We start from the raw sequence: 52,139 nt of genomic DNA, 5'->3' as shown, positions 1-52,139 counted from the left end.
GCTTCGATCGCACCGGTACCGCCGCAGCTATCAGTTAACCTCTTCAGAAACGGCATCACAGCCCGGCCTCGGCCGGGCTTAGTCATTTCTGGGGGGCAGAAATACAAAACTCCCAGGCGGTGAAGGCCCCATGTGGCGAGCGGGCTTGCCCGCGCTCGGCTGCGAAGCAGTCGCAAAACCAACCACCTCGTTCTACCTGATGCACAGGATTCGCCGGTTTTAGGGCCGCTTCGCGGCCCAGCGCGGGCAAGCCCGCTCGCCACAAATGCGCAGACATCCGACTATCGCATTTCATAATCAGGCACAGCACACTGTGCACCTGCCCCATCCTGCTCACGGAACCTCGAACCATGTCCGATGCCATCCACTACTACGAACCCGCCAACGGCCACGGCCTGCCCCACGACCCGTTCAATGCCATCGTCGGCCCACGGCCCATCGGCTGGATTTCCTCGCAGGATTCCCAAGGCCGGCTGAACCTGGCGCCCTACAGCTTTTTCAACGCGTTCAACTACATTCCGCCAATCGTCGGTTTCGCCAGCGTCGGTCGCAAAGACAGCCTGAACAACATCGAACAAACCGGTGAGTTCGCCTGGAACCTCGCCACCCGGCCCCTGGCCGAAGCCATGAACCAGAGTTCCGCGGCCGCGCCCGCCGAGGTCGATGAATTCGAACTGTCCGGCCTCACCCCCTCCGCCTCGCGGATCATCAAGGTGCCACGGGTACAGGAAAGCCCGGTGTCGTTCGAATGCAAGGTCACCCAGATCATTCAACTGCAACGGGCCGATCAGGCGTTGGTGCCCACCTGGCTGGTGCTCGGCGAAGTGGTCGCCGTGCATATCGCCAAGTGGCTGCTCAAGGATGGGGTCTACGACACCGCCGCCGCCGAACCGATTCTGCGCGGCGGTGGCCCGGCGGACTACTTCCAGTTGGGCCCGGAAGCCTTGTTCAAGATGTACCGTCCACGATAGACCCGGTCGTTAAACCACCGACCAGGCCAACTCACCCTCTTCGTCGACATCAGCCAGTCGCGCAAGCTCTTGCGCGGCAGCCTCGTCGGCCTCGAAGGCGGTCTTGAACTTCTGTTCATCGAGTATTTTGTGAAACCGTGGTGCACCGGAACCGTCCAGGGCTTTCACGGCAATCGCCGCGCTATAACCGCCCTCACCGGGAACCACCGCCGAAACGGCTTCGAAGTGTGTGAATGCTTTACGTGCCATGCCTGTTATCCCGGCCAATTGATTGGCCGGCATTCTAAACCTTCAGCTGGCCAACTGCTGCAAGGCACCTGCGCTGGACAGATGAAAATCGCACTGGGCCCGGGCCGCGCTGACATCGCTGAAGGTATGGAAGTCGAAGCTGTCGACCACCAGGTCCTGGACCAGCTCGGCAAAGACCTGCATGGCCGGGGTATTGAAGTAGGCTGTCATGGCCGGTTGGTTGATCCAGAATCCGGATACCAACCACAGGTCGGCATCGGCCAGGGAGTGCTGCAGGGAAAATTGCAGGCAACCGGAGGCCTGGCGGGAGGGTTCGATCAGGCTGCTCAGCCGTGCGCCCAGCTCGGCGGAACGCCCAGGGCGTGCACGAACAAAGGCCATATGACTGACGGGGATAGGCTTGGACATGCGCGACGCTCCCGAAGAGAAGTTGTACTCGCTCAATCAGCCCGGGGACTGACTGCGACAGGAACAGAGATTAGAGCGTTTGACGAGGGGTCGTTAGTCGATTCCTGCCGGCTTATTGCACAATCCTGCCGCGACACCGATTCCCGCCAGCGCCGAGGCCCCCGGACTGCCCTCTCCCTCCCCACCGCGTTTTGAGCAAATTCCCGGCGCCTGGCCGCCTGTAATATGACCGTCATATGAAAAGACTGCAGAATCAGGCAAGAATTGCGCAGTATTGTCCTGGCGTTGCGGATTGCCCAAACTTAAGCTTGCCCCATTCGCAATCACCTCCAGGGCCCGCCATGTCCTTGCTCGATCAACCCCAAGTCCCCCTGCCGGTAGAAATGGAAAAGTTGCGCGCGGAGCTGGCCGAGATCATCTACCGCAACACCGGTGAAGACGGCAGCTACGCCACCGCGGTGGGCTCGCTGCACCTGTCGCGCCATGGCCAGCCCCACGAATTCTCCCCGGTCCTGGCCCAGCCGGCCCTGTGTGTCATGGCCCAGGGTCGCAAGGAAGTACGCCTGGGGGATGAGAACTTTGTCTACGACCCGCTGAACTACATGGTGGTCTCGGTTTCCATGCCGATTTGCGGGCGGATCACCAGTGTCTCGCCGGAACACCCGATCCTCGCCTTGCGCGTGGATATCGATCCGGCCGAAATCAGTGCCTTGATTGCCGAGGCCGGCCCCATGGGCGTGCCCAGCCGGCCCACCGGGCGCGGCTTGTATGTCGAGCGCCTGGACACACAGATGTTCGATGCCCTGCTGCGCCTGACCCGCCTGCTCGACAGCCCGAAAGACATCAACATGCTCGCGCCGCTGATCCGTCGGGAAATTCTCTATCGACTGCTGCGCAGCCCCCAGGGCTACCGGCTGTATGAAATCGCCATCGCCAATAGCCAGAGCCACCGGGTCAGCCAGGCGATCAAGTGGTTGAACGGCAATTTCGAACAACCGCTGCGCATCGACAGCCTGGCCCGCGAGGCCAACCTGAGCGTGTCGACCCTGCATCACCGGTTCAAGGCGATGACATCCATGAGCCCGTTGCAGTACCAGAAGCAGCTGCGCCTGCAGGAAGCGCGGCGGCTGATGCTGATCGAAGGCCTGGACGCCTCGGCGGCGGGCTACCGCGTGGGCTATGAAAGCCCCTCGCAGTTCAGCCGCGAATACAGCCGGCTGTTCGGCGCGCCACCGCTGCGCGACCTGGCGCGGTTGCGCCTGAGTGTCTAGGCGCTAGGCTGCCAGAACCCGGCACGCCTCGGCCGGAATGGTCACCGAGACCCTATGCCCCACCCCCAGGCCGATGCCCTGGCACGGCGTGCTCAGCGCCGTGAACGACACACCGGAACACTCGACGATGGTTTCAATGGTCGAGCCGATATCGCGGACGAAGATCACCGTGCCGAGCAGGCGATTGTGCCCCGCCGTCGACTCGGGCGCGGAGAGTTGCAGGTCTTCCGGGCGCACCAGCATCCGCACCTGCTTACCGGTCTCGACACCTGCACTGCTCGGTACCTCGATGCTCTCGCCTCCTGGCAAGCCGATCCTTCCGCCGCCCAGCACAGTGGCCGGAAAGATATTGCCCGAACCGATAAAGTCGGCGACGAACTCATTGGCCGGGTGCCGATAGATCTCGATCGGCGTGCCCACCTGCTGCACCCGATGCTCGCCCAGCACCACCACGATATCGGCCATGGTCATCGCCTCGCGCTGGTCGTGGGTGACCATGATGGTGGTGATGTTCAGGCGCTGTTGCAGCTGGCGGATTTCCACCTGCATCGATTCGCGCAACTTGGCATCCAGCGCCGACAGCGGCTCATCCAGCAGCAGGAGCTTGGGCCGCGCGGCAATCGCCCGGGCAATCGCCACCCGCTGGCGCTGGCCACCTGAGAGCTTGGACACCGGCCGGCCGGTCATCTCGCTCAGTTGAATCAGTTGCAGCAGTTCGACCACCCGCGCCTGCTGCTCGGCCTTGCCGACCCCGCGCAGCTTCAGCGGATAGGCGATGTTCTCGCCCACGGTCATATGGGGAAACAGCGCCAGGGACTGGAACACCATGCCGAAGTTGCGCAGGTGCGCCGGGGTCTGGCCGATGTCCTCGCCGTCCAGGCGGATCTCGCCACCGCTGAGGGTTTCCAGGCCGGCGATCATCCGCAGCAAGGTGGTCTTGCCGCACCCCGAAGGGCCGAGGAAGCACACCAGCTTGCCTTCGGGCAGGTGCAGATTGACGTCCTTCACCGCACAGGCCAGGCCGTAGTGCTTTTCGACGTTTTCCAGAATCAGTCCAGTCATGTTGCTTACCTCAAGAAATCAGAAGGAAACGCCGCCCTCGCCCACCAGCTTCTCCAACGCCCAGATCAGGACGAAGTCGATCAGCACGATCAGCACGGCAAAGGAGAAAACAGTAGGGTCCAGGGACGAGACGGTGCGGCTGTACATCCAGATCGGCACGGTCATCACGTCGATGGTGTAGAGGAAATAGGTCACGGTGAACTCGTTGAACGAGACGATGAACGCCAGCAGCATCCCGGCGAGAATCCCCGACTTCATCAACGGCACCACCACATCGAGGATCGCCCGCTGCGGCGAAGCACCAAGCATCTGCGCCGCCTCCTCGACCTCGCTGCCGATGGAGAGCATGGCCGCCGTGCAGTTCTTCACCACGAAGGGCAAGGCCAGGATCACGTGGGCAATCACCAACCGCGAGAAGCTCATCTGGAACGGCAGGCTGTCGAACACCAACAGCAACGCCAGGCCCAGCACCACCATCGGAAACACCAGGGGCAGGGACATCAGTTGCAACGCCACGGCCTTGCCACGAAATTCGCAACGCACCAGCGCATAAGCAGCGGGCACCGCCACCAGGGTCGCAAACACCATGGTCAGGCAGGCCACCAGCAGGCTGGTGGTCATCGCCTTGCCCAGGCTCAGCACATCGCTGCTATCGGGTGAGACGAAGGTCTGCCAGGCCGCGCGATACCATTGCAGGCTGTAGCTGCTGGGCGGGAAGTCGAGGTTCGAGGCACCGCTGAAGGACATGACGATCATGGTCAGGATCGGCAGCACCGCCAGCAGCAGGATGATCCCCGAAAGAATCCCGGCGAAGCGCCCGGTCTCCCCCGGCAGGATCGACAGGCGTTTGGACGACGACAGGCTCATTGGCAGGACTCCAGCATCCGGCGCCGACGGCCGGTGACGTATTCGGACAAGGTCATGATCGCCAGGGTGGTGATGATCAGGACCACGCCGGCCGCCGAAGCCGCCGGCCAGTTCATCAGCGGGGCAATCTGGTCATGGACCATCACCGCCAGCATCGGTACACGCCGACCGCCCAGCAGCAGGGGCACGACAAAGCTGCTGGCGTTGTAGGCGAACACCAGGGTCGCGCCGGTGATGATGCCCGGCAGGCTCATCGGCAGGACTACTTGGCGAAACACCTGGAAGCGGCTGGCGCCGAGGGTCGCGGCGGCCTCTTCGTAGGTGCGGGCGACACCACGCATGGCGCTGGCGATAGGCAGGACCGCGAGGGGAAAAGCGGTCTGCACCAGGCCCATCAACACGCCGTTCTGGTTGTACAGCAGCATGATCGGGCGCTTGATCAGGCCCAGGCCCATCAGCGCCTGGTTGAGCATGCCGCCGGGACCGAGAATCACCAGCCAGCCGTAGCTTTGCAGCAAAAGGTTGACCAGCAGCGGCAGGAGCACCGCGGCGAGGAAGATTCGCCGCAGAAACGGCGAGGTCAGGCGCGACATGGTGTAGGCCACGGGGATCGCCAGCAGCACCGCGATCACGGCGCTGAACAGCGCCAGGCGCAGGGTCAGCAGCAACGACTTGAGGTAGTAGGGTTCAAGCAACTGCGCGTAGCTGGCGAGGCTGAAGCCGGTCCATTCGGCGCCCTTGGTGCCGACGCTCATCCTGAGCACCAGCAGGCTGGCGAGAATCAGCACGGCGAGAAACAGCATCGACGGCGAAAGGAAAAGCCAGGCCCGGGCGGTGGGCGAAATACCCGCGCAGGGTCGCGGCAAAGCCACGCCGACCGGCCGGGTCAGAGGTTGGTGTTCCATAAAAAGAGTCTCGACTGAGAGAAATCATCAACAAGCCAGGCACCTGGCGGACGCGCTTGATCATCAGGACTGAACGCGGTCCTTGTAGGAGCCTGGCTTGCCAGCGAAGGCGTCCTCAAGAACGCCAAAAGCTTCGCGGGCAAGCCGGGACGCCGGACCGCCTGCTCCTACAGGTTGCGCGGTGTCTTCGAATCCTGGCGCGACCTGAACCTCAGGACGAAAAGATTTCCGTATAGCGGCGAATCCACTGGTCATGCACCGTCGCCAGGAAAGCGTTGTCGTGCATGATGGCCTTATCGGCAATCTGTTCCGGGGTCAGGATGTACGGGCTTTTGCGCGCTTCGGCGGAGATGATCGCCTTGGCATTGACCGGACCGTTGAAGATGTCTTCGGCCATCTTGCCCTGCACCAGCGGGTCGAGCGAATGGTCGATAAAGGCGTAGGCCAGGTCGGTATCGCCAGGGCGATTCTTCGGCATCACCGAGAGCATCAGGTCGGTGTAGAAGCCTTCCTTCATACCGAATGTGGCACCCAGGCCGTAGGCCGGATCACGAATCTGTTTCGGAAAGAACGCCGGGGCATACAGGCCGCCCAGGTCCAGGGAGCCGGTACGGAACAGCTCGGCGATCTGGTTGGGGTTCTCCCCGAGGGTGACCACGCGGTCCTTGAGCTCGGCGAGTTTCTTGAAGCCCGGCTCGATATTGTGCTCATCACCACCGGCCAGCTTGGCGGCGATGATGATCAGGTCCATGGCCTCGGTCCAGTTCGGCGGCGGCAGGAACAGGTTGCTGGCGAAGTCCTTGTCCCACAGCGCCGCATAGCTGTCCGGCGCTTCTTTCACGGTGCGGGTGCTGTAGACCAGGCTGTTGCACCAGAGCAGGTAGCCGATGCCATGGCCGTTGGCGCCGGTACGGTATTTTTCCGGCACGTCGACCAGGTTGGGAATGCGGTTCAGATCGGGTTTTTCCAGGAGCCCGGCAGCGGCCAGACCTTCGGCGCCGACACCGGCCAGGGTGATGATGTCGTACTGCGGACGATCACCGCCGGCCTTGAGCTTGGCGACCATTTCCGAGGTGCTGCCGGTGCGGTCGGCGATCACCTTGGCGCCGGTCTTGGCCTCGAAGGTCGCGGCGATATTGCGCAGGGCGGCAAGGCCGGTGTCATCGGACCAGGTCAGCAGCTTCAGGGTCTTGCCCTGGAAGCGAGTATCGCTGGCATTGGCCCGGATAAACGGCATGCTCATGGCGGCGGCGGCCACCGAAGCGACGCCCACGGTCTTGATGAACTGCCTTCTGTTCAGGTCGTACTGGCCCATTTCGGACTCCCTTTATTCTTTTAGGTATGAGGTCGGTCGCAACGTCTGCGGCCGGTCTTCGATCTCGCTGGAGCCCCCGTGGACCGTGGGTCGTAGCTGAGTCGGCGGGTTCATCCTGAGGTCGCCTGGGACCGGCAACAATCGAAAGTTTGTCATTGAAGCCATGCACTCGGCGCATGCCTCATTTCGAGGCATGCACTGCCCTGTTTTACAGGGCGCGAATCACATGTTTGATTTCCTGGAAGGCCTGCAAGCCCCAAGGCCCCAGCTCACGGCCCAGGCTGCTCTGCTTGTAGCCGCCCCAGGCGGTTTGCGGAAAGATCACCTGCGGCGCGTTGATCCATACCAGCCCAGCCTGCAAGGCATTGGCGATACGCTGCGCGGTCTGGGCATTGCGGCTGACCACACTGGCCACCAGACCGAACTCGCTGTCGTTGGCCAGCGCCAATGCCTCGGCCTCGCTGGTAAAACTGCGCACACAGAGCACCGGGCCGAAAATCTCTTCACGCCATAACGCACTGTCCAGGGGCACTTCGGTGAAGATGGTCGGTCGCAAAAAATAACCGCGCGCGAGCTCCGGCGGACGTCCGCCGCCACAGACCAGTCGGGCACCGACACTCAGGCCACGGTCGATATGAGCGAGCACACGCTGGTATTGCGCCTGGTTGACCAGCGCGCCCATTTCCACCTCGGGGTCGAACGGGTCCGCCACGCGAATGGCTTCGGCCCGCGCAGTGAGGCGCAACAGGAATTCATCGGCGATCTCCTCCGCCACCAGCACCCGGCTGGTGGCCGAGCACATCTGCCCGGCATTGAAGAAACCGCCGCCACTGGCGAGCTCAACCGCCAGATCGAGGTCGGCATCGGCCATCACCAGCAGCGCCGATTTGCCCCCCAGTTCCAGGCTGACGCCCTTCACGGTTTCCGCTGCCCGCTGCATCACCTGGACTCCCACCGCATTGCTGCCGGTGAAGGAAATCTTCGCCACCCGAGGGTCGGCCGCCAATGGTGCGCCGACGGCCAGGCCGGTGCCGCAGACCAGGTTGAAGACCCCGGCCGGCAAGCCGCTCTCAGCAATGATCGACGCCAGTTCCAGCTCCGGCAGCGGCGTGACTTCCGAGGGTTTGAGCACCACGCAGCAACCGGCGGCCAGGGCCGGAGCCAGCTTCCAGGCAGTGGTGACCATCGGGAAATTCCACGGCACGATCAGCCCCACCACCCCGCACGGCTCGCGGCGGACATGGGCGGCGAAGGCGTCGCTGGGCAGCTCGACCGTTTTGTCCTGCTGCCCGTCGAGGGCCTCGGCCAGGCCCGCGTAATATTCAAAGGTGGCAATCACATCATCGACATCGATGCCCGCCTCGAACAGCGGTTTGCCGTTGTTGCTCGATTGCAGGTGCATCAGGGTTTCGCGGCGCTCGCGCACGCCCTCGGCAATCCTGCGCAGTACAGCGCCACGCTGTGCCCCGGTGGTCGCCGACCAACCGGCAAAAGCCCGGTTCGCCGCGCTCACCGCCTGATCCACCGCCTGCCCATTGCCACCGGAAACGCTGCCGAGCAGAGCCTCAGTCGCCGGATTGATCACCCGTAGCTGTTCGCTGCCGGAACGCCATTGGCCGTCGATATAGAGGCCGTCCTGATTCATTTGCGCTTTCATCACCAGGCCTCCCCTTCCATCCACAGGTGCTGGTCGATTTCGATCAGGGTCGGTCCCTGGCGATCCGCGGCGGCCTCCAGGGCGCTACGCAAGGTCTCAACACCGGAAACGGCCTCGGCCACGCAACCCAGGGCTCGGGCAACACCGATAAAGTCCGGGGTATAGATATCCACGCCAACCGGGGTGATAGCGCGATTGACCATGTATTTCTTGATCTCTTCGTAGCCCTGGTTGTTCCACAGCAGCACGATGATCGGGGTCCGCGCTTCCACCGCGCTGGCCAGTTCCGACAGGGTGAACTGCAAGCCGCCGTCACCGATCAGGCAGACCACAGGAGGCCGCTGGCTGCGTTCGCTGGCGCCGCCCAACCAGGCACCGATGGCCGCCGGCAAGGCATAACCGAGGGTGCCGTAGCCGGTGGACGAGTTGAACCAGCGCCGTGGGTGCTCCGGGTTCAGGGTCAGGTTGCCGGTGTAGACCGGTTGGGTCGAGTCACCCACCAGCACCGCCTCCGGCAACACCTCGAGAACGGTGTTGAGGAATTGCGTCTGGGCACGGGTCGGAGCGTCCCAAAGCGCATCCAGTTCGGCGCGCAAGGCGGCGGCGCGTTGCGGTCCCCAATCGCCTTGGCGTGCAGCCAGCGCCTGGCCTTCGACGGCGGCGAGCAACGCCTCGGCGGCGGTCCGCGAATCGGACACCAGCGCGACCTTGGGCGGATAGTTGCGCACGGTCTGATCCGGGTCGATATCGACCCGCAGCAAGGTGCCGGGAATCTCGAAACCACCGGCAAAGGTGATGTCGTAGTCGGTTTCCGCCAGCTCCGTGCCGATGGCCAGGACCACGTCGGCATCCGCCACCAGGGCACGGGTGGCGACCATGGATTGGGTCGATCCGATCAGCAGCGGATGGCGCGACGGCAACATGCCCTTGGCATTGATGGTCAGGGCCACCGGAGCCTCCAGCCGCTCCGCCAACCGGGTCAGCGCGGCGGCAGCATCGATGGCACCGCCACCGGCGAGGATCAACGGATGGCGGGCCTTGGCCAGCAGTTCGGCCATTTGCGCGATCGCCGCGGGGGCGGCGCCGGCACGGGTAATCTGCACCGGCTGACTGTCGAGCAAGGCATCGGCGTTTTCCACCAGTACATCGAGAGGAATCTCGATATGCACCGGACGCGGCCGCCCGGCCTGGAACAGCGCGAAGGCCCGGGCCAGCACCGCCGGCAATTCGGCCGCCGACATCAGCGTATGGGAGAACGCCGCGACACCCGCGACCAGCGTGCCCTGATTCGGCAACTCGTGCAGCTTGCCGCGCCCACCGCCCAGTTGACTGCGGGACTGGACGCTGGAGATCACCAGCATCGGGATCGAGTCGGCATAGGCCTGGCCCATCGCCGTGGTGATATTGGTCATGCCGGGGCCGGTGATGATAAAGCACACACCCGGCTTGCCGCTGGTGCGGGCATAGCCGTCGGCCATAAAGCCGGCGCCCTGTTCATGGCGCGGCGTGACATGCTCGATGCTCGATGATGCCAGCCCGCGATAGAGCTCCACGGTATGCACGCCGGGAATGCCGAACACCTGCTCGACCCCGTAGCCTTCCAGTAACTTGACCAATACTTCGCCGCACGTCGCCATCTGTCCCGCCCTTCTTGTTCGTATAAGCCATGCTGCCGATGAGCACAGCGATAGGGTTATTGGAGCGTTTGGCCGATGGCGGGCACAAGGCAAAAATAGTCATACTAGGCATGTCCTGTCGTCATGCCTGAGCTGCCCCGCCATGAAACGTCCGCCACCGCTGCCCGCTCTGCATACCTTCCTGGTCACCGCCCAGTGCTGCAACTTCACCCGCGCGGCCGAGCTGCTGCACATCACCCAGGGTGCGGTGAGCCGGCAGATCGCCGGGTTGGAGAGCCACCTGGGTTATGCGCTGTTCCAGCGCCAGGCCCGTGGCCTGAGCCTGACGGCCCAGGGCCGCGAGTTGTTTCCGCGGATCCAGCAGGTGTTCAACCTGATCGACGAAGCGGTGGATCAGGTCGGCGCCCGGCGCGAGGCCCTGCAACTCAAGGCCCCGACCTGCATGATGCGCTGGCTGCTGCCACGCCTGTTGCAATGGCAGAAGGAACGCCCGGACGTGCCCGTGGAGCTGACCACCACGGTGCAGCACGCGGTGGATTTCCGCCGGGAAGAATTCGATGCCGCCGTGGTCTATGGCCCGGCGCCGGGGCCCTCGGTGGCGTCTCACCATCTGTTCGACGAGCAACTGACGCCGGTTTGCTCACCGCAACTGCTGGAAGGTCCGGTGCCGCTGAACAGCTTCGCCGACCTCGAGCAGCATATGCTCCTGCATCCCACCCGCGACCAGCGGGACTGGGAAGCCTGGCTCAAGGTAGCCGGCGCGCGGGTCAGCAATATTGGCAAGGGACAGCATTTCGACACCCTGGACCTGGCGATGAGCGTGGCGTCCCAGGGCACTGGCGTGGCAATTGGCGATTGGGCGTTGATCGGCGAGGACCTGAGTGCCGGAAGGTTGGTGATGCCGTTCGATTTGCGGGTGCGCACCGGGCAGGCGTATTACCTGGTCTACCCGGAAAGGGCCGGGACGGCGCCAGAGTTGCGGGAGTTGATGGAGTGGCTGGTGGCGCAGGCGGCGGAGCGGGGTTGATCGCAAGAACACCACAAAACCTGTAGAGGCCGGCTTGCTGGCGATGGGGCTCTTCGAGAGCGCTAAAAGCTTCACGGGCAAGCTCCGCTCCCACAAGTTTTGTGCTCGACCACTTATCTATGGCACGACAGGGATCCTGTAGGAGCCGGCTTGCCGGCGATGCAGACGCTGCGGTGTCTCAGACAGACCGCTTTATCGTTCATCGCCGGCAAGCCGGCGTCCAAAGGTGTCGCTAACGCACTCAGTAGCCGACAGCAAACCGCTGACGCGAGTGCGCAGGCTTCTCGACTTCATCCAGCAGGGCGATGGCGTAGTCGGAGAAAGTAATCCAGCTGCGACCTTCGGCACTCACCAGCAGGTCATCCTTGCCCAGGCGGAAGTGCCCGGTACGCTCGCCTTCGACAAACTCCGCCGACGGCGACAGAAAGCTCCAATCAAGTTCCTTTTCCTGGCGCAAGCTCTCAAGGAACTCCGCCCCCGCACTGGCCTCAGCCTTGTACTCCGCCGGAAAGCCCGGGCTGTCGATCACCCGACCGCCACCTGGCAACAGCAGCGAACCGGCCCCACCGACCACCAGCAGGCGCTTGACCCCGGCCTTCTTCACCGGACCGATCACCGCTGCGGCCGGCAGGGTGGCGAAATGCGCGGCGCTGATCACCACATCGTGACCGGCAACCGCCGCTTCCAGCGCCGCGGCATCCAGCGCATCGACCGCCTTTTTCAGCACACCGGCACGCTCGGCGATCTTCGCCGGGTTACGGGCAATGGCGGTCACGCTGTGGCCGCGACGCAGGGCTTCTTCCAGTAACTGGCTACCGGCACGGCCGGTGGCACCAATGATTGCAATCTTGCTCATGACACTCTCCAGTTCCAATCGAATGACGCTGTGCGTCGAGGGGGCCTTCCCGCCCAGGGAGCAGGAAGGCTGATCTACAGATACGTCCAATCAACAGGTGAGCGAACTCACCACTTCATCTCGCCCTTGGCGACCTTGGCGCTGAGCTCCAGGGAGGACTCCTCGCCGAGGCCCGGATAACGCTTATTCATCGCCGCAATCAGTTCAGCGGAATCCTTGGCCTTGGCGGTCTCTTCGTCGAAGGCCTTGATGTAGTCCGCGGTAAATTGCACCGCCGCAAGGGAACGCGAGCTGTCGCCAAGGAAGTGACCGGGCACCAGGGTCTTGGGTTTCAGCGCCTGGATGTGTTGCAGCGTTGCCAACCAGGCCCGATGGGACTGCGCGGTCTGGGTGTCGGCCATCCACACATGGATGTTTTCCGCCACCACCACACCGCCCACGACCGCCTTGATCGACGGAATCCAGACAAAGGTGCGATCCGGTTGCTGGCTGTTCAAACCGACCACCTTCAGCTCACGCCCTTCCAGCGTCAGGCGATCGCCCTTGAGCACCTGGGGCAGCACCGTGTGCGCCGGCACATCGGCGCCCATTTTCGGCCCCCAGAACGCTAGCTTGCCGTCGACGGTGGTCTTGATATGCGCCACGGTCGGTGCCGATGCCAGCACCTTGGCCTGGGGGAATGCCTGGGTAAGGGTGTCCAGGCCGAAGTAGTAGTCCGGGTCGCCATGGCTGATGTAGATGGTGGTCAGTTGCTTGCCGCTGGCGCGGATTTTTTCCACCAGTTGTTCGGCCTGGGATTTGCCGAACTGGGCATCCACCAGGATTGCCTCCTTCTCACCGCTGACCAGCACCGAACTCACCGGGAAAATCGCCGAGGTCCCAGGATTGTAGACATCCAGGGTCAAGGCCGGCTGGGCTGCCGCCGCGTGGGCGACAAAACCCAGGGTGGCGCTGGCGAGCAAGAGGCGACGAAACAAAGACAATCCGATCATGTGCAACTCCGAGATCTGTTGGCCGTGATGGCGATGAACAGAGCTTAGTTGCCCGAACCGATACAAAAAATGCGATGCTGGAACATAGTTTGTTTCTGAAAGTGGTCAAATCATGGATCGTCTTACGGCAATGCGGGTCTTCGTCACGGTGGTCGACCTGGGCAGCCAGTCGGCGGCGGCCGACCATCTGGACCTGTCGCGCCCGGTGGTATCGCGCTACCTCGCGGAGCTGGAGGACTGGGTCGGCGCCCGGCTGATGCACCGTACCACCCGCAAGCTGAGCCTGACCGCCGCCGGCAACGAAACCCTGCCACGCTGCCGCCAGATGCTGGAATTGTCGGCGGACCTGCAAGCCGCCGTCAGCGTTCCGGACGAGGCGCCGCGCGGGCTGTTGCGGATCAGCGTCAGTACCTCCTTCGGCCTCGCGCAACTGGCCGATGCCATGGCCGAATACGTCAAGCACCATCCGGGCGTCAGCGTCGACCTGCAGATGCTCGACCGCACGGTGAACCTGGTGGACGAGCGCATCGACCTGGCGATTCGCACCAGCACCGAGCTGGACCCGAACCTGATCGCCCGCCGACTGACCGTCTGTCGCTCGGTGATCTGCGCTTCCCCGGCCTATCTGCGCGAACATCCGGCGCCGCAGCGGGTGGAAGACCTGAGCCGACACAACTGCCTGACCCACTCCTACTTCGGCAAAAGCCTCTGGCATTTCAAGCAGGACGGAGAACAGGTTTCAGTGCCGGTGCAGGGCAATATCAGCGCCAACGAGGCCAGCACCCTGATGCAGGCGGTGATCGCCGGGGCCGGCATCTCGATGCTGCCCACCTACCAGGCCGGGGCCTATATCAAACGAGGCGAATTGGTGCGCCTGCTGCCCCAGGCCGAACCGATACTGATGAATATCTATGCGGTGTACGCCTCACGCAAACACATGCCGGCGACACTGCGCAGCATGCTCGACTTCCTGGTGCGGCGCTTTCCCGAAGTGCCACTCTGGGACGAGGGATTATAAGGACTGGCCGATCCACCGGCTGAATAGCGCACCGACGATACGCCAGGTGTGACTGGCAACTCCCGACAACTGACCTAGGCTTGAATCAGTGCCTTCTAGCGAACTGAGTTCGGCAAAGTCAGAGGTCAAGAGCATGAATATTCTAAAAACAAGAAAGTGTGCCGCCGTATTAGCCGTCACCGCCGTTGTAGCGCTCTACGCCACCGCGGCCTGGCGGGTAGAACAGATACGACAGACGCCACGGGGGTTATCCACCTGCCACCTGGATTTCTGCGTGCCCCATACGGCCAGCCTGAGTGCATTGAGATAATCTCGGCGGTTGTACTTACGAGGCTATCGAATAGCAGGCTATCGAGTACACTGGCAAGCATCCCCGCGCACTTGCCTGGTGAGCGGGTCAACCACTGCTTGCAGGTTCTACCGTGACCAATCTCAATCAGCCCGGCCAAACGAAGCCGGCGATTCGCAGTATCCTGATCGCCTTGATGCTGGCGATTTTCCTCGGTGCGCTGGACCAGACCATTGTCGCTGTCTCGATGCCCGCCATCTCCGCCCAATTCAAGGATGTCGGCCTGCTCGCCTGGGTGATTTCCGGCTATATGGTGGCCATGACCGTGGCCGTGCCGATCTACGGCAAGCTCGGCGATCTCTACGGTCGACGCCGGCTGATGCTGTTCGGCATGGGCCTGTTCACCCTTGCCTCGCTGTTCTGCGGCCTGGCCCAGAACATGGAACAACTGGTGCTGGCGCGGATCATCCAGGGCATCGGCGCTGGCGGCATGATTTCGGTCAGCCAGGCGATTATCGGCGACATTATCCCGCCCCGCGAACGCGGCCGTTACCAGGGGTATTTCAGCAGCATGTACGCGGTGGCCAGCGTGGCCGGGCCGGTCCTCGGCGGCTATATGACCGAGTACCTGTCGTGGCGCTGGGTGTTCCTGATCAACCTGCCGCTGGGCCTGGGTGCCTGGCTGGTGGCCCACCGCACCCTGGTCGGCCTGCCGATACCGCAACGCAAGCCGATCATCGACTATCTCGGCACCGCGCTGATGATCATCGGCCTGACCGCCCTGCTGCTGGGCATCACCTTTATCGGCCAGGGCCACCACTGGAATGACGGACAGGTCCTGGGCCTGCTGGTCACGGCGCTGATCGCCCTGCTGCTGTTTGTCCTGCATGAGCGACACACCGTGGAGCCCTTGCTGCCGATGCACCTGTTCCTCAACCGCAACGCCCTGCTGTGCTGGTGCACGATATTCTTCACCAGCTTCCAGGCGATCTCCCTCACCGTACTGATGCCCCTGCGCTTCCAGAGCGTGACCGGGGCCGGCGCCGACAGCGCGGCCCTGCACTTGCTGCCGCTGGCGATGGGGCTGCCCATGGGCGCCTACTTTGCCGGACGGCGGACCTCGGTGACCGGCTACTACAAACCGCTGATCCTGATCGGTGCGCTATTGATGCCGCTGAGCATCCTCGGCATGGCGTTTACCCCACCCCAGGCGGTGCTGCTCAGCAGCCTGTTCATGCTGCTCAGCGGGATCGCCGGCGGCCTGCAATTCCCGACCTCGCTGGTGGGTACGCAGAACTCCGTGGCACAGCACGATATCGGCGTCGCCACCAGCACCACCAACCTGTTCCGCTCCCTCGGCGGCGCGATGGGCGTGGCACTGATGTCGGCGTTGTTGCTGGCGCTGTTGCAGGACTCCAGCCTGAGCCATTTGGCCGGCGCTTCGCTGGTCACCGAAGGCAGTTCGGGCAATGCCCTGCTCGAAGGCCTGAACAGCGCCGAAGGTCCGGCGCGCGACGCCTTGCGCGCCGAGCTGCTGTTGACCTTCCGGCACCTGCTGCTGATCAGCGCCGCCGTCGCCCTGCTGGGTCTGGCGGCGGCGCTGGCGATGCCGAACAAAGTTCTGCGCGGGCGCGAAGACAAGGCCCGCTAGTCGAAGGAATTCCCTGGTGGGGTCGGTCAAGGGCTGTAGTAGCCGACCGCCACCAGGTACTGCCCGACCCGCCTCAGGTAGGCATGCTTGTCTTCGATCTTTCCGGTCACCGGGTTCTTCCAGCGATACTCATACTCTGCGCGCTCCTGCTTGGCCATCAGCGCCAGGATCGGCTCCCCCACCGGTTTGCCGTCGGGGTCCCTGATTTTGCTGAAGTCGGTGTTCACCAGTCGCAGGTTGGTCCCGTGGGCCAGGTAACGATGGGTTTTCAGGTCCACCACGAAGACATACAGGTCGTCCTCCAGGAAACCCAGTGCATTGATCGACTCGAGCGTGGCCTGCTTGTCCTTGCCCAGATCGGTCGCCGCCCTGGCCAGCAAGGCTTCGGCCTGCTGCGGCGAGGCTCGGGGCAGGTAATAACCGACCGCGAGGATACGCTCACCGACCCGCTGGAAAAACACCCGCTTGCGCTCGACCTTGCCATCATTCCAGTTCTGCCAGCGATACTCGGCCTCGTGGATGCCGCTGCCTTCCGGGGTCTTGAGCGTGTCCTTGAATGCCTTGCGCAAATCCAGGCCCAGGGCCTCGGATACGTCGCGCCCGATCAACGCTGAAGACGGCCCACCGCTGGCCAGCATCACCCCTCGGGTGTCGACCACAAACACATAGCGGTCCTGATCGACGAACTCGCCCTGGCGACTGAACGCCGCGAATGCCTTGTCGCCCTGGTCGCGGTAATAAGCCACGGCCTTTTCCAACAGTGCCTTGGCCGCCGGCGCTTTATCCGCCGGTGCGGTCGCCGCCAGCGCCGACCCCAGGCACAGCAACATCAAACAGCCTGACAAGGCCCGTGTTAAAGCAAACCCCATGATGCAGCCCTCATTCGTGTTGGTCGCACATGAGCGTAGACCGCCACCGCCTATACGGAAGCATTCAGCAAGCCGTGGTCGGGACGCCCGAACTCCCTGCAAAATGTGCAGGCATTTTTTATCCGTGCCACTAGAATGCGTCCATCGGGAACCCGCCTACGGAATCGTCATGCCGCTTCGCTCAGTACTCTACTCGCAACGCTCGCTGATCCTGACGCTGATCGCCCTGCTCGCCAGCGGTTTCCTCGCCACCTCCCTGCTCAGCTACTATGCCTCGCGCGCCTCGATCCGCGACGGTATCGTCAACACCGAACTGCCCCTGACCTCCGACACGGTCTACTCGGAAATCCAGAAGGACCTGGTCCGCCCGGTGCTGATTTCCTCGATGATGGCCCGCGACACCTTCATGCGTGACTGGGTGGTGGCCGGCGAACGCGACCCGCAGCAGATGACCCGCTACCTCAACGAGGTCATGACCCACTACGGCACCTACACCGCCTTCTTCATATCCGCCAGCAACCTGACCTACTACCAGGCCAAGGGCGTGTTGAAGAAAATCCGCATCGACGACCCCAACGACCTCTGGTATTTCCGCGTGCGGGACATGCAGGCGCCCTACGAGATCAATGTCGATCCGGACACCGCCAACAATAACCGCCTGACCTTCTTCATCAATTACAAGGTCTTCGACTACGACGAGCACTTTATCGGCGCGGCGGGTGTCGGCCTGACCGTGGACGCGGTGGTCAAGCTGATGGACAAGTACCAGCAGCGCTACCAGCGCAGCGTGTACTTCGTCGACACCTTCGGCCGCCTCGTACTGACCGGCGCCGACGGCGGCCCCGAAGGTGCCCGGGCCGGGCAGTCGCTGAACGACCTGGCGAGCATGAAGAACCTGCAGGCCAAGCTGCCCAAGCCCCACGATGGCAGCTACGAGTACACGGAGCCGGACGGCAAGGAGCACTTCCTCAATGTGCGCTTTATTCCAGAGCTGAATTGGTACCTGTTCGTCGACAAGCGCGAAGACGGCGCCCTCAGCGGGATTCGCCAGTCGCTGTACCTGAACCTGCTGATCTGCCTGGTGGTGACCCTGATCGTGCTGGCCCTGCTCAACCGCGTGATCCATCGCTATCAGCGCAAGATCCAGGCCCTGGCGACCCTCGACAGCCTCACCGGCCTGCCCAACCGCCGGGGCTTCGACCTGCTGGCGGCCCAGGCTTTGCACGAGGCTCACCGCGAACCCAAGCCGCTGACCGCGCTGCTGCTGGATCTGGATCACTTCAAGCAACTCAACGATAGCCACGGCCACCTTGCCGGCGATGCCGTACTGAGTGGATTTGCCCGGGACCTGGAAGGCTGCCTGCGTCAGTCGGAAATCATTTGCCGCTGGGGTGGCGAGGAATTCATTGTCCTGCTCAAGGACACCGACGGCGCCAATGCCCAACTGATCGCCGAGAAAATTCGCCAGCATATCGAACAACAACGCTACAGCTACAACAGCCAAAACCTGCAACTAACCGTCAGCATCGGCCTGACCTCGCTGCAACCTGACGACACCCTGCACAGCCTGCTGGCCCGGGCCGATCATGCGCTGTACCGGGCCAAACAGAGCGGACGCAACCGCGTCTGCAGCGACCTGTCGAAATCCGCCCATGAATGACCCCGGCCTCTGCCCGGCCTGCGGTGCACGCAATGACTGCACCCTGGCCGACCCGCGCACAGCCGACCGGCCCTGCTGGTGCTACAACGTCAGCATCGACCCGGCGATACTCGAAGCCCTGCCCGACGAACTGCGCAACGCCGCCTGCCTGTGTCCGCGTTGCGCGCAAGTGGACGAGCAACTGAAGGCACCCCCAACCCCTGCGCCATAACCTAAAATGCTCGCCCACCCCGAAGTTTTCAGCCATGCGCCTTGACCGTTTCCTCAGCAACCTGCCCCGCTTCAACCGCCAGCAGGTGCGCCTGTTGCTGGTGCAAAAACGAATCAAGGTCGACGGCCTGATCGTCGCCGATCCCCATCATGAAGTTCGCGAGTTCAGCCAGGTCGAGGTCGACGACGACGTGCTGCAGGCAGGCCGCCCGCCACGCTACTTCATGCTGCACAAACCCCAGGGCTGCGTCAGTGCCACCCGCGACCCGGAGCACCGCACCGTCCTCGACCTGATCGACGAACCCGAAGCCGCCGAGTTGCACATCGCCGGCCGCCTGGACTTCAACACCACCGGGCTGATGATCCTGACCAACGATGGCCAGTGGTCGCGCCGGCTGACCCAGCCGCAGACCAAACTGCCCAAGGTCTACTACGTGGAGACGGAGCAAATCATCAGCCCCGAGTACGCCGAAAGTTTCGCCCGTGGCCTGTATTTCGCCTTCGAAGACCTCACCACCCAGCCCGCCACGCTAGAGTTGCTCGGCCCGCGCAGCGCCCGGTTGAGCATCGTCGAAGGCCGTTATCACCAGGTCAAGCGCATGTTCGGCCACTTCGACAACAAGGTCCTGCGCCTGCACCGTGAAGCCATGGGGCCGCTGGTGCTGGATGAACAACTGGCCCCGGGACAATACCGCCCGCTACGCAGCGAAGAAATCGACCGGATCTGAGCGCGACGACGACCGCTGAGCAGAAGTCACCGAGTTATGACAAATCGTTCCTTGCACAATCGGCACATGCCTGCTTGAATCAGACCGTCAGCCAAAATATGACTGACGAGTCACATGACTATTCCAAGAAACTCTTTGTCGGCTGCGAGGCCCACCGGCTCTCGCTCTCCGGCAGATTGCCCGCCTATAACAATACCCGTCGGCCAGGCTTCAACGGACCGACATGGGCCTGCAACATTCCAGGCGAATGCCTACCTGTCATATAGCTCGTGCACAGTTCGTTGCGCGCATACCCGCTTGCCAGGAGTCTTTTGACATGAGGCCAGAAATTGCTGTGTTGGATATACAGGGGCAGTATCGGGTTTACACGGAGTTCTATCGCGCAGATGCCGCAGAAAAGACCATCATCCTGGTCAACGGCTCGATGGCCACCACTGCGTCGTTTGCACAGACAGTGAAGAACCTGCACCCGCAATATAACGTCGTGTGCTACGACCAGCCCTACGCGGGCAAGTCCAAGGCCCACAACCGTCACGAGAAAATGCTGACCAAGGAAGTCGAAGGGCAGATCCTCCTGGAGTTGATCGACCACTTCGCCGCCGAGCACGTGATGTCCTTTTCCTGGGGCAGTGCGGCGACCCTGGTGGCCCTGGCGCATCAGCCACGGCGGATCGAAAAGGCGGTGATCAGTTCCTTCTCGCCGGTGCTCAGCGAACCGATGCGCGACTATCTGGAACGGGGCGTCGGCTACCTCCGCGCCTGCGACCGCGACCGCATGGGCCACCTGGTCAACAGCACCATCGGCAAGCATTTGCCGTCGCTGTTCAAGCGCTACAACTACCGGCATGTCAGCAGCCTGGCCGAGCATGAATACGAGCAGATGCACTTCCATATCGGCCATGTGCTCAACAGTGACCGGCTGTGCTACCTGACGGCAGCGAAACGAATCGAAGTACCGGTGCTGTTCATGAATGGCGAATGGGACGAATACACCTCGCCCAAGGATGCGCTGCAGTTTGGCCAGCATGTGCGCCACAGCCACTTCACCACGATCCGCAGCACCGGGCACTTTCTCGACATGGAACACAAGTCCGCCTGCCGCGACAGCCGTCATGCGTTGCTGGAGTTCCTCAAGCCGACGCACCAGGAAAGTCGATCGCGGTACTACCGACACGTTCAGGAGCACCATGCACAGGCCATGTGAACGTGGGCTATCGCGGGGTTGCCCAGTTCTGGCGAACGAACGCAAATCCCTCGATGAACGCAAATCCCTTGTAGGAGCCTGGCTTGCCAGCGAAGAGGCCCGAGTGGCCAGCAGAAGTCTCGCAGGCAAGTCCAGCACCGACAGGAGCCACGCTCGATCCTGCTGAAGGGTATTGGCCTTCCCGGCACTACCGCCGACCCGACGCCCGCGTTAAAACACAGATTTCCAAAGAAAAACTTCAAATCCCCGGCCACATCTGGTACAAAGTCAGCCGTTCTATCTGCGGGTATAGTTTAGTGGCAAAACGAAAGCTTCCCAAGCTTTAGTTGAGGGTTCGATTCCCTCTACCCGCTCCAATCAAATCCAGTCCGACGTTGCTGAACAGCGCGACGAAGAAAAAAAAACCGGCCCTCAGTGGCCGGTTTTTTTATGGGTGGGATTGCGCCAGGCCGTCAAAATCAACGCCTCATACCCGCGCAACTGCCTGCTGATCTGATGGTTTCCATTTTTTCCATTGCTTGCTTCAAGTCAGCGATCAGGTCAGCCGTGTCCTCCAGGCCCACATTGAGTCGTACCAATCGTCCGGCATAGTCTTTATTCGGCCGATCCAGCTTAGGGTAGACCAGAGCCAAACTGGTGACGCCGCCCCAACTCATTCCAATTTTAAACAGACGAAGTGCATCGACAAATTTTAGGACTTGATCGGCGGAGTATTCCTCACTGAACAAAACAGAGAATACACTTGCCGATCCGATAAAATCCCGGATCCAATACTCATGTCCGGGACACGATGGAAAAGCAGGGTGAAATACTGTTTGAATCACCTGGTTTCTATCGAGCCACTCTGCGATTTCAATCGTCGACTTCTCTAGGTGCGCCATACGAATACCTAGGGTTTGAAGCCCACGCAAGGCCAGACTGCAATCATCAGGAGATACCGCCAAACCCAGCTGCTTAAAGCTGCTCCCCACCTCCATTTTCGTTCGTTCATCACGGACAGAAACGCTGCCCAAAAGCAGATCACTGTGCCCACCGACATACTTGGTAAGTGCTTGCACGCTAATATTGACACCCTGAGCAAAGGCATCGAACAATATTCCTGCGGAATAAGTATTATCGATGGCGACAGGCACACCAAGGGCACTAGCCGCCTTGCAAATGCCCGGGATGTCTTGAACCTCCATTGTGACGGACCCTGGACTCTCCGTCCAAATCAAGGCTGTCTCAGGCCGGATGAGTTCTGCGATGCCCTCTCCGATCAATGGATCATAAAATTCTACATGTACACCGAACCTTTTCAGAAGCCCGTTGGCCATTTCTTTATTTGGCCCATATGCATTGTAAGGCACTAATACATGGCTGCCCGCCTGGCAGGTAGCAAAATAGACAAGTGCGATTGCTGCTTGACCGCCAGGTACCACGAAGGTGTGATAAGCATTCTCCAGTTGGCAAATGCGTGCACCGAGTTCCAGTGCAGTTGGAGTACCATAAAGACCATAAGTATAACGATCGTCGTGCTGTTCCCAATGATCGACAACGTCAGCTTGGCGTTCGAAGAGAACAGTCGAGCCTCGATAGGTTGGAACAGTTAACGACTTAAACCCTTTTGGCGCGAGCGTTTGTGGCTGGACAAGCTTTGTGTGCCAATGCATAAAAACTCCTTCAGATTCACCTGTGTCAGTGGTAATTTATTACGTCAAAGCATATAAGTGCTATCATTTTTAGACGGAAAAACGGGAAGTATTTTCATATGAAAGTTGATACTACGCTGGATACATTTGATCTGGCTCTTCTGGACATCCTCCAAAGGGACAACACTATGCCTCTACGCAAACTTTCCGAACAGGTCCACCGCTCCTCCGCTTCCATCCAACGACGTATTCAGCGTCTACAAAAAATCGGGGTAATTTGCGCCAACACGGCGGTCATCAATCCGACCAAGGTGGGCCAAATAATAACCCTGGTGGTCGAGGTTCATGCCGACCGGACACAAGCCACAGATTTAAACGTGATGAAGGTTTCTTTCTCCGGCCCGGAAATCCAACAGTGCTATTACGTCACCGGCGATGCGGATTTCTTATTAGTTCTCACCGTCGCCGACATGGGAGAATTTCAAGAAATCGCCCAACGCCTTTTCTACAACAACCCGAATGTAAAATGGTTTCGAACCATCGTCGTTATGGATCGTGTTAAAGCCACATTGGATGTGCGAGTATTGGAAACCCCCACCCCAAACGGGGATCGGTAGTACGAAACACATTTCTCCACATCAACAACAATGGCGTAATTTTATTTACGCCATTGCTCGCAGCCGACAAACCCCACGTTTACTTAACCACGCTGCGTGCTCTCAACGCTGAGCGAATCGACTTTATGGTGACCGCAGGCAAAATACACAACAGTCATAATAAACAGCCAAATAGGCCCTACTATCACCGCCACCCGTGTATCGGCCTGGAAGAACATCACCACGAAAATCAGCAGGAGAAACCCAATGGCAAATATAGATCCAAAGGGAAATAATGGCGCCCTGAACTTGCCATTCGGCAGAGCGAAGTATTTTTTGTAACGATAGTGCGACACCAAAATCACGCCCCACGTCCAGATCGCACCAAATGTAGCTATGGCTGTCATCCATACAAAAACGCTTTCTGGTGCAAAGTAATTTAGAAAGCCCCCCACGACCAGCGTCAGAATCGAAACCAATACCGCGTTTACAGGTATACCTGCCTTATTCACTTTCTGCATCCAGACAGGCGCTTGCCCTTGCTCTGACAAATTAAAAAGCATGCGACCGTTACTAAACAGACCCGCGTTAAGCGCAGATAACGCAGTCGTCAACAATGCAAAATTGACTATTCCCGCAGCGGAAGGAATCCCCATTTTATCGAAGACCATCACAAACGGGCTGCTGGAACTGGTAATTTCCGTCCACGGAATGACAGCCAAAATAACGATCAACGTACCAACATAAAAAAATAGCACCCGCCAGAAAATAGTATTTACGGCTCGAGCGAGCGACACCTCCGGATTTTTTGCCTCGCCCGCGGTCGTGCCAATAATTTCAATCCCCACGTAGGCAAACCCAACCATTGGAAGCGCTAGAAGCCAGCCCATCCCTCCGTTAGGGAAGAATCCACCGTGACTCCAGATATTGGAAATTCCTACCGCGACACCACTATTCCCCCACTCCCCAAAAAATCATGCTTATGCCCAACGCCAGCATGACGAAAACGGTGACAATTTTTATGAGACAGACCCAGAACTCAAACTCGCCAAAGGCCTTGATCGCAATCAAATTGAAAGGAGGCATAATAATCAGCGCGGAAAACGCCCAGACCCAGCTTGGAACACTTGGATACCACGCCTTCATATACAGAGATATTGCTGAGAGCTCGGCCATACCGTCAGCCGCCCAGAGAAACCAGTAGGTCCACCCGGTTATAAAACCCGCCAGCGGCCCAATATATATATGTGCATAGCGGCTGAATGATCCTGCCACAGGATTGGCCACGGCCATCTCCCCAAGTGCGCGAATGACAAACAGTATCGCCGCGCCGCACAGCGCATAAGCAAGAACAATAGAAGGGCCAGCCGCTTCAATGGCGTTTGCCGACCCCAAAAACAGGCCAACCCCAATAGCAGAGCCTACAGCGATCATATTTATATGCCGCTGACTGAGCCCACGTTTAAGTTCGGTAGTCATTACCACCTCCTGATTTATTATTGTTTATCAAGGTATTTTGCAAGCCAAAAGTCAGCCATCCATGGTGGGTAGAACCACAAAAGTACAAAGCATTCAACTTGAACCCGCTTTATAGGGGCAATACTTGCCTGCAACGCAAAATCTGGCGTGATTTAGTTTGGTCTAGAAAAGCATCCAGAATCGTGTTTTCTATCCATTCGAAAGGTCCGTACAAAATCTATTATAAGCGGCGTGATATGTGTCCCCGTTTTTCAGGCCGCCCGTGAGAAATTTTCTCACCTTGCGGCCACCGCCTACGAAAACACCGACAACCTCACCGGCCCCCATCGCAAGGTGGCGATGGGCGTGGTGCATCTGATCGAGCTGGCTCAACGGCAGGTGGATTCGCTGCCGGAAGAGGAACCACCAGCAATCACAAACTGATGGGAACAGGTAGGCAGAAAAAGGGGAGCTCAGCTCCCCTTTCCTTCCTTTTTTCCACCCAAAGCTGAAACATGGTTGATAGCTATAGGCCATCAAACGATAATCCGGCCTCCCTACACTCACGCAAGGATATGCCGTGAAGAAGTCCCTTCTGTTGGTTCCATTGTTCGCACTGCTGCTGCAAGGTTGTGGCGTGACCATGACCCGCTACGAACCGAGCTACGAAAACGTCCAACAGCTTAAGCAAACCCCACCGCTGCAACCCATCAGCAATACCCAGGTGAAGGCGGCCCCCGGCCAGGACTCACTGACGGTCCGGGCTAACCCAATCCGCTCGCCGAGTGGCAGCATCCCCTTGCATATCCAGGACGCGATCAACGAAGAGTTGCGCAAAGCCGGCTTGCTGGACCCTCAAGCGGAGCGGCACCTGAATGTATTGCTGGTCAAGAATGAGCTGACGGCCGGAGCCAGTACCGGTACAGGCCTACTCTCTGCTCGCTTTACCTTGCTTAAAGGCAATGAGGTGGTCTATGACGCGACCAAGGACGTGAATCACGAGTGGAGCAGCAATTTTATCGGAGCCATTGCGATTCCGAACGCCGCCAATGCCTACAATCCGATGGTGCGTGATTTGCTGAAAGCCTTGTACAGCGATCCGCAGTTCATTCAGGCCTTGAAGTAAGGCAAAAAAAGGGCCGCTATTGCGGCCCTTGGTTTATCAGGCGCGTGGTACGCCGGAATCAAGTGCCGAGTATTTCAGGCTATTGCTCTCGACCATTTGCTTGAGCAGCGCATTGACCTGGCGGCTGAAGGTGTCGCTGATCGCCGCTTTCGGAGTGTTGCCCATCAAAGGCACAAACCAGATCCCCATCCAGGTATTGATCGAGTCATGGTTGCTCCCATTGCTGACTGCCAGCCCTTGCTGGTCAACCGCTTCGAGACTCATGGTGTATTGATCGGTCGCCATTGCCGGAATGATCATAAGGCTGAGGCCACTGATAAAGCCCATGACCAGTTGGCCACCACCCGCCGGATGGTTGTAAACCTTGAGGTGCAGGTTGTAATCACCAGGCTGCTTCTGGAACTCATCCAGCGTGACCCGCCCAAAGAGCCCGGAATCGTTCAGCACTTTTTGCAGTTCAGGCTTGAGCATGTCGCGCGCCTGTGGAACTTCAACGGCGGAAGCGCTTTTTGGCACACCTTGGTAGAACTTGAAGTCCACATAGACATTCGGCTTGTTCGAATAGCTGGACATCGACGGCATCTTCACCGGAGCCACTTCGTCCTTGGTGAAGCTGGCGCAACCACTCAATCCCAGCACCAGGGCCAAGCCCAGAATTTTTCCAATTTGCATGACGACTTCCCTAATTGATGGCATAGCGCCTCCATGGCCGGAGCGCGGAGCGGATTCTAGAGAGTCACCAGTAATAACAAAAGGCCATACTCGAAAAAGTTGACCGAAAATCGGGAAAAGGCGGAGGAAAGAAAGCCACTACCCTGGTGCCAACCACCAGGGCGTACTCAAGCTGTTGCAGGGACTAGATCATGTCCCACTGGTAACCCGCGTCCACAGACGAGTACTCAGGCGCATCCCCGCAGGCGACATGGTCTTGATGGTGAACAGGGTATCGAGCACCGAAGGCGCTGGGTACGCCGCGGGATTGTTGCGCAGTTCCGGTTCGATGTATGGCAGCGATGCAAGGTTGCCGTTGGGGTACTGCACGGCATTGCTGATATTGGCGATTACCTTCGGGTCCAGCAGGTAGTTCATATAGGTGTAGGCGTTATCCAGATGCGGTGCGCCCTTGGGAATCACCACCATGTCCACCGCCACGGTCGAACCTTCCCTGGGAATGCTGTAGCCGAGGTTCACCCCACTCTTGGCCTGCTTGGCAGTGGCCATGGCCTGCAACACGTCGCCGCTGAAACCGATGGCCACGCAGATATTGCCGTTGGCCAGGTCGCTGACATATTTGGACTGATGGAAATACAGGATCGACGGACGAATCGCCAGCAGCGCCGCCTCGGCGCGTTTCAGATCCACCGGTTGCTCGCTGTGGGGATCAAGCCCAAGAGCGTTGAGGGTGATCGGCACCATCTGCGTCGGGTTATCGAGAAAGGCCACGCCACACTGCTTGAGCTTTTCGATGTTCTCCGGCTTGAACAGCATCTGCCAGGATTGGGTGATATCGGTGTTGCCGAAGATCGCCTTGATCTTGTCGACGTTATAGCCGATGCCCGTCGTCACCCACATATAGGGAATCGCGTAGCGGTTGCCCGGATCGCTGGCCTCCAGGATCTTCATCAACTTCGGATCGAGGTTTTTCCAGTTCGGCAGTTTGCTCCGGTCCAGCGGCTGGATCGCCTCGGCATGGATCAACCGCGGCAGGAAGTGGTTGGACGGGCTGACTAGATCATAACCACTGCCACCCGTCATCAACTTGGCTTCGGTGGTTTCGTTGCTGTCGATCACATCGTAAGTCGTCTGGACCCCGGTCTGAGCGGTGAAGTTGGTCAGGGTGTCGGGAGCGATGTAACCACTCCAGTTGGCGATACTGACGGACTCTGCCGCCTGCACTCCCCCCGCCGACAAAGCCAGGGTTAACAGTGCCGTGGTTGTGCGCTTGATCATGATGCCGCCCTCTCTTGTTTTAGTATTGCAGCGAACCTCGCCGCGACGGTTAACGCTCGTGCCGGGCGCGCCGGACTTCCCAGCCCATGCGCACTGTCGCACCGATATCGAACAGCGGTCGCGGCGGCAGGTAGCCGGGCCGGGCCTGGGCCAGCACATCGCGGAGCACCGGGGAGTCGCCGCCAGCGGCCATTTCCACCAGCAAGCGCCCCCACAACGTGCCACGCGCAACCCCGGAGCCATTGCAGCCGGACACCCCGTGCAGGCGCTCGGCGATACGACTGAAATACGGTTCGCCGGAACGGGTGGCACTCAGGTGCCCGGTCCAGGTGTGCTGCATATCCGCCGAAGTAATGCCGGGAAAACGTTTCTGCAGTCCCAGCAGATGCTGGTACTGCCGAGCCGCCAAGTCGGTGCTATCGAGGTCGCGCTGGCGATATTCGACGGTGTTGCGAATCAACAGGCGGCGGCCCGGCAACAGGCGCACCGTGGCCCCGCCCGGCAGGGTCGAGAGCACGCCCCAGCCCTGATCGTCGAGGAGCGTTTTCCAGCGCTCCTCGGTCAGGGGCCGAGTGATACTCGCGCTCAGTTCCAAGGCAAAAGTGCGGCTGCGGTGCAGACCGACCCGAGGCAGGAAGGCCCCGACGCAGACCAGCACTTGCGCGGCGGTGATTTCTCCTCCAGCGGTCTGCGCCCGCCAGCCCTTGCCGGCAATCGGTTGCAGGTCGTCGACACTGCTGTGCTCGTACACCTCGACCTGGGCCGGCAGCCGATCCAACAGGCCTTTGACATACTTGGCCGGCTGCAACAGGCCGTTGCCGCCGCAATGGATGGCTCGCTGGTAGAAGCCGCTGCCCAGGCGTTGCTGCAACGCTTCGCCCTCCAGGCACACAGCACTGGCACCCACGGCATTGAGAGTGTCCACGCGTAGCTCGCTGTGATCCAAATGCTGTGGCTGGTGAACCGCAAAATGGTAGCCGGCGTCGCTGAATTCACACTCGATATCGAGCTCGGCAATCCGCTGGCGCACCTCCTTGCCAGCGACGACGCCAATCCGCGAAGCGAGTTGATAGCCGTCATGGCCGGGCTGGCCGATCAGTTCATCGAGCGAGGGCAATTCATGGCTGACGACAAACCCCGAATTACGTGCCGATGCCCCCTGGGCCGCACGCTGACGATCGAGCAGCACAATGCGCTGCTGGGGAAACATCTGCGCCAGGCTATGGGCGGCCGAAAGACCGGTAATGCCACCACCGATAATCAGCCAGTCGGTTTTCTGCGAGCCTGTCAGCTTTGGCCGCTGGGGCGATTCACCCGCCAGGGCGATCCAGCCACATACATTGTTCAATGCCTGCCACTCCTTCACAATCCATGCGCTCAAGGCATTGCTGTCATCACCCTGGCCGCGCTACATACCTACAATCTAAGAAGATCAAAGCCAGGTTACGAACGTTATTAATTCATCCATCTATGCTGGTAACGCATGAATAAACCACTTCGCCTTCCGTCCTTGCAGGCTCTGCAGACATTGGTCCATGTGGCCGAGACCAACAGCTTCACTGATGCCGCGACGCGCCTGCACCTGACCCAGAGCGCAGTGAGCCGGCAGATTCAGCAGTTGGAAGAGCATTACGCCGTGCCCTTGTTCGAGCGCACCAGCCGTCGGGTGTCCCTCACCAAACAGGGCCGGGACGTGCTTGATGTGGCGTTGGAAGTGCTCAGGTCCCTGGGTGCCCTGCAAGAGCGCCTGACCCCGGCACCACTGGACCGCCCCTTTCGCATCCGCATCTTTGTGTCCCTGGCGGTGCGTTGGCTGCTGCCTCGGCTCAGCGCTTTTTATGCCGCCAACCCAGCACTGAGCCTGTCCATAGAAACCGTGGGCTTTGAAGCCATGGACCTGGAAAACGCGGAGCTGGGCGGCGATTGCGATGCTTACGTGGTGTATTTGCCCAAGGGGCTGGATGAACCGGCACTGACCCCCCTGTTCGACGAGTACCTGATTCCGGTGTGCGCGCCACGGCTGGAAGGCAACCTGGCACCGCCCGCGTCACTCGATGAATTGGCCGGACATGCGCTGATTCACGGTTCACCCCATGGCCAGGAATGGAGCACCTGGTTGCAAGCCCAGCCCGATCGGCCGACGCATACCTACAAGAACATCCTCTTCAACCTCGACGACCTGGCGCTGAACGCCGCAGCCCGTGGGCTGGGTGTGGCCATGACCGACCTGATCCTGGCCCGGGACGCCATCGACCGTGGCAGCCTGATCGTGCCCTTCGGCGAACCGCTGAAAACCGGTGGCGTCTACGCCCTCAAGCTGCGCGACAACCGCGCCGCGCACCCGGCCTGCAAGGCGTGGGAAATTGCACTCCACTTGACCACCCGTTTGCATTCGACTTGACCAGTCGTTTGCATCGGACGTGACCAGGCATTTGCATTGGATTTGACCACTCGCCTAGCGAATGATGGGAAGGCTACAGCAGCGCTACGGGGGGCACTACCTGGGGTGTGCCATCAGCGATGCACATCCACCCCCAAGTTCTGAGTGCCGACGTCTTCTTAAACTCCTCGACCAACTCGCCCGCGATTTCCCCGATGTCTTCCCGCAACTCGAACTGCGGACGCATTGCGTGCAGAACGTCAATTCCCATATCCCCGGCAAGAAGCTTGCACATCAGCCTGATACGAAGCTTCCAAGGCAAGGTTTTTCCGCGCCTTTCCGGATGTTGGTAAACCATGGTGTTCAAATGGGCTGATGCGTGGATGTAGTCAGCGCTGTTCATCCAGATCTGCAAGTGCGCAGGCACGCCAAGAGGTAAGACGTTGAGCGCCAGCCAATCGATTAGGCCAATGGCAACCCCGCGCGCCTGAAGCTCCATCGCCAGCATCAGAAGTACTTTGTGTAGGGAGTTTGCTGCCTTGATAGCAACAGATTTTCGACCAAGATGATCCGCTTCGACCACTATCGCGATCAGCGCAGCGAGGGCATCCAGGCTTGCCCTGCGTTCGAGTTTTTCGAGTAGAACTTGAGTGATTGGCTCGCGCTGAACACTGTCCCAAATCATGTTGCTGGTGTTGTGGTAAAGCACCAGTTGGACTTCGGTGTTTAGCGTTCGGAAGTAACTGTCGAAGTTGATCTCCTGTTTCCGGGAGATCTCTTTCATCAACGTCCATATGGGGTGGTTCAGGTCGCGGGAGGATCCAGGTGCTAGCACCTCCACTCTGCTCAAGGTCTCGGCCTTGGGCGAGATAATTTTCTGTTCGTACCTAGACCACTTGCTTCGGTAATGCCGGATCGTGCCATTCGTATTTCTTCGAAACGACTCTTTTTCGAAGTACAGCTCAAGGGCATAGGCCGTTTTGAGGCCTGTCCGCTGCCTCAGGCCCTCAAACCAATAGCCCACAGCAAGCATTTTCACCGTGTTGCTTCGGGGGGTGCTATTTTCCGGAATTGATTTGCGCAAGCTGTCTGCGAACTCCGAATAAATTTTTGCAATTCTATTAAAATCAGACACTTAAAGATCCTCAATCGATCTTTGTACCGTAAAAAATGTAGACGCCTTACGGCTGGAGCGCAAGGGGGCAGTTTATTACTATTAACTGTGACCAAACCGGACATTAAGTGCGATGCGCGAGCCCCTTGAAATCCAAAATCTGGCATCCGAATTAGAGCTTGATCTCAAAGATCGATATGGCCTGATGGTGGGTGGCAGTGCGCTGTGGAGAGAGTTGGGATACGCGTCCTATGACGCGTTTCGAAAAGCCAAACAGCGCGGGACTATCGACGTTCCCCTGTTTGAGGTGCCCAATCGTCGGGGCTTCTTTGCCCTGTCCAAAGAGGTTGCATGTTGGATTGCCACGCAGCGCTGCGCACGGCAGCAGACCGTATGAACTAGGCATATGAGGAGTATGGCAATGAGACCAGGCTAGGAGTTAGCCGGTGGATTTGGAGCACAAAAAAGCCCAGGGGTGGAGCCCTAGGCTTTTTTGATGGTATTAGGTTTTTCAGCCCTATGCGCCATCATTCTGTGTTCCCTCGCGTTCGGCGTCAAGTCGACCACCTTCCGTTTGTCTGCAATTTTCACACGGCGCGACTTGTGAGGCATTTACATGCCTGTCGCGAGGAGAACATATGAGGCTGCCAATAGGTACGCAGCGCGAGGTGCTACGTCTCGCGAGCGACCCCAAGCTTTCGAATAGAAAGATTGGTCTATTAGCCAAAGTGTCCCACAACACTGTTCGCACCATTCGCGATCAGTTGGCTCAGTGCGGGCAAAGCTGGGAAGAGCTAAAGCACCTTGACGACAAAGCGCTCGCGGAGCGTCTGCATACCGAGCAGAGAACCTCATCTCAAAGGAAGGTCTACCCGTCATGGCCCGTCGTCCATGAAGAGCTAAAACTTCCTGACATCACCTTAGAGCTCCTATGGCAAGAGTTTCGTACGAGCGAGCCAGAAGGCGTGTCTTATGCTCAGTTCACGCGACTCTATCGTGAGTGGGTCAATAGGCAAAAGCTGAGCATGCGACAGATTCACCTCCCCGGAGACAAGTGCTTCGTGGACTTTTGTGGCAGGACAATGCCCGTGACCAACCCGGACACGGGAGCGATTAGCCAAGCCCAGGTGTTCGTGGCAACGCTAGGCGCCTCGGGATACATTTTTGCCACCGCTGTGAACAGTCAAACGACCCCAGACTGGCTCAGATGCAACGTTCTGGCCCTGGAGTTCTTCGACGGGGTTCCCCGGTTCGTTGTGCCTGATAATTTGAAGTCAGCAGTGACTAAAAACACGAGAGATGTGGTGACCTTAAATCGTGCCTATGCCGAGTTTTCTGAGCACTACGGATTTCAAATTTACCCCGCCAGACCGCGTAAACCGAAAGACAAGTCGCTAGGTGAGATTGCCGTTCAACTGGTACAGAGGTTCGTTCTCGCAAGGCTGAGAGCGAGCACGTTTTTTTCCCTAGAAGAGCTCAACGAGAAAATCAGCTACTGGGTCGATGAGCTAAACAATCGTATCACACGGACGTACCCGAAGAGCAGAACCAGCCGCTTCCTTGAGCTTGATTATCCAGCCCTCAAGCCCCTTCCAGAACAGCGATACAGCTACAGTCAGTGGGTGTATCAGGTTCGGGTAGGCAGCGACTACCACGTAGAATTTGAAGAGCACAGCTACTCCGTCCCTTATCACTTTGCGAATCTTCTTGTCGATTTACGCGTGCGACACGATTGGCTCGAAATCCTTCATCAACGCCGTGTCATCGGCTCGCACAAGCTCAATCGCCAGCGCGGCACTAGCACCCTCAGAGAGCACTTGGCCCCGAATCACAGCCATTTTCAAGACTCCCAGCCGGAAGCGCTGATGGTATGGGCTGAGACTGTCGGGCCGGAAACACTCCGTTTCGTGAAGGACAACCTCAATCTAAGGAAAGATTTCGCGACAGGTTTGAAGGCCGTTATTGGCCTGAAACGCGACGTTCGCACGGGTGCGATCACGCCGTCTCGCCTTGAATCCGCGTGCGGCTATGCCAACAGCTTGAAAATCCTGAGTTCTGAGCGGCTACGATCGATCCTTCGGAACGAATCTGACCTGCGTCCCAACTACCAAAGATCCGCCCCCTTGGTCGAACACACCAACATACGCGGTGCTGAATACTACGCCTCACAAGGAGATGAGCCGCTATGAAGTCAATCCTCGATACTGCCCAAAACCTCATGACTCTTGGTCTGCACGGGATGGCCGTGGCCTACGAGCGACAGCTTGAAACACCGGCGCTGCTGAAAGAACCATTCGATACAAGGCTTGGTTTAATGATGGACGCCGAAAATAGCGAGCGTGAGAGCAGAAAGGTTGGACGTTTGCTAAAGGCCGCGAGGCTTCGTGAGAATGAAGCCACAATGGACAGCATTGAATTCAAAGCATCCCGAGGCATAGACCGGAATACTGTCATGACCCTCGGAGAGTGTGAATGGTTAGCGCGACGTCAGAATGTGATCATCACAGGCGCCACGGGCACTGGCAAAACTTGGCTCGCTTGCGCACTCGGAAACCAGGCCTGCCGCCTTGGGCGAGCGACGCTGTATCGCACCGCCAGCAAGCTTTTTGAAGAGATCTCACTTTCTTACGCTGACCACACCATGCCCAAACTACGTCGGCAATTGATACGCGCAGAACTATTAATCATCGACGATTTGGGCATCGGTGGCATTGACGCCCAACTCGGCCCGTTCCTCCTAGACGTTATCGACCAGCAGTCACAGAACGGGTCATTGCTGATCACAAGCCAGTACCCGAAAGAAAAATGGTATGACCTGTTCTCTGACCCCACGATTGCCGACGCAATTCTTGACCGTATCGTTCACAAGTCCCATGTCATCGAACTGAGGGGCGAATCGATGCGAAGGGTAAAAAGTCGCAAACGGGCGTAAGAGCATCCAGAATACGTCTATGGTGGTCAATACGAATGCAATTGGTCAAGTCGAATGCAAACAGGTGGTCAAGTGCAATGCAACCGCCTGTTTTTCAATACCTTTCGCCATATCGGAATTCGGCCATTTGCTATGCCCATTTTGGATCGTCTTCCTTTATCCGACATGATCAGAATGGATCTGGGCCACCCTCAACACCGGTAAAAGTGATTTCAGGCGGTTCACCCTCCCGCTGCCATCCGAATTGATAAAGCAGCCATTGGTAGGCGCCTTCCTGGCGGTCAGCCACGAGCAAAAGCGTCCATCCGACCCGGAGTAGTAGGTTCGCGTTTTCTTCACTACGGGTACTGGTCAGTTTAGTCGTTTTGTCGATGCTCATCTGGCACCCCTCATGCTGAGACCATTGATGAAAGCTAGCCTTGAATCCGACTGACCGATCGTGTCCCAGGAAGTGGTGTAACTGAACCAACCGAAGGCGCCCTGCGGGCGAAAGAGGTTGGTCATCGTGGTTTTTGGCTAACGTTGTGTTTGCGAAGACCTAACGAACACCAGGAAAACCACGATGACCAAATCCACTATCGCATTGACCGAGCTGGTTGAGAAAGGGGCAGACGCCGATCTGCTCAAGCAAATGATTCAGTTCGTTGCCCAGCGCATGATGGAGCTCGATGTCGAAGGCCTCTGCGGCGCCGGCTTCGACGTCAAAAGCCCAGACCGGGTGAACAGCCGCAACGGCTATCGGGATCGCCTGTGGCAAACCCGCGCCGGAGACGTTGATCTCAAGATCCCCAAGCTGCGCCAAGGCAGCTATTTCCCTGGCTTCCTTGAACCTCGGCGCACCGCCGAGAAAGCCATGGCCGCAGTGATTCAGGAAGCCTATATCCAGGGTGTTTCAACTCGCTCCGTAGACGAGTTGGTCAAGGCCATGGGCATGACCGGTATCTCCAAGAGCCAGGTCTCGCGACTGGCCGGCGAGATTGACGAGCGTGTCAACGCGCTCCTGGATCGCCCACTTGAAGGTGACTGGCCCTACCTCTGGATAGATGCCACCTACGTCAAAGTACGGGAGGCCGGGCGTATTGTGTCGGTCGCCGTCATAATCGCCGTGGCGGTGAACACCAATGGTGGCCGGGAAATCCTGGGCATGCGCGTCGGTCCCTCGGAAGCTGAGCCATTCTGGACGGACTTCCTGCGAAGCCTGATGCGACGTGGCTTGCGCGGTGTAAAGCTGGTGATCTCTGATGCCCACGAAGGGCTCAAAGCGGCCGTATTCAAAGTGTTTCATGCGACCTGGCAACGCTGCCGGGTATACTTCATGCGCAACGCCATGGCCCAAGCGCACCATGGCGGCGGCCTTGCTGCGCAAGGTGTTCGCCCAGGACAGCCGAACCGAATGCCATCAGCAATGGCGCCTGGTAGCGGATCAGTTACGGGAAAAGTACCCCAAGGTCGCCGTACTCATGGACGGCTGCGAGGATGAAGTGCTGGCCCACATGGCGTTCCCTAAGGCGCACCGGCAACAGTTGCACAGCACGAACCCGCTGGAACGGCTCAACGTCGAGATCAAGCGCCGTACGGAAGTGGTGGGTATCTTCCCGAACGATCCAGCCATTACACGGCTGGTCGGGGCGATGCTGCTGGAGCAGAACGACGAGTGGTGCCTGCAACGGCGCTATATGCAGTTGGAGGCTTTCGAGGCGGTCAGCGATAATCCGCAGGCCAAGCTGTCGGCCGTGATCAACTAAACGGCAAACTCAGTGGCCAGAGCCATGATGAGTTACACCACTTCCTGGTACACGATCCTCGCCCATCACCGTCTGATGTGATCGATCAAGTTGCGTGCTCGCACTCGTGCAAACGTACGACAAAGTCGGATGCGCCCAAGTTTCATCTCATTGTCTTAGGAGGGGAAAATAGACGAAACAGAGCGTGATCGACTCTTCGAGCGATTCCATAGCCGTGGAAATGACCTGGAAGCAGGGCTGGGGTTGACCATCGTCCAAGGCGGTGCAGGCGATTGGGGAAGAAGCTAAACAATTACGCTGACTGAAAGTTGGGTGAGCGCAGGCTTGAGAGGCTAGTTTTTAGGCCGGTAGCGGTCAGCCGTGCGCGGCGGAATCGGCCAAGAGCAGACCTTCGTGGTGAACAGCGAAGTAGTCGCTTCAGGCTGAAAGCGGAAGTGCAGGATCGGTGTCAGCCGCCAGCGCTCACGGGGCGGTAGTCTATTTTTCCCTTCATGGCACAGGCAACACCTCCTCCTCTATGAACCACTTGCTCTTTCTGATGCTCTCCAGCGCAGCGTCTGGGTTTTCCGACCAGAGCACTAGCGCCAAGCTCTCGCGCGCCCGGCTGCAGGTGACGTACAAGAGCCTCAAGCTTCGGTCAATGGTTGTCTCCTTCTTAGCATCGACGTTGCTCACGTCATTTTTGCTGAGATCCTTCGCACCAAACAACTTGTCGTAAGAGATTTGGAAGCTACCTGCTTCACTGTCGTCCATCACGACCATCACGTGAGGAAACTCGGAACCCTTTACGACCTGATGCGTGGCGAGGTCTGTTTTTCCGGCTAAGTAGTTTCGGTAGCGCGCTAGCTCCTCCCAAGGGGCAGCAAATAGAGCACACCATCCGCGTCGCATTCGAGTCTCCGACGGTTCCTTTGTGCGCGGAGGAGGCGCAGCAGGCGCGGGCGAATTGTCACTGAAGGCTGCCACTAAACGAGAATCTACTTCGAACAGTCGCGCTTCCAACACTGACTCCAGAATCTCCCTCACCGTGGCACTGGGTTTGGAACTGACCGTCGCAAAGCTCGAGATAGCTTGGAGCATTTCCATCGTGCGCAATCGTCTAGTCGCACCATCCTCTGGCAAAGAATTCAGGCTGCCATTCCGTCTCAGAACCTCCGTAGCCGCAAACTCGTTGATGCATCCGTCAGCTTCGACGCAAGCAGCTAGTTCCATCAATTCCTCTAACAACAGCCGCGCTACGGTTGGGCCTTTGTTCTCACCGCTTCCCTGTGGCGCCGCAGCGTTAGGGTCTAGGAGATCCATGGCTCGGTAAGCTTGGAGAAACCCCCCGCGAGTGGCGACAAGCTTGTGCTCAAGCGCAAGGATTTGGTGTCCCCGCGTTCTCCAGACGGTAGATGAAGTTGCGTCAGCCATGAGCTCGGCGCACAGTTCCTCCTTCTTTACTTTCTCATCAGAGCCGAGCTTCGCATCCCCCACAAACACTCGTACAACTCCGCCAGTTTTTTCCGTACGTGGATGCTGTTTGACACCAGTAGGTTGCTGCGTGCGGCCCTCATGCTCCGCCTCCCAAATCTTGTTTATCAGCGCAACGATTCGCTGTTGGCTGCGATGGTTCATCTGCAGCTCGGGACGACCCCACCCTTCTGGCACCAGTCCAGGCAGGTCTAAATGGCCATCCGTGTAGATTCGTTGCCGATGGTCACCCAACAACCCCAAAGTAAGTCCGTTCCCCTGTGGAGTGGCAACCTCCATCAACGCATCTAGGACGCCCTTCATTGTGTCTTGCGACTCGTCGATGAGGACTATCGGATGACGGTCTCTTAATATGGTTCGGAGAGTCGGCCTGTTCGCCAGCAGCCAAGACGCGGCATCCAGAACGTGTCTATGTTGGATTGCCCCTGAACCATACCTGTTCCGGTCCGGGTGGTAGATGAACTTCTCAGTAGTACGAAATTCTTCGATGTCCTGCTCAATCTCTGCGAAGTTTGTTTCATCAGTGGCGCTGATCCCTCTTACCTTCTGGGAGGCTTCGAGCCTCTCCCGTTCCAATTGCTTCGTCTTGACTGCGATAAGGGCCTCTCTAATGTCGTCGTCAAACCCACCAATCAACTCCCAGCAGAAGGAGTGAATGGTCGAGACATTAACAAGGTCGTTATTACCCAAGCGTCCGTTGATTACGGAGACAGCATTCTTGGTGAACGTAATCACTCGAATAGAACGACCAAGTAGCCGAAGGTTTCTCGCGAGTTCACCCCCAGAGTCATGGGGAACCACACCCGTGAGCCGACGTAGAACCTCAACTAACGTCCTAGTCTTCCCGGATCCCGCGCCTGCAAACAGGAAGAAGCTGCGACCTGGCTTTTCCGTAAGATAGCCACAGATTTCCTCGACGACACCAGCATCGCGCTCATTACCATTGCGAATCAACCCGACGCTCACAGGTAAACCTCCGATTCAAGATTGAGCTGCTCTTGGAGCCATTCAAGTGCGTCAGCGATATATTTCGGGCAAGTAATGACTTCACCCGAAGCAATTTTCTCGAAAATCGTTGCAGAAAAGTCTCCTTTGCTGAACTTACCATGCATCAGCGTGTGGAGCTTTTTCGCCAAATCGGCATTGGATTCCGCGCCGGTCACTGTTGTCACGACCTTGCCAAGTGCTCCAGTAGGCTTCTTTATCTTCACCCCCTCTGGGCTGAACTTCTCCTTACCCAACTCCTTGAACCATGAAATGTTTGAAAGGATCAGGGAGTCTTCGAAGGAACTCGGCCAACAGTTATCAGCCTCTTTCACAGGTAACTGCCACGTGAATCTGACCTTGCAGTCAGCCACCTCGCTCCAGACTAAACGGGCCTCTTGGGGTTCCTTGAAATCATCGAGCTCAGTGCACTTAGGGTGCCATGTCCTAAGCGTCGCGTTCCCACACTTCAGCCCTGGTTGCCCTTCATTGGCGACAGCAGTAAGAGTGATTTTGCTGTTAGCGTCTGAAGACTCTTGCACGGGGTCAATATCAGTAATGATCACCGTTGGAATTCTCAGACGCTCCACCAGCGGGCGAAGCCGATGAGCGTGGCTACCGCCGATATCAAGGAGCGACACGTACCGACTGCTCAGCGCTCCGAACTGTCGTTCTATGAATAGAGGAACCAGCATACGCTCCGCCGTCCCCTCAACGAAAACTGCCGCATCTGCGAACAGAAGATCCGTGTGCTGCACACGGAAGTATCTCTCGGCGAAGATCCGCGTATCGTCATCGTCACCAAAAACGTCACCCATATTCACAATTTCCGTGCTGGGCATCGCCACAGTTTTTGACTTGGCAACGCGCCGCAGGTACCGCAGGTGAGCAAAGCTCTGCGCATGCGCCAGGTGACTAGAGTGCGTACTGATGAGTAATTGACTCTTCAACGAGCCAGGTTCTGTTGCCGTCGGACTGATTAGTTTGTGCGCTTTATCCGAAAAGATGCGCTGGACCTGGACATGTAGGTGCGCCTCGGGCTCTTCAATCATCACAATATGGACTGGCGCAGGCGAGCCCTTTGTAGGATTCAGCCGCGCCGCCTTAAACGACACCAACTGATAACTCAAGGACTGAAGGTTTTGATAACCAAGGCCGATTGAGTATTCCGGCAGCAGATCATCCACAGAGTCCTTGCTCATGCGGTACTGAACTGCCGTACCGTGGTCGAGGAGATCCGCGGTTTGAATGCGCGTGCGGAAGTGAATTTCGTGCGGGTCATGGAGACCGGGATATCCCAGAATCTTGACGTCCTCAACCGACGGAGCTAGAGCATCTCGAATCTTCTGGTCGAGGTCGGCCTGAGCGTTCGCGACCGCTTCGACTAGATCAGCACGATGCCCATGACCAGTGGCAGCGATGTTCAGATGCTGTCGCGCAAACTTCAACAACTGATTGGAGAAGAGGCCCACACGATGCGGACCGGATCCGGAACGCGTGTCCGCTTCTTCAGTGCCTAACCCACGCTGCGCCGGTACGAAGTCCACTCGAACAAGCCGGGAAAGGTGGGTTCGGTCAACAGGCGTCGCGTTGGATGCCAGAACTTGAGCCTTGTACACCTTACCCTTCTCGATGGGGTTGTTCTCCGCGTCCAGCTTGTAAACCTGAACGCGACCAAGGTCACTAGGGTACCGGAGCCAGAAGTCCAGAAGATCGATGGGCCAGGCGTGCGAGGCTTTGTCCAAGTCCTTCACAGGAGCCCGGGCCTCACGATAGCGCCACGCAAGTCGCTGCAGTTCGTCAACAGACGAGGCCGGCTCCAACCGAAGGCGAACGCCGACCGCACCACCTGTCCAGTTGAATTTCGAAAGGAAGGGTGCGACGAAGTGATACATCCCTTCCTCGGCATTGAGCCAGAGGTCCAACGTTGGCATTGAAGATCGTAGCGTCACGAGCTGAGCGTCCCAGTCGTCGACGGACGAATCAGCTGTTGCAGGATCCTCGGCCAAGCCTTCCCAGAGTTTCCCTAGGGCTCTCAGAGCAGGCCACTGCGATAGGCTGATATCGAATGCCCCAAACGTCGGCGCATCCGAGAGGAACTGGCGAAGTGCGGTTAGGATTGACGTCTTCCCACTGTTGTTGGCTCCAACAAGAATCGTGGTTTTTTCGTCGACGTCGAGCTTGACTCTGGTAAGGCGTCGAAACTGACAGAGTTCGACGTGGCTGAGGGTAATGCTCCCAGAAGTGACTGAGGTAGGTGCTTTGTCGGTCATATCTATCCATAGACGTCAGGTTGAAGCAACCAACGAAATTGTGTGGTTGCAGATACATGCGAGGGCGCGATTGCGCCGTGCCGCCTGGCCTGACCAACCCCAGTCTCTCGACGAGCCCTCCCTTGAGATTTATAACGGAATTTCAAGGCGAAACCCAATCAGAAATACCGACCTTCTGGGACTAACCCTGCGACTTGAGCTTGATTTGCGTCACTGCACCAATGAGCAGATGTCGAGCTCAGACTGAGGAACACTTCATTCATGAGCAAAGTCCGCAATCAGCAGAGCTGACATCCACATCGGTGCGGTGAATGGCCGCAATGGGTCGATTCTGTTGAAAAAGTCGGTCTCGGCTTTCACGAAAGAAAAGTACGCGTCTGAGATTGAAATCCATATTTTGAGCAGAGGGTACAGGACTCAGATTTCACGTAGCAGCGTGCAAAAATGACGTTTTCACCGCTCAATGCATGGACCGCCAGCCCGGGTCGACTTTTTCAACAGAATCGGTCGACTTCTGCCGGTCACGACAGGCAGAAACCGGCCATGAGCGGACGTTCGCTAGAGGCGTTTTTGTGGCCAGAGTCGAGTACGAAGGCAAGGGTCCGTAACAGAAGAAACTGTCACTATAAAACAGCTTTAATCGAAGGATTTACGTGCCCCACACCAGTGAAAGAATTAAATATAGGAATTTCAGGAGGTTATGAGGATTTACGGACAAGTCGAGATGAATAATCCGAGTAACAGAGCATGGTGCCATTACGCCATTTCGCATGGTTGGTATATGCTCTCGTAAAGATCAATCTTAGGGGGCACTATGAACGATGAACCGAACGCCGCTTATCGCTTAGAGGGTATTGATCTTGAGGATGGTTGGATAGTAGGCAAAAGAATTGTCACAGGTTCAGAGGGCGGCGGCTCAGGTGGTTTCTTTTCTGTATCCTATGAGGTTCGTAGAAATGGCCAAGAAGCCTTCTTAAAAGCATTTGATATTGTTAAAGCACTTCAAATAGCAGCGCAACAGGGAAAAACGCTAATAACGGCGTTGCAAGAACAGGCTCAAGCTTTCAACTTTGAGACTGCATTGCACGATTTGTGCTTAGGTGCCAAAATGAGACGTGTTGTCAAAATCCTGGCCCATGGACAAGCAATTGTTCCAAGACTCGAGAACGAACAAATTTTCCAAATTCCATACATGATTATGGAGTTGGCGGACGGCGGAGATGTACGCGGATATATAGGAAAAACACTTGCGATTGATATGGCACTAAAGCTTACTTATCTCAAGGATGTAGCGTCAGGCATACTACAGCTGCATAAGGCAAAGGTGGCTCATCAAGATCTTAAACCATCCAATGTAATGGTTTTTGGTAATGAAATGGCTAAAGTTGGCGATCTTGGCAGGGCGAGCAGTCAGGATCTTCCAAGTTTGCATGACTCCAGTAGCATTGCAGGCGATTGGAATTACGCACCGCCGGAGCAGCTATTTCAGCATCCGCTAGTTGACTGGATGGATCGGCGCATGCGTTGCGACCTTTATCAGTTTGCTTCTGTAGTTACATTTGTTTTTTTTGGGACGACGGTCAATCTAGAGCTTATTAGTAGACTTCCTAACCATGTTAAGCCTTTCGCGTGGCAAGGGGAGTCATCTTCTTATTCAAATTCATTACCTTTCTTTATAAACGCGTTTGACGAGGCGTTAATAGATTGGGAAAAACTATGCCCTGAGTGGCTGAGCAGTAGTTTGATAGATATAATAAGGCAGTGCGGAACGCCGGATTATACTCAGCGCGGGTGTCGAAAAACACTTAGGCAGTCAGTTCCCACTTTAGGCCTTGATCGATTCGTTAGCGAACTCCAACGACTGATTCTGAGAGCCAGTATTGAGGCTAGAAACACGTCAAGCAAGCAGGCAGATTCACAATGAACCCACTCGGTTTAAAACGCGATATAATTCCTATTTGGAAACCATCTTACGAAGCTGCTAAGTCGCCTGAGTTGCTCGCGGTGAAAAAGCAGGTTTCTCAGATTAAGGCGGAGGCTCAATCGGAAACTGTACTAGCGGATTTTCTTAGCAATAAGAACCTTGGAACAGCCGCAGACCTATTGAATGCCTCGATGCTCGAGGGGAAGTCGGAGCTTTCGATCATTGCCGCAGAGTATGTTATTAGCTCAAAGGAAAAGCTTCCTGCTTTAGAAGCAATCAGTCGAAAAGTGTTAGGCCTCAAACCGCTTGATACTCACCTCAATCATCTAAATGAAATTGCCGCTTTACGATCGAGACTGATCAATATGCCGCAAAATCCAATCGCATGGGTTGATTTGGCTCGTGCATATACCGTAATAAATGAAAGAGAGAAATCAGAAAAAGCAATGTGGGTAGCGCTGCGATATTCCAATAACCATCGTTGGATATCCCGTATGGCGGCTAGATTATTTGTGCACTATGAGGAGCTAGGGAAAGCGCATCGAGTATTATTGTTAAATGAAAACTTGCGATCTGATCCTTGGTTACTGTCTACGGAATTAGCGGTGGCGAGGTTGGCAGGGCGACCATTAAAGAATTGGAATCAGGCTAAAAAGCTCGTCACGGCATCAATAAATCCAATTCATTTATCTGAGCTATCGAGCTCAATCGCCACTTCAGAAATTTTGGGGGGTGCTGACAAGAAAGCTCGTGCTTTTTTTAAACAGTCTCTGATTTCACCAACCAGTAACTCTTTGGCACAAATAAAGTGGGCAGATCGCTCGTACAAGCTAGGGTTTGGAAAGCAAATAGAGGCGACTCTTGCTCATTCCAACAACGCCTATGAAGCAAAATACTGGGAAGCGTATGAAAAGAAAAATATGCAGTTAGCTCTAAAACACGCTGATGCCTGGTGGAAAGAAGAACCTTATTCCGTTTCTCCTCCGCGCGCAATCACATACCTAGCATCAATTGTTAATGACATGCCGTTACTACTTAGATCCGCCAACATCGCTCTAAAAGCCAATCCTAGGGATATCGTTCTAAAATTAAATTATTTATTTGCTCAGATCAGTACCTTGGGATACGCCTCTTCAGTAGATAGTAAAACCTTAGAAAAGGTCACGCGCACTCTTAGAGCTATAATGCATGGCCCGGATAAAAGCGAAGCGGCTCATGCCATAGCTAATATTGGTATGCTTGCTTATAGGACGGGAGAGTTTGATCTAGGTAAGGCGTACTACGACCACGCTGAAGAATATTTTGAGAAGACGAAAAACCCCTCTCGACTTTTTCTCCTGTTGAACCATCTCAGGGAAGCGTTGATAGCGGATTCTGAATGGTCTGGGTGTATAGTTTCGAGGATAAAAAATTTTATATCTCAACCTCAACCTGTCATCTCCGCCGCTGGTGAGTATTATCTCAATAAAATAGAATTGTTGGAAAAGCAACCAGGAACATGGAAAAATAAATTTTCCAATGTTTTCATAGACGATGAGACATCTGATGAAGCTGCCGAGCCTGCAAAAATATTGTCATTGGAAGAAGCTTCAAAAAAATTCTGGCTTCCTTCCGACTTCTACACTGCGAATGAAGCTCTTCAGTTATTGAAAACTGAGCGTGACAACTCTACAGTAAAGTCTAGAAAATAAATAAAAATCCGTTTAAGGGGGGGCGAGTGTTCTAGGCTGCTAAAGAGTTAAGCCTGGACGACAAAACAAGATTTTGACGCTGTATTACCTGAGGCGTGTCATTGCTTCAGGTACCTGCCTTTATGGAAGTAGTGCTGTCAATTTACCTAGAACGACCTAGGTTCTGTAGACGTCCTCACGAGTTATAGATTAGAACCAACCATTCGTGATTGACCGATTCTGGCTGAAACTGTCGTGAGCGGCAGCTATTGGCCGATTCTGTTGAAAAAGTCGGTCTCGGCTTTCACGAAAGAAAAGTACGCGTCTGAGATTGAAATCCATATTTTGAGCAGAGGGTACGGACTCAGATTTCACGTAGCAGCGTGCAAAAATGACGTTTTCACCGCTCAATGCATGGACCGCCAGCCCGGGTCGACTTTTTCAACAGAATCGGCCGATTTCTGCCCGTTGCGAGAGGCAGAAAGCGACCCATTGCCGCCGGTCAACATTGGCTGAAATGGGTCGAACGTGGTTAGTCATGAGATGCCGCGTTTCGCAATTTTGCTGCTAGATTGTAATCAGGAGATGGCATTCCTCCTTTAACCGCCTTCGTGCTGATGATGCCTACGTGAACCCTGGACAGGGTGCGTAGGTGTATCCGCCTCCTGTCCCCAATCTAGGACAGGATTATGATCCTACTACCACAGTCGCCACTCCCTTGTTGTGCTTACCTGCGAGCTGTTTGGCCTAGGTCTGACGGGGTGAGCCCACCATGCTGAAATCACTTGTAATTATCGCCGTTGGCGCGTCACTTGGTGCCTGGTTGCGCTGGCTCTTGGGCATGAAGCTAAACGCTCTGTTTCCTACGATTCCCCCAGGCACAGTGGTTGCGAACATGGTTGGGGGCTACATCATTGGCCTAGCTATCGCGTTTTTAGCCGCATCCCCCACCCTGAGTCCTGAGTGGCGTCTGCTGATCATCACGGGATTCTGTGGCGGACTTACCACCTTTTCTACCTTTTCGGCAGAAACAGTTGCCCTGATCCAGGAAGGCAGGCTGCTGTGGGCGCTTGGTTCGGTTTCATTGCACGTCGTGGGCTCGCTGGCGATGACGGCTGCCGGGCTTCTGTCCTATCAAATGATTGGCACGCGTTGAGGAGATGGAAATGAAAGGTTTTCTGGTGATTTTCTTTACCCAACAGAACCGTCGTTATCAGGGAAAGATGCTCGGCGACTGGATCGTAGATTTGGCGAAAGAAATGGGACTACGTGGTGCGACCCTATCTACGGGTATCGAGGGTTTTGGGCATACCGGTCGGCTCCACTCCTCGCATTTTTTTGAACTAGCGGATCAGCCTACCGAGATTCGCATGGCTATCACCGAGGACGAGTCTGAACGGTTGTTCAAGCAATTGGAGCTTGAGGAAATCTCGGTGTTTTACATAAAGACTCCAATTGAAATGGGCTTCGTCGGCAAAAAAACCACCTAGTCCGGCATCCTTTTACCAGGCAAGGCTTCAGGAAATCTTCCTGTGTTTAATAGCTCCGTAACATGATTTTACATTTTGAGCGGAGCTAGATAAGATCGACGGATTGGAGATGGCATTCCTCCATTAACCAACCGCTGCGCCCGTAGCAGCTGATGATGCCTACAGAAACCTGATCAAACCAGGTCTGTAGGCGTTCGCGCTCAGAATCCCTTTTTGGTCAGGCCCACTTACATTTTTGTGGCTGGCCAAATGTCTAAATTTCGACGACCTGAACAACTCGACTTACTGCCCTATATAGCGAAATGGCTTGCGCTCGCTGGCCTAGTAGCTCTTTTGGCAGGCTCTGCTTCTGCGTTATTCCTCCTTTCCTTGGATCATGCCACCCAGTGGCGAGAAACCCATCCTTGGGTGATCTGGCTCCTGCCAGTGGCTGGCTTCGCCGTGGGACTTGCGTATCACTTGATAGGCAAACCCGTTGATGCCGGAAACAACCTGATCATCGATGAGATCCATGATCCTAAGAAGATAGTGCCTTTGCGCATGGTGCCGATGGTGCTGATCGGAACCGTGGTTTCCCACCTCTTCGGTGCATCTGTGGGACGTGAGGGTACGGCGGTGCAGATGGGCGGCGCCCTTGCCGATCAACTGACGCATGTCTTCCGTCTACGCCGCGAAGACCGTCGGGTGATTCTGATGGCTGGCATCAGCGCTGGTTTTGCGTCCGTCTTCGGCACCCCCCTCGCTGGAGCTTTGTTTGGACTTGAAGTGTTGGCCATTGGACGTATGCGTTACGACGCGCTTTTCCCTTGTGTGGTTGCGGCGATCGTTGCTGACCAGGTGGGACAAGCCTGGGGAGTGGTTCACACACATTACGTCATTGGCGAAGTGGTGCCGGTGCAGCTCTGGAGCGTTATGGCTGTGGTAGCCGCTGGGATTGTCTTCGGCCTTACAGGCCTGCTATTCGCGACAGCGACCCACAAGCTCGGGGCCTTCGTTAAGCGGCTTATCACCTATTCACCATTAAGACCCTTCGCCGGTGGCCTGCTGATCGCAGTCGCAGTGTGGGGGCTCGGTAGTAACCATTACATCGACGTCGATAAGTACATCGGACTGGGCATTCCGAGCATCGTCCAATCCTTTCAAATGCCAATGGCTCCGTGGGATTGGCTCGAAAAAATGGTGTTCACCGTTGTCTCCCTGGGTACTGGATTCAAGGGCGGCGAAGTCACTCCGCTGTTTTACATCGGCGCCACTTTGGGGAATGCGCTGGCTCCCCTCTTGCACCTTCCCTTCGGCATGCTGGCTGGTATCGGCTTTGTCGCCGTCTTTGCCGGTGCAGCTAATACACCACTGGCAACCATCGTCATGGCCATGGAGCTCTTCGGGCCCGAAATTGCTCCGCTTGCAGCCATTGCCTGTATCGCCAGTTATCTCGTATCCGGACATACCGGGATCTATCACGCCCAGCGCGTCGGTCACAGCAAGCATCACCGTCCTCTTCCGGACGAGATTCGGCTCTCTGATATCAAGCAATTTCATGCTCAAACTGAATCCGCTAGCGAGCGGAAAGTGGCTCTTATGGGGGAAGAGAAATGACCGAACATCGCCAAGATCGCCTGACAGCTTTGCAGCTCTATTTCCCTGGCGCTAGTCGGGCTCGAGTTACAAATTTCTGGCATCACCTAAGTGCGCCCGCGCTTGCCCAACACCTTCTTAACGTCGCGCAAAAAGCCAAGATTGAGCAGGTCATGCTCAAACCGATTTCTGCAGGTTATTTGCCGGGACATCGCATTTCCCATCATCACCCGGAGCTTGGTGATATGAATCATCCCCAGTGTCTGGAATTGCTGGATACAGAGGGCAAGCTGCGCACCTTCCTGCGCGACCACGCTGACGAGTTGTGCAAGGTGCGAGCAGTTCTTCTCTTATGCGAGTTACCGCTCAGTGAGGCCTTGTAATTCAGTTCTAAGAAACAGTTCGCAAATGAAGAGGCTTGGCCGACCAGGCGTTGGTCGGTCTCGCCACATTAGAGGATGTTGCCATGAATGGCTTTCAACTGACGTTTTTCACTGAGCAGAGTACCAACTACCAGCACCTTCCACTGGGAGAGTGGTTGGTCGAGTTCGCCAAGCGAGAGGGTGTGCTGGGTGCGACGTTAGTGAGCGGTACGGAGGGGTTGGATCATTTGGGACATTTGCATACCGCACATTTCCTCAGCGGTGCCGATCATCCCGTCACGGTGACGATATCCACTGATGAACCTGGGTGCGACAAGTTGCTGGAGGCATTAGCCAAGGAGTCGTTTTCGCTGAGCTATATCAAATTGCCCATTGAGTACGGTCGAGTCGGCCAAGCGGAAAACTAAAACACACCGTTTTGGACAGCTAACAAAAAAGGATAAACGCCATGTACCGAGTTTATAACCTGCGTCCACAACCTGCTCCCGCTGGCTGGGCTCGTACCAACAGGCCGCTCCTCGTAGGACTGATTTTTTGGTCAATTTTTCTGGCGGGGATTGCAGGCAGCCAAAGGGTCTCCAGCGAGGGGTGGTACATCGTGACCTCCCTCGAAGGCGCCTTAGTAACGATGCGCATGCCCAGTGAGAAGTCCTGCAAGGCCGACTTAGCCCACACCTGCGTGCCGGGCTACGAGCTGAGAGCACAGCAACGTTGAGCGTAATGAGCGCGATGGCGGTGGGTAATCCAAAGATGAGATTGCGAAATGGAACTCACCGACGTCGGCTCATAAAAACCACTTTAGAAAATTAGGAGACCACATGAGCTCAGTGATGCTGAGCAGCGTATTCGGGCTTGTGATGGGTAAGTTTTTTACAGGATCAGTCTATGAATTCGCCGTGCTGTTCATCGTAAGCATTGGCGTGTCGTTGCTGACCTTTCATCTGCTCAATCAAAGGCGGGCCAGGCTACAAGCCCAGACTGCGTACTGCTGCTCCGTGATGGTTGCGTCAAACCAAATGCTGGAGCTTTTCCAGATGGCAAAGGAAGGGCAGTTCATGCCCTTGGTGGGAGAGATTCCTGAACTAATTATTGGAGGCTTCTTGGTTCCCGCAATTGCGGTGTCGGCAGTGCAGCTGTTCAGGATACTCATGGAGAGCTGACGTCCGACATAGAGGTCTCTCAACGGATTCACGTGGTTAATGACGTTCCCGAATCGTTCCTTGGAGAAGATCAATGAAAACGCAAATCCAGGCTATTCATGCACGTGAAATTCTCGATTCACGCGGTAACCCTACCGTTGAAGTCGACGTCACCTTGGAGTGCGGAGCCCTGGGCCGGGCTTCTGTACCGTCCGGTGCATCTACAGGCGCTCACGAAGCAGTTGAGTTGCGTGACCAAGATATACAGCGGTATTCCGGCAAAGGAGTTTTAAAGGCCGTTAGCAATGTAAATACCGAAATACTTGAGTCTTTGAAAGGCCTGGATGCGGCTGACCAGGAACAGATTGATCATCTGATGATTAAGCTGGATGGAACCTCTGATAAATCCAGGCTTGGAGGAAACGCGATCTTGGGCGTGAGCCTCGCCGTTGCCAGAGCGGCGGCTTCTGCGCTGAACTTGCCCTTGTTCCAATATCTGGGCGGCGAGCAAGCAGCAAGAATGCCCGTCCCGATGTTCAATATTCTCAATGGCGGTGTTCACGCCAACTGGCAAGGCCCTGACTTTCAGGAGTTCATGATTGCACCTACAGGAGCTGGCAATTTCAAGGAGGCCTTGCGATGGGGTGCTGAGGTGTACCACGAGCTAAAAGCGGTGCTTAAGGACGCCGGCTACTCGACAGCGGTTGGAGATGAGGGCGGCTTTGCGCCGGCACTCAAGAAAAACTCAGATGCTATTGAGCTGATCATTCAAGCCATCGAAAGGGCCGGTTACAAACCTGGATCTCAGATCGAGATCGCTATCGATCCAGCATCCAGCGGTTTCTATGAAAACGGCCTTTACCATCTGCGTTCGGAAGGTCGCAAGGTAGATGCCCAAGAGTTGATTAGCCTCTATTCCTCCTGGGTCGACAAGTACCCGATTGCGGTACTAGAAGATGGACTCGCGGAAGACGATTGGTCGGGCTGGAAGCTATTAAATACTGCGCTGGGTGACCGGATCGAGTTGGTGGGAGATGACCTGTTTGTCACCAACGTCGAACGGATTCAGCGAGGCATCACAGAAAACGTCGCCAATGCCGTACTGATCAAACCCAATCAAATCGGAACCCTGACTGAGACCAAAGCCGCCATCGAAATGGCCTACGGGGCAAATTGGGGGGCGATGGTTTCTCATCGTAGCGGGGAAACTGTAGACAGCTTCATCGCAGATCTGACCGTCGCGATGGGAACTGGCCATCTCAAAACCGGAGCTCCATGCCGAGGGGAGCGGGTCGAGAAATACAATCAGTTTCTGCGAATAGAAGAGCATCTGGGAAGCCGTGCCATTTATGCAGGACATGATGCGTTGGTGCGGTGATATCCACCGATTTGAGGCCAACCAGTTTGAAACGAGAGATACGTAATGACCCCGTCAGAGAAGCTAGTCGACTGGAACAAGAGATGGAGAATCCAGAGCGGCATTGTCATTTGTCGAAAGTGCGCGGCGCAGCAGCCCGAGACATTGAGTCATCAACCGTTCGCCCACGGCTCAGGCTGTGGTGAGGTCAGCTCGCAATTTTTGCAACCTTGGACTGACTTGGATGCGATCAGAAAGTCATTCGTCTTATAGCCGGTAAATCTGTTGGTTTGGTCAGCGAAAAAAATCGAATCACGTGTATCCGTTGGCAAAAACGTCAGCGGCCTTAGCCTTTCATAGAAGCTTGGAGATATGAGCATGAGCTACACGGACATTCCAGCTGGTAACGCCATCCCCGATGACTTTTTCACCGTTATCGAGATTCCCGCAAACCACTCTCCGATCAAGTACGAGGTGGACAAGCCAAGCGGGCAGATTTTCGTCGACCGCTTCCTCAGTACGCCGATGTTCTACCCGGCCAACTACGGGTTCATTCCAAATACGCTGAGCGATGACGGCGATCCTCTCGACGTTCTGGTGATTTGCCCTTACCCGGTATCGCCTGGCGTTGTCATCCGCAGTCGCCCGGTTGGTGTGATGTACATGACTGACGAAGCCGGAGCGGATGCCAAAGTGATCGCAGTACCTCATGAAAAACTCAGCTCGATGTACAGCGACGTCAAGGAATGCTCAGACCTCCCTGCGTTACTCCTCGCACAGATCCAGCACTTCTTCGAAAACTACAAGGCATTGGAGCCGGGCAAGTGGGTGAAGATGGGCCGTTGGGGGAGCGCGGACGAAGCGCGGGAAGAGATTCGCAAGTCGGTCGCGGCGTACATTCCGAAATAAGTCATCCGCCAAATTGACTGCGTCAGCCGGGAGTAGGTACTGAGGGGCAAGTGATTTGCGATTGGCCTCTCAGTCGCTCGCAACATCAAATGTTCAGGGAAACACTCGCATGGAAAAATGGGTGGCTTATGCCTTCATCTCAATGTTTTTTGCCGGGTTTACTTCTGTGATCGCCAAGATGGGACTCGCAGGGATTTCAGCTGAGCTTGGTCTAACAGTTCGCACCCTGTTCGTGTGTGCCTTTGTACTCGTATTCGCAGCCTGGGCTGTTCCGACACAGGAAGTGACCAGCATCACAAGCCGAAATCTGTATTGGCTAGGACTGTCTGGCGTTACCACTGCCTTGTCGTGGATCTTCTACTACAAGGCACTCAAGGTCGGGGATGTCGCCACCGTGGCACTGATCGATAAAGGTAGCGTGGTCGTTGCCATGCTGCTCGCCGGTCTGGTGCTTCGAGAGGTCATCACAGTTCGCATGATCGCCGGTGCAGGTCTGATCGTAGCAGGGCTGCTGGTCATCGCCAAAAAGCCGTAGGTTCTCAAGCATTCAATTTTGGGCTGTCAGACACAGCGCGCGCTCCAGTCACGCGAGATCCCAAGCGCTGAGGATGGAAACCATCCATACGAAGTCCAGCGAGTAAAAAATTTGGGTAATGAGTCGCAGGTGTCACGGCTCTGTGGGCGGGTGTACCGCCATGGATCACTCATCAATTTTGAATCGGTACTAGTTTCGTACGCCTCGGAATGACTGCTTCTGGCCGATTTTTGCCTGTCGCCACCGTTTGCTTTAGGTCGAGTCTAGCCAGTCATGGAGCTCATGTGCACTGGTCAAGTCGAATGCAAACGACTGGTCAAGTCGAATGCAAATGGGTGGTCAAGTCCATGCAATTACTCAAGGCGGTCTTGAGTTGGTTCGAAGCCCAGATCGAGCAGCGGGATTGTCCGAAATGAACGCCCCTTCTCCAGCGGGCAACATGCTCTGGCGAGCACACGCCAGCGATCGGCAAACCGCCCTCTGGCCAACCTTTACAAGGCCCGCCCCGCGTGGCTCCATAACGTATTTTTTGGCGCATGAACATGGATATCGAGCTGGCTAAAACCTTCCTGGAAATCGTCAGATGCGGCAGTCTGATTGCCGCCGCGCAGCGATTGCATGTCACCCAGACGGCGATCACCGCACGCGT

General features: G+C 57.1%; 48 protein-coding genes, 1 tRNA gene, 2 pseudogenes and 2 riboswitches (1 of these 53 cut by a window edge). Of the genes and pseudogenes, 31 read left to right on the top strand and 20 right to left on the bottom strand.

What is annotated here, in order from left to right; genetic code table 11:
• The first annotated feature begins 350 nt into the window (after nt 1-350).
• Complete coding sequence (locus tag HX830_RS09550) at nt 351-971, top strand: flavin reductase family protein (protein WP_177099921.1); 621 nt, start codon at nt 351-353, stop codon at nt 969-971.
• 9 nt (nt 972-980) lie between these two features.
• Here HX830_RS09550 and HX830_RS09545 read toward each other — a convergent pair whose 3' ends face one another.
• Entirely contained in the window at nt 981-1,220 is a 240-nt protein-coding gene (locus tag HX830_RS09545) for a hypothetical protein (protein ID WP_177099919.1), read from the bottom strand.
• A gap of 42 nt (nt 1,221-1,262) precedes the next feature.
• Nucleotides 1,263-1,628, bottom strand: a complete 366-nt coding sequence (locus HX830_RS09540; RefSeq protein WP_177099917.1) for an antibiotic biosynthesis monooxygenase family protein — start codon at nt 1,626-1,628, stop codon at nt 1,263-1,265.
• Between the two features lie 341 nt (nt 1,629-1,969).
• Here HX830_RS09540 and HX830_RS09535 point away from each other — a divergent pair, with 341 nt between their 5' ends.
• The gene (locus HX830_RS09535) at nt 1,970-2,899 is read left to right on the top strand and encodes an AraC family transcriptional regulator (protein WP_103497877.1); all 930 of its coding nucleotides are present in this window, start codon (nt 1,970-1,972) and stop codon (nt 2,897-2,899) included.
• A 3-nt stretch (nt 2,900-2,902) separates the two neighbouring features.
• On the opposite strand, the gene HX830_RS09530 is transcribed toward HX830_RS09535, so the two are convergent.
• The 6 genes from HX830_RS09530 to HX830_RS09505 form a co-directional block, all read right to left on the bottom strand.
• Nucleotides 2,903-3,961 (bottom strand): ABC transporter ATP-binding protein, encoded by a 1,059-nt coding sequence (locus HX830_RS09530; RefSeq protein ID WP_177099915.1) that lies wholly within the window; start codon nt 3,959-3,961, stop codon nt 2,903-2,905.
• An 18-nt stretch (nt 3,962-3,979) separates the two neighbouring features.
• Complete coding sequence (locus HX830_RS09525; RefSeq protein WP_152738047.1) at nt 3,980-4,828, bottom strand: ABC transporter permease; 849 nt, start codon at nt 4,826-4,828, stop codon at nt 3,980-3,982.
• Nucleotides 4,825-5,733 (bottom strand): ABC transporter permease, encoded by a 909-nt coding sequence (locus HX830_RS09520; protein WP_177099913.1) that lies wholly within the window; start codon nt 5,731-5,733, stop codon nt 4,825-4,827. The genes HX830_RS09525 and HX830_RS09520 overlap by 4 nt, the downstream gene beginning before the upstream one ends.
• 211 nt (nt 5,734-5,944) lie before the next feature.
• Entirely contained in the window at nt 5,945-7,048 is a 1,104-nt protein-coding gene (locus tag HX830_RS09515; RefSeq protein WP_103496369.1) for an extracellular solute-binding protein, read from the bottom strand.
• A gap of 208 nt (nt 7,049-7,256) precedes the next feature.
• Nucleotides 7,257-8,705 carry an aldehyde dehydrogenase family protein gene (locus HX830_RS09510; protein ID WP_177099912.1) on the bottom strand — a complete coding sequence of 483 codons (1,449 nt, stop codon included), beginning with the start codon at nt 8,703-8,705 and terminating at the stop codon, nt 7,257-7,259.
• Nucleotides 8,705-10,342, bottom strand: a complete 1,638-nt coding sequence (locus HX830_RS09505; RefSeq protein WP_177099910.1) for a 5-guanidino-2-oxopentanoate decarboxylase — start codon at nt 10,340-10,342, stop codon at nt 8,705-8,707. The genes HX830_RS09510 and HX830_RS09505 overlap by 1 nt, the downstream gene beginning before the upstream one ends.
• Nucleotides 10,343-10,484: 142 nt before the next feature.
• On the opposite strand from HX830_RS09505, the gene HX830_RS09500 reads away from it, so the two are divergent.
• Complete coding sequence (locus HX830_RS09500; RefSeq protein WP_177099908.1) at nt 10,485-11,369, top strand: LysR substrate-binding domain-containing protein; 885 nt, start codon at nt 10,485-10,487, stop codon at nt 11,367-11,369.
• Nucleotides 11,370-11,610: 241 nt separating this feature from the next.
• Here HX830_RS09500 and HX830_RS09495 read toward each other — a convergent pair whose 3' ends face one another.
• Both HX830_RS09495 and HX830_RS09490 read right to left on the bottom strand, forming a co-directional pair.
• The gene (locus tag HX830_RS09495) at nt 11,611-12,225 is read right to left on the bottom strand and encodes an NAD(P)-dependent oxidoreductase (RefSeq protein ID WP_177099906.1); all 615 of its coding nucleotides are present in this window, start codon (nt 12,223-12,225) and stop codon (nt 11,611-11,613) included.
• A 107-nt stretch (nt 12,226-12,332) separates the two neighbouring features.
• The gene (locus HX830_RS09490; RefSeq protein ID WP_177099904.1) at nt 12,333-13,217 is read right to left on the bottom strand and encodes an MBL fold metallo-hydrolase; all 885 of its coding nucleotides are present in this window, start codon (nt 13,215-13,217) and stop codon (nt 12,333-12,335) included.
• 112 nt (nt 13,218-13,329) lie between these two features.
• Between HX830_RS09490 and HX830_RS09485 the strand changes: the two genes are divergently transcribed.
• Both HX830_RS09485 and HX830_RS09480 read left to right on the top strand, forming a co-directional pair.
• Complete coding sequence (locus HX830_RS09485; protein WP_103496363.1) at nt 13,330-14,235, top strand: LysR family transcriptional regulator; 906 nt, start codon at nt 13,330-13,332, stop codon at nt 14,233-14,235.
• 422 nt (nt 14,236-14,657) lie between these two features.
• Entirely contained in the window at nt 14,658-16,175 is a 1,518-nt protein-coding gene (locus HX830_RS09480) for an MDR family MFS transporter (RefSeq protein WP_177099902.1), read from the top strand.
• A 26-nt stretch (nt 16,176-16,201) separates the two neighbouring features.
• On the opposite strand, the gene HX830_RS09475 is transcribed toward HX830_RS09480, so the two are convergent.
• On the bottom strand, nt 16,202-17,044 hold the full coding sequence (locus HX830_RS09475) for a cache domain-containing protein (RefSeq protein WP_177099900.1): 843 nt from the start codon (nt 17,042-17,044) through the stop codon (nt 16,202-16,204).
• A 169-nt stretch (nt 17,045-17,213) separates the two neighbouring features.
• Between HX830_RS09475 and HX830_RS09470 the strand changes: the two genes are divergently transcribed.
• The 5 genes from HX830_RS09470 (at nt 17,214) to HX830_RS09450 (ending at nt 21,202) form a co-directional block, all read left to right on the top strand.
• Nucleotides 17,214-18,704, top strand: coding sequence for a sensor domain-containing diguanylate cyclase (locus HX830_RS09470; protein ID WP_152738022.1), 1,491 nt, complete (start codon nt 17,214-17,216; stop codon nt 18,702-18,704).
• Entirely contained in the window at nt 18,697-18,915 is a 219-nt protein-coding gene (locus HX830_RS09465; protein ID WP_177099898.1) for a cysteine-rich CWC family protein, read from the top strand. The genes HX830_RS09470 and HX830_RS09465 overlap by 8 nt, the downstream gene beginning before the upstream one ends.
• Before the next feature lie 34 nt (nt 18,916-18,949).
• A complete protein-coding gene (locus tag HX830_RS09460; RefSeq protein ID WP_177099896.1) occupies nt 18,950-19,642 on the top strand; it encodes a pseudouridine synthase in 693 nt (230 codons plus the stop codon).
• Between the two features lie 316 nt (nt 19,643-19,958).
• On the top strand, nt 19,959-20,846 hold the full coding sequence (locus HX830_RS09455) for an alpha/beta fold hydrolase (RefSeq protein WP_152738016.1): 888 nt from the start codon (nt 19,959-19,961) through the stop codon (nt 20,844-20,846).
• A gap of 282 nt (nt 20,847-21,128) precedes the next feature.
• A tRNA-Gly gene (locus HX830_RS09450) sits at nt 21,129-21,202 on the top strand.
• 102 nt (nt 21,203-21,304) lie between these two features.
• On the opposite strand, the gene HX830_RS09445 is transcribed toward HX830_RS09450, so the two are convergent.
• Nucleotides 21,305-22,498 carry a cystathionine beta-lyase gene (locus HX830_RS09445; RefSeq protein ID WP_177099894.1) on the bottom strand — a complete coding sequence of 398 codons (1,194 nt, stop codon included), beginning with the start codon at nt 22,496-22,498 and terminating at the stop codon, nt 21,305-21,307.
• Nucleotides 22,499-22,596: 98 nt separating this feature from the next.
• On the opposite strand from HX830_RS09445, the gene HX830_RS09440 reads away from it, so the two are divergent.
• Nucleotides 22,597-23,094 (top strand): Lrp/AsnC family transcriptional regulator, encoded by a 498-nt coding sequence (locus tag HX830_RS09440; RefSeq protein ID WP_152738010.1) that lies wholly within the window; start codon nt 22,597-22,599, stop codon nt 23,092-23,094.
• A gap of 83 nt (nt 23,095-23,177) precedes the next feature.
• Here HX830_RS09440 and HX830_RS09435 read toward each other — a convergent pair.
• Nucleotides 23,178-24,552, bottom strand: a pseudogene (locus HX830_RS09435) (amino acid permease).
• Nucleotides 24,553-24,783: 231 nt separating this feature from the next.
• On the opposite strand from HX830_RS09435, the gene HX830_RS32445 reads away from it, so the two are divergent.
• Both HX830_RS32445 and HX830_RS09430 read left to right on the top strand, forming a co-directional pair.
• A complete protein-coding gene (locus HX830_RS32445) occupies nt 24,784-24,975 on the top strand; it encodes a DUF6124 family protein (RefSeq protein ID WP_152738003.1) in 192 nt (63 codons plus the stop codon).
• Between the two features lie 136 nt (nt 24,976-25,111).
• Complete coding sequence (locus HX830_RS09430) at nt 25,112-25,657, top strand: hypothetical protein (protein WP_177099892.1); 546 nt, start codon at nt 25,112-25,114, stop codon at nt 25,655-25,657.
• A 36-nt stretch (nt 25,658-25,693) separates the two neighbouring features.
• Here the strand turns inward: HX830_RS09430 and HX830_RS09425 are convergent, their stop codons facing one another.
• The 3 genes from HX830_RS09425 to HX830_RS09415 form a co-directional block, all read right to left on the bottom strand.
• Nucleotides 25,694-26,329: a hypothetical protein gene (locus tag HX830_RS09425; protein ID WP_152738001.1), complete on the bottom strand. Its 636-nt coding sequence runs from the start codon at nt 26,327-26,329 to the stop codon at nt 25,694-25,696.
• 189 nt (nt 26,330-26,518) lie between these two features.
• Entirely contained in the window at nt 26,519-27,607 is a 1,089-nt protein-coding gene (locus HX830_RS09420; protein ID WP_152737998.1) for a polyamine ABC transporter substrate-binding protein, read from the bottom strand.
• A gap of 49 nt (nt 27,608-27,656) precedes the next feature.
• Nucleotides 27,657-28,955: an NAD(P)/FAD-dependent oxidoreductase gene (locus HX830_RS09415; RefSeq protein ID WP_152737995.1), complete on the bottom strand. Its 1,299-nt coding sequence runs from the start codon at nt 28,953-28,955 to the stop codon at nt 27,657-27,659.
• Nucleotides 28,956-29,090: 135 nt separating this feature from the next.
• Here HX830_RS09415 and HX830_RS09410 point away from each other — a divergent pair, with 135 nt between their 5' ends.
• Nucleotides 29,091-30,008 (top strand): LysR substrate-binding domain-containing protein, encoded by a 918-nt coding sequence (locus HX830_RS09410; RefSeq protein WP_177099890.1) that lies wholly within the window; start codon nt 29,091-29,093, stop codon nt 30,006-30,008.
• 73 nt (nt 30,009-30,081) lie between these two features.
• On the opposite strand, the gene HX830_RS09405 is transcribed toward HX830_RS09410, so the two are convergent.
• Complete coding sequence (locus HX830_RS09405) at nt 30,082-31,122, bottom strand: hypothetical protein (protein ID WP_177095780.1); 1,041 nt, start codon at nt 31,120-31,122, stop codon at nt 30,082-30,084.
• A 112-nt stretch (nt 31,123-31,234) separates the two neighbouring features.
• On the opposite strand from HX830_RS09405, the gene HX830_RS09400 reads away from it, so the two are divergent.
• From HX830_RS09400 to istB, 3 genes are all read left to right on the top strand, one after another.
• Nucleotides 31,235-31,498, top strand: coding sequence for a hypothetical protein (locus tag HX830_RS09400; RefSeq protein WP_177095782.1), 264 nt, complete (start codon nt 31,235-31,237; stop codon nt 31,496-31,498).
• Between the two features lie 241 nt (nt 31,499-31,739).
• Entirely contained in the window at nt 31,740-33,290 is a 1,551-nt protein-coding gene (gene istA, locus HX830_RS09395; RefSeq protein WP_177095784.1) for an IS21 family transposase, read from the top strand.
• A complete protein-coding gene (gene istB / locus HX830_RS09390) occupies nt 33,287-34,033 on the top strand; it encodes an IS21-like element helper ATPase IstB (RefSeq protein WP_177095785.1) in 747 nt (248 codons plus the stop codon). Before istA ends, istB begins: the two co-directional genes overlap by 4 nt.
• 169 nt (nt 34,034-34,202) lie before the next feature.
• Here the strand turns inward: istB and HX830_RS09385 are convergent, their stop codons facing one another.
• Complete coding sequence (locus HX830_RS09385) at nt 34,203-34,412, bottom strand: hypothetical protein (RefSeq protein WP_069556792.1); 210 nt, start codon at nt 34,410-34,412, stop codon at nt 34,203-34,205.
• A 183-nt stretch (nt 34,413-34,595) separates the two neighbouring features.
• Here HX830_RS09385 and HX830_RS09380 point away from each other — a divergent pair.
• Nucleotides 34,596-35,778, top strand: a pseudogene (locus HX830_RS09380) (IS256 family transposase).
• 489 nt (nt 35,779-36,267) lie between these two features.
• On the opposite strand, the gene HX830_RS09375 reads toward HX830_RS09380, so the two are convergent.
• Together HX830_RS09375 and HX830_RS09370 are read right to left on the bottom strand one after the other, a co-directional pair.
• The gene (locus HX830_RS09375) at nt 36,268-38,205 is read right to left on the bottom strand and encodes a UvrD-helicase domain-containing protein (protein WP_218171238.1); all 1,938 of its coding nucleotides are present in this window, start codon (nt 38,203-38,205) and stop codon (nt 36,268-36,270) included.
• Between the two features lie 8 nt (nt 38,206-38,213).
• Nucleotides 38,214-40,508: an AAA family ATPase gene (locus HX830_RS09370; protein ID WP_177095789.1), complete on the bottom strand. Its 2,295-nt coding sequence runs from the start codon at nt 40,506-40,508 to the stop codon at nt 38,214-38,216.
• 814 nt (nt 40,509-41,322) lie between these two features.
• Here HX830_RS09370 and HX830_RS09365 point away from each other — a divergent pair.
• From HX830_RS09365 to HX830_RS09310, 13 genes are all read left to right on the top strand, one after another.
• The gene (locus HX830_RS09365; RefSeq protein ID WP_177095791.1) at nt 41,323-42,432 is read left to right on the top strand and encodes a protein kinase domain-containing protein; all 1,110 of its coding nucleotides are present in this window, start codon (nt 41,323-41,325) and stop codon (nt 42,430-42,432) included.
• Nucleotides 42,429-44,123 (top strand): hypothetical protein, encoded by a 1,695-nt coding sequence (locus tag HX830_RS09360; protein WP_177095793.1) that lies wholly within the window; start codon nt 42,429-42,431, stop codon nt 44,121-44,123. Before HX830_RS09365 ends, HX830_RS09360 begins: the two co-directional genes overlap by 4 nt.
• Nucleotides 44,124-44,674: 551 nt before the next feature.
• A riboswitch (Fluoride riboswitch) is annotated at nt 44,675-44,736 on the top strand.
• 138 nt (nt 44,737-44,874) lie between these two features.
• Nucleotides 44,875-45,258: a fluoride efflux transporter CrcB gene (gene crcB, locus HX830_RS09355; protein ID WP_177095795.1), complete on the top strand. Its 384-nt coding sequence runs from the start codon at nt 44,875-44,877 to the stop codon at nt 45,256-45,258.
• 10 nt (nt 45,259-45,268) lie between these two features.
• Nucleotides 45,269-45,592, top strand: a complete 324-nt coding sequence (locus tag HX830_RS09350; RefSeq protein ID WP_177095797.1) for a DUF190 domain-containing protein — start codon at nt 45,269-45,271, stop codon at nt 45,590-45,592.
• Between the two features lie 96 nt (nt 45,593-45,688).
• A riboswitch (Fluoride riboswitch) is annotated at nt 45,689-45,761 on the top strand.
• Nucleotides 45,762-45,841: 80 nt separating this feature from the next.
• On the top strand, nt 45,842-47,188 hold the full coding sequence (locus HX830_RS09345; RefSeq protein WP_177095799.1) for a voltage-gated chloride channel family protein: 1,347 nt from the start codon (nt 45,842-45,844) through the stop codon (nt 47,186-47,188).
• Complete coding sequence (locus HX830_RS09340; RefSeq protein ID WP_177095801.1) at nt 47,185-47,550, top strand: hypothetical protein; 366 nt, start codon at nt 47,185-47,187, stop codon at nt 47,548-47,550. Before HX830_RS09345 ends, HX830_RS09340 begins: the two co-directional genes overlap by 4 nt.
• Before the next feature lie 83 nt (nt 47,551-47,633).
• Nucleotides 47,634-47,957: a DUF190 domain-containing protein gene (locus tag HX830_RS09335; RefSeq protein ID WP_177095803.1), complete on the top strand. Its 324-nt coding sequence runs from the start codon at nt 47,634-47,636 to the stop codon at nt 47,955-47,957.
• A 41-nt stretch (nt 47,958-47,998) separates the two neighbouring features.
• A complete protein-coding gene (locus HX830_RS32050; RefSeq protein ID WP_256344795.1) occupies nt 47,999-48,265 on the top strand; it encodes a hypothetical protein in 267 nt (88 codons plus the stop codon).
• 103 nt (nt 48,266-48,368) lie between these two features.
• Nucleotides 48,369-48,710 (top strand): hypothetical protein, encoded by a 342-nt coding sequence (locus HX830_RS09330; RefSeq protein WP_177095804.1) that lies wholly within the window; start codon nt 48,369-48,371, stop codon nt 48,708-48,710.
• Between the two features lie 73 nt (nt 48,711-48,783).
• A complete protein-coding gene (gene eno / locus HX830_RS09325; RefSeq protein WP_177095805.1) occupies nt 48,784-50,067 on the top strand; it encodes a phosphopyruvate hydratase in 1,284 nt (427 codons plus the stop codon).
• A gap of 357 nt (nt 50,068-50,424) precedes the next feature.
• Complete coding sequence (gene ppa / locus HX830_RS09320) at nt 50,425-50,955, top strand: inorganic diphosphatase (RefSeq protein WP_065983817.1); 531 nt, start codon at nt 50,425-50,427, stop codon at nt 50,953-50,955.
• Between the two features lie 109 nt (nt 50,956-51,064).
• The gene (locus HX830_RS09315; protein WP_177095807.1) at nt 51,065-51,490 is read left to right on the top strand and encodes an EamA family transporter; all 426 of its coding nucleotides are present in this window, start codon (nt 51,065-51,067) and stop codon (nt 51,488-51,490) included.
• A 542-nt stretch (nt 51,491-52,032) separates the two neighbouring features.
• Nucleotides 52,033-52,139, top strand: the start of a protein-coding gene (locus tag HX830_RS09310) for a LysR family transcriptional regulator (RefSeq protein ID WP_152737990.1). Its footprint extends 757 nt past the window's final position; the window shows 107 of its 864 coding nt (coding positions 1-107); it begins with the start codon at nt 52,033-52,035; its stop codon lies beyond the right edge, outside the window.

The organism is Pseudomonas gingeri (assembly GCF_013385425.1).
Taxonomy (GTDB): domain Bacteria; phylum Pseudomonadota; class Gammaproteobacteria; order Pseudomonadales; family Pseudomonadaceae; genus Aquipseudomonas; species Aquipseudomonas gingeri_D.
This window is presented reverse-complemented; position numbering and strand designations above follow the sequence as displayed.

Bases quoted from the DNA above. Each gene is read 5' to 3' on its own strand.
- HX830_RS09500 (WP_177099908.1), top strand. From the start codon at position 10,485: ATGAAACGTCCGCCACCGCTGCCCGCTCTGCATACCTTCCTGGTCACC.
- HX830_RS09350 (WP_177095797.1), top strand. From the start codon at position 45,269: ATGAAAGGTTTTCTGGTGATTTTCTTTACCCAACAGAACCGTCGTTAT.
- HX830_RS09465 (WP_177099898.1), top strand. From the start codon at position 18,697: ATGAATGACCCCGGCCTCTGCCCGGCCTGCGGTGCACGCAATGACTGC.
- HX830_RS09440 (WP_152738010.1), top strand. From the start codon at position 22,597: ATGAAAGTTGATACTACGCTGGATACATTTGATCTGGCTCTTCTGGAC.
- HX830_RS32050 (WP_256344795.1), top strand. From the start codon at position 47,999: ATGTACCGAGTTTATAACCTGCGTCCACAACCTGCTCCCGCTGGCTGG.
- HX830_RS09330 (WP_177095804.1), top strand. From the start codon at position 48,369: ATGAGCTCAGTGATGCTGAGCAGCGTATTCGGGCTTGTGATGGGTAAG.
- HX830_RS09470 (WP_152738022.1), top strand. From the start codon at position 17,214: ATGCCGCTTCGCTCAGTACTCTACTCGCAACGCTCGCTGATCCTGACG.
- HX830_RS09515 (WP_103496369.1), bottom strand. From the start codon at position 7,048: ATGGGCCAGTACGACCTGAACAGAAGGCAGTTCATCAAGACCGTGGGC.
- HX830_RS09370 (WP_177095789.1), bottom strand. From the start codon at position 40,508: ATGACCGACAAAGCACCTACCTCAGTCACTTCTGGGAGCATTACCCTC.
- HX830_RS09445 (WP_177099894.1), bottom strand. From the start codon at position 22,498: ATGCATTGGCACACAAAGCTTGTCCAGCCACAAACGCTCGCGCCAAAA.
- HX830_RS09400 (WP_177095782.1), top strand. From the start codon at position 31,235: ATGCGCGAGCCCCTTGAAATCCAAAATCTGGCATCCGAATTAGAGCTT.
- HX830_RS09490 (WP_177099904.1), bottom strand. From the start codon at position 13,217: ATGATCGGATTGTCTTTGTTTCGTCGCCTCTTGCTCGCCAGCGCCACC.
- HX830_RS09420 (WP_152737998.1), bottom strand. From the start codon at position 27,607: ATGATCAAGCGCACAACCACGGCACTGTTAACCCTGGCTTTGTCGGCG.
- HX830_RS09535 (WP_103497877.1), top strand. From the start codon at position 1,970: ATGTCCTTGCTCGATCAACCCCAAGTCCCCCTGCCGGTAGAAATGGAA.
- HX830_RS09495 (WP_177099906.1), bottom strand. From the start codon at position 12,225: ATGAGCAAGATTGCAATCATTGGTGCCACCGGCCGTGCCGGTAGCCAG.
- HX830_RS09425 (WP_152738001.1), bottom strand. From the start codon at position 26,329: ATGCAAATTGGAAAAATTCTGGGCTTGGCCCTGGTGCTGGGATTGAGT.
- HX830_RS09385 (WP_069556792.1), bottom strand. From the start codon at position 34,412: ATGAGCATCGACAAAACGACTAAACTGACCAGTACCCGTAGTGAAGAA.
- eno (WP_177095805.1), top strand. From the start codon at position 48,784: ATGAAAACGCAAATCCAGGCTATTCATGCACGTGAAATTCTCGATTCA.
- HX830_RS09545 (WP_177099919.1), bottom strand. From the start codon at position 1,220: ATGGCACGTAAAGCATTCACACACTTCGAAGCCGTTTCGGCGGTGGTT.
- crcB (WP_177095795.1), top strand. From the start codon at position 44,875: ATGCTGAAATCACTTGTAATTATCGCCGTTGGCGCGTCACTTGGTGCC.
- HX830_RS09540 (WP_177099917.1), bottom strand. From the start codon at position 1,628: ATGTCCAAGCCTATCCCCGTCAGTCATATGGCCTTTGTTCGTGCACGC.
- HX830_RS09455 (WP_152738016.1), top strand. From the start codon at position 19,959: ATGAGGCCAGAAATTGCTGTGTTGGATATACAGGGGCAGTATCGGGTT.
- HX830_RS09475 (WP_177099900.1), bottom strand. From the start codon at position 17,044: ATGGGGTTTGCTTTAACACGGGCCTTGTCAGGCTGTTTGATGTTGCTG.
- ppa (WP_065983817.1), top strand. From the start codon at position 50,425: ATGAGCTACACGGACATTCCAGCTGGTAACGCCATCCCCGATGACTTT.
- istB (WP_177095785.1), top strand. From the start codon at position 33,287: ATGAAGTCAATCCTCGATACTGCCCAAAACCTCATGACTCTTGGTCTG.
- HX830_RS09360 (WP_177095793.1), top strand. From the start codon at position 42,429: ATGAACCCACTCGGTTTAAAACGCGATATAATTCCTATTTGGAAACCA.
- HX830_RS09460 (WP_177099896.1), top strand. From the start codon at position 18,950: ATGCGCCTTGACCGTTTCCTCAGCAACCTGCCCCGCTTCAACCGCCAG.
- HX830_RS09315 (WP_177095807.1), top strand. From the start codon at position 51,065: ATGGAAAAATGGGTGGCTTATGCCTTCATCTCAATGTTTTTTGCCGGG.
- HX830_RS09525 (WP_152738047.1), bottom strand. From the start codon at position 4,828: ATGAGCCTGTCGTCGTCCAAACGCCTGTCGATCCTGCCGGGGGAGACC.
- HX830_RS09410 (WP_177099890.1), top strand. From the start codon at position 29,091: ATGAATAAACCACTTCGCCTTCCGTCCTTGCAGGCTCTGCAGACATTG.
- HX830_RS09510 (WP_177099912.1), bottom strand. From the start codon at position 8,705: ATGAAAGCGCAAATGAATCAGGACGGCCTCTATATCGACGGCCAATGG.
- HX830_RS09340 (WP_177095801.1), top strand. From the start codon at position 47,185: ATGACCGAACATCGCCAAGATCGCCTGACAGCTTTGCAGCTCTATTTC.
- HX830_RS09485 (WP_103496363.1), top strand. From the start codon at position 13,330: ATGGATCGTCTTACGGCAATGCGGGTCTTCGTCACGGTGGTCGACCTG.
- HX830_RS09365 (WP_177095791.1), top strand. From the start codon at position 41,323: ATGAACGATGAACCGAACGCCGCTTATCGCTTAGAGGGTATTGATCTT.
- HX830_RS09520 (WP_177099913.1), bottom strand. From the start codon at position 5,733: ATGGAACACCAACCTCTGACCCGGCCGGTCGGCGTGGCTTTGCCGCGA.
- HX830_RS09530 (WP_177099915.1), bottom strand. From the start codon at position 3,961: ATGACTGGACTGATTCTGGAAAACGTCGAAAAGCACTACGGCCTGGCC.
- HX830_RS09505 (WP_177099910.1), bottom strand. From the start codon at position 10,342: ATGGCGACGTGCGGCGAAGTATTGGTCAAGTTACTGGAAGGCTACGGG.
- HX830_RS09345 (WP_177095799.1), top strand. From the start codon at position 45,842: ATGTCTAAATTTCGACGACCTGAACAACTCGACTTACTGCCCTATATA.
- istA (WP_177095784.1), top strand. From the start codon at position 31,740: ATGAGGCTGCCAATAGGTACGCAGCGCGAGGTGCTACGTCTCGCGAGC.
- HX830_RS09550 (WP_177099921.1), top strand. From the start codon at position 351: ATGTCCGATGCCATCCACTACTACGAACCCGCCAACGGCCACGGCCTG.
- HX830_RS09335 (WP_177095803.1), top strand. From the start codon at position 47,634: ATGAATGGCTTTCAACTGACGTTTTTCACTGAGCAGAGTACCAACTAC.